The sequence below is a fragment of the Ruegeria sp. AF5 genome (assembly GCF_056541905.1).
This window is the reverse complement of sequence record NZ_JBQFYZ010000007.1, coordinates 108,338-160,121: the sequence shown is the minus strand read 5'-3', so window position 1 is coordinate 160,121 and position 51,784 is coordinate 108,338. Positions and strand designations below refer to the sequence as shown.

Sequence of the window (51,784 nt, the reverse complement as noted above, 5' to 3'; positions counted from 1 at the left end):
CCATGACAAGTCCCAGCACGCGGTCCCCCAGAAACTCCAACCGCTGATTGTCGGGCCGGGTCGACGATGAGACCGAGCCGTGGGTCAGCGCACGCACCAGCAACTCGGGGTTGGCAAATTCATACCCCAAACGCTGCTGGAAGGCCTTTATCTCGGCTGAGAGCTTCAATTGACCGCCTTGAAGAAGCGATCCCCGCGCCAGGTCCAGAAGAACAGCATCGACCGGCCGGCAGACGAGAACATGATCCGGTCGGCGCGACCGATCAGGTTTTCGTAAGGCACATAGCCAACCCCGCCAGCGGATTGCGGCAGGCGGCTGTCAGCCGAGTTGTCGCGGTTGTCGCCCATGAAGAAATAATGGCCCTCGGGCACAGTATAGATGCCGGTATTGTCCGAGCCCTGATTGCCGATATTCAGCACGTCATAGGTGACGCCGTTGGGCAGGGTTTCGATCAGGCGCGACTTTTCACAGGCGCCGCCAACGCCAACGGGGCCGTTTTCGCAGCGCGGGCGCAGGCGTTGCGGGCCCTGCGGTTCGGCGATTTCGGTGAATATGCCGTCAGGCTGTTGCGGAACCGGTGTGCCGTTGAGGATGATCTGCCCCTCACGGACCTGAATGCGGTCGCCCGGCAGGCCGATCAGGCGCTTGATATAATCGCGCCCGCTGACCGGGTGGCGGAAGACGATGACATCGCCGCGCACGGGATCGCCGCCCCAGATGCGGCTTCCGTCGTCGCCCTGCATCCAGCCACAGAGATCTTCGGCGTCGATATTCAGGCCGACACTGGGGATGATCAGGCTGGGACATGAGGCGTAGGAATAGCCGTAGGCCATCTTGTTGACGAAGAGGAAATCGCCGATCAGCAGCGTCTGCTTCATCGAACCGGACGGAATCCAGAACGGTTGAAAGAAGAGGGTCCGGAACACGCCCGCGATCAGCAGGGCATAGACGATGGTCTTGATCGTTTCCCAGACGCCGCTTCCGGTTTTGGCTTCCTCGGCCATACTGCTCTCTCCAGTTCTCTGTGCTTGGCTTCGCTGCTACATGCGGGGGGGATGGGGTCAAGTCAAGGCTGTGTGACGTGATCTTGCAGGGGACGCGCCTCGATCACGACAAAGGCCTGTGCCCAGGGGTGGTCATCGGTCAGCGTGACGTGGATGATCGCCTCGTGCCCTGCGGGGGTCAGTTCGTTCAGGCGTTCGGCGGCCCAGCCTGTGACATGCATCACCGGCTGCCCGGTGCGCAGGTTGGTGACGGCCATGTCCTTCCACGAAATGCCCATGCGCAGGCCGGTGCCGAGCGCCTTGGAACATGCCTCTTTCGCGGCCCAGCGTTTTGCATAAGTGCCTGCGGTATCGGCGCGGCGTTCGGCCTTGCGCTGTTCGGTGTCAGTAAAGACACGGTTGCGGAACCGGTCGCCGAACCGGTCGAGCGTGCCCTGAATGCGGTCGATATTTGCAAGGTCTGTGCCGATGCCGAGGATCATGTGGCTCTCATTTCTCTGGTCGGGCCAATCAACGGCAATTGATGACCACACGCAAGCGGTTGGTTGCCGCATTCCGTGATATACTTTACCGGAATGTTCAATTTTTACGTTGGTGTGGGGGGACGCAATGTCGAAAATTCCGTTCATGGCAATCGCGGTGGCTGGCATTGTCGCAAGCACCGTTTTCCCCGCTTTTGCACAGGATTGCGGAACCGAGGATACCCCCTGTCAGGTAGGAGAGTTGTCCTATCGGGTGGTTCTGCCCGAGGCCGCGCCCGAGCCGCCAGCTGTTATCTATCTGCATGGCTATGGGGCAACGGCGAATTCAGCCGTGAATCTTTCCGGCCTCGCGGCGGCCTTTACCGACCGCGGCATCGCCTTTATCGCGCCGAATGGTCAGGTCGACATTGGCAACCCCAAGGTGTTGGACTGGGGGGTGCATGATGGCTATCGCTGGCCGCGGGATGATCTGGCCGCGCTGGAGCAGATCAAGGAAGACGCCATTGCCCGTTTCGACCTGAACGCAGATCGCATTTTGCTGGCGGGGTATTCACGCGGCGGATCACTGGTTTGGGACAAGGCCTGCACGGATCATTCCTTTGCCTTTGCCTATGCCTCGGCATCAGGGGCTTTTTGGGAGCCAATGTGGCGGCGGTGCAGCGGCCCGGTTCACATGCATCATTCCCACGGATTTGCAGACCGGACCGTCCCGCTGGAGGGGCGTTTTGTGACCTTTGGGGACTATGATTTCGAACAGGGCAGCGTTTTGAAATCCATTGAAATTCTGACCAGAACCAATGGATGCGGGCAGATGGCAAACAGCGTTGCAACAGAAGGCGCATCCTGGCGAAAGAAGTGGAGCAAGTGTCAGGACGGTTCTGTCACCCTGGCGCTTGGGCCACATGGCCACGGCAGGCAGCCCGGTTGGGCCGGTGCCGTGGCGGATTGGTTTCTGGAAATCTCGAACGCGCCCTAGCGCTTCCACCGGAATTTGCCGAGATCTATTTGCGTGCGTTTGCCAGGTCTGTACCGATACCGAGGATCAGTTGTGTCAGCTTCTTTCACCGCCAAAAAGCGTTCGTTTTGCCTGTATCGATTGCGATAGCACGGCTCGGCATATGCCTATAGAAACCGCTGCCCAAAACAGCAGAGCACTGTTTCTAAAAGCGAAAGCCGAAAAATCAAATTGGTGCCAATACCTGAAGTGGTAAAACAATGCTGCGAGTTGCATAGCCCACAACACCGCCACTGAAAGACCAACCATGTAGGCTGCGTTGTACCACAATGTGGCGTTTGCGGTTATTTCAGAAAACCTCTTTGACCATGGATGTGTGAGAACCACTGCTGCCATAATGCTGGGGGTCACAAAGAAATCGACCGGAAAGAAAAACACACCTTCGAGGCCCAGTTTTTCCCGGGCAAAGCCCGACGAAACCGACAGCATCATACTAACAACGAAACAAACCACGTACCAAACCCGGTTAAACAACAAGGTTTTTTGCTCGGATGTCCAAAGGTTGATCACGACAACCGCACCGTCAGGATCTTGTAACTCGCCACGCCAAAGAACCCGGCGAAGGCGAAATCGAACCAGCGGCGGGCACGGCGGTAGGTGCGGACCATGCGGGCGGATGAGAACAAAAACGCATAGCCGATGAAGATCATCAGTGATCCCGCGTACAGCATGGCGAAATAGCTCAGCAGCATCGGCAGGCTGGCATCGCTTGGCGCGACGATGGCATAGATCGACCCCCAGCTGAGGATTGCCTTGGGGTTGGTCAGGTGGATCGCCGCACCTTTGGCAAAGATCGTGGGCAGCGTGCCGGTGACCGGTTTGCCCAGGGCGACCTCATCATCCGAGGTCATCGCGCGTTTCAGGGCCTTCAGCGCCAGCCAGCCCAGATAGGCCACGCCGACATAGCGGATCACCTCGAACAGCCAGACATTGGCCAGCATGACCGCCGACAGGCCCAGCGCTGCGGCAATGCCCCAAGCGGCCGATCCGGCGCAGATGCCAAGGGCAAAGGCCAGCCCGGCGGTGCGGCCTTCGTTCATGGCGGTTCCGGCAATGCCCATCGTGGCCGGGCCCGGAGAGCCCCCGGCCATCAGCCAGGCGAACCAGATGGCGATAAAGCCGGGGGTGATCACGCGCGCGCCTCGTCCATCAGACGGCGCATTTCCCGAATGGCGGGGGTGAGACCCAGAAAGATTGCCTCGCCAATCAGGAAATGCCCGATGTTCAGTTCCATGACCTCGGGGAAGGCGGCAACCGGCTTTACGGAGTCGTAGGTCAGGCCATGGCCTGCATGGACCTCGAGCCCCAGAGAATGGGCGAAGGTGGACATCTGGCGCAGCGATTCAAGCTCGCGCTCGGCGGCGTCCATGCGGCCTTCGGCGTGGGCGTCGCAATAGGCGCCAGTGTGCAACTCGATCACCTCGGCACCGATACGGTGCGCGGCCTCGATCTGGCGCTGATCCGCGGCGATGAAGATCGACACGCGGCACCCGGCCTCGCGAAGCGGGGCGATGAAATGGGCCAGCTTGTTTTCCTCGCGCGCGACTTCGAGCCCGCCTTCGGTGGTGCGTTCCTCGCGCTTTTCGGGAACGATACAGACGGCGTGCGGCTTGTGGCGCAGGGCGATTTTCTGCATCTCGTCGGTGGCGGCCATTTCAAAGTTCAGAGGCACCGACAGAACCTCCATCAGGCCGTCGATATCGGCGTCCGAGATATGGCGGCGGTCTTCGCGCAGGTGCGCGGTGATGCCGTCGGCGCCGGCCTCTTCTGCCAGCTTGGCGGCGCGCAGCGGGTCAGGATAGGCCCCGCCGCGCGCGTTGCGCACGGTGGCGACATGATCGATATTCACACCCAGACGCAGACGGCTTTCGGACATCATTTGGTTCCTTTTGCAGATTTTCGCCCCGACCTTAGCGATCTTGGCGCGGGACCGGCAGATGTTTCTCCGGCCAGACGTTTGATTTCTTCAAACTTTGCCTTGATCTTGGCGCGGCGGCGCAGCTGGTAGGTCAGGATCAGCGGCAGGCTGAGGTAGTAGCAGATAATGCCCGCCACGATACCGGGGATGATGCCGCCAATCATGTAGGGATAGAAAACATCATCATAGAACTGCCCCAGCCCGTGCCAGTCGGCCACGCGGTCCGTGAACAGGGCAAGAAGATTGTTCTTGAGGTCACCGATGGCGTCGGCAAATTTGCCCATCAGCCCCTGCGTGTCGCCTTCTTCATATTCAGTGCCCAGCAGGAAATGCCCGGTTTGCAGGCAGATCACCCCAATCGGGACATATGTCAGGGGGTTGCCGAAGAACGTGCCGCTGAGGGCGGCCAGAATATTTCCCTTGATCAGCCGCGCACCAAGTGCCGCAACCAGAAAGTGCAGCCCGTAAAACGGCGTGAAGGATGCGAAAACGCCCGCCCCTATGCCACGGGCGATCCGGTCAGGGGAATCCGGAAGGCGGCGGACACGGTGTTTGACATAGTGGAAGGCGCGGGTCCATCCGCCACGCGGATAGACGAGTTCCGATGCGACCTGAACAGGAGAGCGTCGGTCTCGGCGCTTGAATACCACCCGTGATCACCCCTTCTCAGCCAGCCGCAGTCGCGGTTTTGGTCCGGTCCCGATAACGCTCGACCGCTGCAACGTCGCTTTCAGCCTCAAGCATCAGCATCAGCGAATGCAACTGTTCAAGGTCGCGCAGTTCGACATTGATCAGCAGGCGGTAAAAATCCGGTTTGCGGTCCACAAATTCCAGGTTTGAGATATTGGCCTTTTTCTCGCCGATCAATGTGCAAATGCGCCCCAGAACCCCGGCATCGTTGCCGATAGTCAGATCCAGTGTCGCCCCATAGACGGCCGGGTGCGTGCCAGAATGCCAATGCAGATCGACCCAGCGTTCCGGTTCGCTTTCATATTGGCTGAGCTTGTCGCAGTCGATGGCGTGCACCACAACACCCTTGCCCCGGTAGGTGATGCCGACGATCCGTTCGCCCGGCAGCGGCTGGCAGCAGGGCGCGCGGTCGAATTTCTGGCCGGGTTCAAGACCGATCACGGCGCGCCGCAGCGGGATGGCGTCGCCGTCATCCTGAGCCAGTTCGGGATAGACGGCCTGAACCACCTCATGAGCGGTCAGTTCGGCACTGCCCAGACGGGCCAGCAATTCATGCCGGTCTTTCAGGCGCAGGTGCTTGGCGGCGGTATCAAGCGCCTTGTCGGTGGCCTTGCGCCCCACATGGTCAAAGCCCGAGCGCGCCAGTTCCTTGCCCAGCTTGATGAACCGTTCGCGATCCACCTCGCGCAGGGCGCGGCGGATGGCGGTACGGGCCTTGCCGGTGACAGCGATCTCAAGCCATGTGACCTGCGGTGTCTGCCCGTCAGCGGTGATGATATCGACCGACTGGCCGTTCTTCATCCGCGTCCAGAGCGGCACGCGAATGCCATCGACCTTGGCCCCCACGCAGGCATGGCCGATCCGGGTGTGGATGGCATAGGCGAAATCGATCGGGGTCGCGCCCCGCGGCAGTTTCACCACGTCGCCCTTGGGGGTGAAGCAGAAGACCTGGTCCGAATACATCTCGAGCTTGACGGCTTCGAGGAAATCTTCGTGATCATCCTCGTTGTCGAATTGCTCGGTCAGGTTGGATATCCATTTCGCCGGATCGACGGCAAAGGGGTTTTCCGTGCGCACCCCGTCCCGGTAGGACCAGTGCGCCGCAACGCCGGTTTCGGCCACGTCGTGCATCTGGCGGGTACGGATCTGAACCTCGACCCGTTTGCCATCGCGGCCCGAAACGGTGGTGTGAATCGAGCGGTAGCCATTCGATTTCGGCTGGCTGATATAGTCCTTGAACCGACCCGGCACCGCGCGCCAGCGCTGATGGATGGCCCCAAGCGTGCGATAGCAGTCTTCTTCCGTCTGGGTGATGATGCGGAACCCGTAGATATCCGAGAGGCGCGAGAAGCCCTGATCCTTTTCCTGCATCTTGCGCCAGATCGAATAGGGTTTCTTGGCGCGGCCAAAGACTTCGGCCTCGATGCCTGCCTTTTCCAGCTCGTGGCGCATGTCGCCGGTGATGCGGTGGATCACATCGCCGGTTTCACGTTGCAGCGTGATAAAGCGACGGATGATCGACTGGCGGCCTTCGGGGTTCAGGACGCGGAACGCGAGGTCTTCCAGTTCCTCGCGCATCCATTGCATCCCCATGCGGCCCGCAAGCGGCGCGTAGATATCCATCGTCTCGCGCGCTTTCTGAACCTGCTTTTCGGGCCGCATCGCCTTGATGGTGCGCATGTTGTGCAGACGGTCGGCCAGCTTGACCAGAATGACCCGCAGGTCCTTGGACATGGCCATGAACAGCTTGCGGAAATTCTCGGCCTGTTTGGTTTCGCGGCTGGACAGTTGCAGGTTGGTCAGCTTGGTGACGCCATCGACCAGTTTGGCGACCTCATCCCCGAACAGGTCGGACACCTTGCCGTAATTGGCCTTGGTGTCTTCGATCGTGTCATGCAGCAAAGCCGTAATGATCGTCGCATCATCCAGACGCTGTTCGGTCAGGATGGCGGCAACGGCAACAGGGTGGGTAAAGTAGGGTTCGCCAGAGTGGCGGAATTGCCCTGCGTGCATCTGCTGGCCAAACTCATAGGCCAGCGCGAGACGTTCAGCATTCGTCTTGGGATTGTAGTTGCGGACCAGCGCAATCAGATCGTCAGCAGAAATCATCCGGCCCGCACCTTCGTCTTTGGAGCTTACCCCTGCCCTTGAGCCTCCATCAGAGCGCGCAGGAGCTTTTCTTCGGACATGTCGTCCATCGCAGGCTTGTCCGACTCGGCACCCATCAGCAGCGCCATCTGATCTTCTTCCGGCTCATCAACCTCGATCTGGGTCTGGTTGGCCTCGATCAGGCGTTCGCGCAGGGCGTCCGCGCCTTGGGTCTCGTCGGCGATTTCGCGCAGGGACACGACAGGGTTCTTGTCGTTGTCGCGGTCAACGGTAATCGCGGCACCGGCAGAAATCTCGCGCGCCCGATGGGCGGCCAGCATCACCAGTTCGAACCGGTTTGGAACCTTGTCTACGCAATCTTCAACCGTCACGCGGGCCATTGGGCGCTCTCCGTTTCTGAGTCCATGTCAGGAAGAGGTTTATCTAAGCGCGATTCCGCGCCTTGACAAGCAGGAAATGCTGCATTTGCAGGGATCACAGCGGCGTAACCGCTGCAACCTCGGATGGGGGCAGGTCGGCGACCATCTGGGAAACCGTGCGATCAAGCACAGGGTGGCGCCAGTCGGGCACAATATCCGCCATCGGCACAAGCACAAAAGCGCGGTCCTGAAGGCGCGGATGCGGCAGGATCAACTGTTCCGGTGCTTCTTGCCGCTGTGCCTCGGGCGGCAGAGTCAGCCAGCGGTCGAACAGGGCGCGGTCGGGCAGAATCTGATCGCCATAGCACACAAGATCCAGATCCAGCGTCCGCATTCCCCAGCGCTGCACCCGTTCACGACCGAACTGGTGTTCAACCTCGTGCAGTACGCGCAAAAGCTGGGCCGGGGATTTGTCGGTTTCGATCAGCACAGCCGCATTCACGTAGTCCGGACCAGCGCCAGCGGGGAAGCAGGGTGTCGCAAAAAACCGGCTGACAGAGCGAATCACTACGCCCTGTTGCGAAAGTGCGTCAATTGCGCGCTGTAGCGTTACAGCGGGCCCATTTCCTCTCAGATCGAGATTTGCGCCCAATGCCACAACCGCATTTGGCAAAGAATTGTACATATGCTACCCTATATTCGACACAATGCATACTTGCGATAACGGCCAAAAGTTCTAACTATAAGCCCACCAGATTGCGTCAATTTATAAAACACCCACTCACTCACGTAACGCGGCGCAGTCTGGATTATACCGGAAGGACCTATTTATGTTTTATAAGGACGAACGGCTAGCGCTGTTCATCGACGGCTCGAACCTTTATGCCGCGGCAAAAGCACTCGGTTTCGACATAGACTACAAACTTCTGCGGCAGGAATTCATGCGCCGTGGCAAGTTGCTTCGGGCTTTCTACTATACAGCGCTGCTTGAAAACGACGAGTATTCACCGATCCGCCCATTGGTTGACTGGCTTCATTACAACGGCTTCACCATGGTCACAAAACCGGCCAAGGAATACACCGACAGCATGGGGCGTCGGAAAGTCAAAGGAAACATGGATATCGAGCTGACGGTCGATGCCATGGAACTGGCACCGCGTGTGGATCATATCGTGCTGTTCTCGGGTGACGGGGATTTCCGCCCGCTGATCGCCAGCCTGCAACGTCAGGGCGTTCGCGTGTCGGTCGTGTCAACGATACGCAGCCAGCCGCCGATGATTTCGGACGAGCTGCGCCGTCAGGCCGACAACTTCATCGAGCTGGAAGATCTGCGCGACGTGATCGGTCGCCCGCCGCGTGAAATGCCGGCAGAGCATCGCAGCGTCGCGGTTGCAGGCGGCAGCTGATCCGGCACCACTGCCTGTTGATGGGAAAAATTCGCGCGGTCAGGACCGGGGTCCTGGCCGCGCTTCTTTAACTAAGGATTGGTGCTGAAACATCCTCTGACTAACAACGATTCGTGTCAGATGAATGACAATGTCCTGTCTGGACCAAGGCCGGGAAAAGACTTACCTGTGCCCTAAGGAGACAGCCGAATGACCAAGCCGCCACTGACACTTTACCTGGCCGCCCCCCGCGGGTTCTGCGCCGGTGTGGACCGCGCCATCAAGATCGTTGAAATGGCCCTGCAGAAATGGGGGCCGCCGGTCTATGTGCGCCACGAGATCGTGCATAACAAATTCGTGGTCGACGGGTTGCGGGCGCAAGGGGCTGTGTTTGTCGAAGAACTGCATGAATGCCCCGATGACCGCCCGGTGATCTTTTCCGCCCATGGTGTTCCTAAATCGGTACCAGCCGAAGCCGCGCAGCGTGAGATGATCTATGTGGATGCCACCTGTCCGCTAGTGTCGAAGGTTCATGTCGAGGCGCAGCGCCATGCGGATGCGGGATTGCAGATGATCATGATCGGCCACAAGGGCCATCCCGAAACCGTTGGCACCATGGGACAGCTGCCCGAGGGTGATGTGCTGCTGGTCGAAACGGTCGAGGATGTGGCCGCCGTGCAGGTGCGCGACCCCGACGCGCTGGCCTTTGTCACCCAGACCACCCTGTCGGTGGATGATACCAAGGACATCATCGCAGCCCTTCAGGCCCGGTTCCCGGCCATTGTCGGCCCGCATAAGGAAGACATTTGCTATGCCACGACCAACCGGCAGGAGGCCGTGAAGGCCGTGGCCCCCAAGGCCGATGCGCTGCTGGTTGTGGGGGCTCCGAACTCGTCCAATTCCCGCCGTCTGGTCGAGGTTGCATCGCGCGAGGGGTGCAAATACGCGCAACTGGTCCAGCGCGCGACCGAAATCGACTGGCGCGCTTTGCAGGGCATCAAAAGCGTTGCGGTGACCGCTGGCGCATCGGCCCCGGAATTGCTGGTGAACGAGGTGATCGACGCCTTCCGCGATCACTATGATGTCACTGTCGAGCCGGTCGAGACCGCAACCGAAAACGTCGAGTTCAAAGTACCGCGCGTGTTGAGGCAACCGGCGTGATCGGCGTGCCGAAGGCGCCGCTCTATCTGGGGCTGGCGGGACTGGTCCCGTTTGTCTGGGGCGCGCTGACCTATCTGAACGGTGATCTGAACGCCTGGGGCGCGCGCAGCTTTGGCCCACGCTTTGTTGGCCCTTATGTGCAGCTGTTCTATGGCTCGGTCATCCTGAGCTTTATGTCAGGTGTGCTGTGGGGCTTTGCCACCAAGACCTCGGGCAGCAAGGCGGCGCTGTGTTATGGGCTGTCGGTCCTGCCTGCGCTGTGGGCCTTTGCCATGACAGGCGGCGGGCCGGTCACTGCAGGCACCAATCTGATCTACGGGTTCACCGGCTTGCTGCTGCTGGACGCCCTGTTTTCATACTGGCGGCTGACGCCGGTCTGGTGGATGCAGCTGCGTATCCTGCTGACCGCAATCGTTCTGGCCAGCCTAGCCGTAGGAGTGTACCTGTGAGCGACAAACGCACGATTGATGCCTATACGAACAGAGTAAACGAATATCTGGCCATTCCTCTGCCAGCCGAACAGCTCAAGACCCGTCAGGATTTTGCCGATGCGGTCGGTGCGGGCGGCTATGTGCTGGATCTGGGATCAGGCCCCGGATCGGACAGCGGTTTCCTGATGCGTCAGGGGCTGAAGGTGCGGGCGCTGGATGCCACCCCCGCCTTTGTCGAACATGCCCGCCAGAACGGGGTGGACGCGCATCTGGGTACGTTCGACGATGTTACCGAAACCGCCGAATATGATGGAGTTTACGCCAGTTTTTCCCTGCTGCACGCGCCGCGTGCGGATTTTCCGCGTCACCTGAAAGCGATCCACACGGCCCTGAAGCCCGGCGGCCAGCTGTTTCTGGGCATGAAGCTGGGCACGGGCGAGCATCGTGACGATCTGGACCGCTATTACACCTATTACTCGGAAGCCGAGATCCGAGAGGCGCTGACCCAGGCCGGGTTCACAGTTGACCGCACGGTCGAAGGGGTGGGCAAGGGTCTGGCCGGGTCATACGACGGGTTTATACTGGTGTTCGCCCATGCCTGAGTTGTTTGCCTATACAGATGGCGCCTGTTCCGGCAATCCCGGCCCCGGTGGCTGGGGTGTGCTGCTGCGCGCGATGAACGGCGACAGCGTTCTGAAAGAGCGGGAACTGAACGGCGGCGAGGCCGAGACGACCAACAACCGGATGGAGTTGCTGGCTGCCATCAGCGCGCTTGAGACGCTGGAGCGCCCGTCGAAGATCACCATTGTCACCGACAGCGCCTATGTGAAGAACGGCGTCACCGGCTGGATATTCGGCTGGAAGCGGAATGGCTGGAAAACCTCGAACAAGAAGCCGGTCAAGAATGTCGATCTGTGGCAGCGACTGGACGAGGCGCAGGATCGCCACGACGTGACATGGGAATGGGTCAAGGGCCATGCGGGCCATCCAGAAAACGAAAAGGCCGATGAACTGGCCCGCGCAGGCATGGCGCCGTTCAAGCCGAAAAAGGCGCAGGCGTGAGCGCGCTGACGCTGCTGGATTATGCCTCGGTTCTGATCTTTGCGCTGACCGGGGCGCTGGTGGCCAGCCGGGCGCAGCTGGATCTGGTGGGCTTTGCCTTCATGGCCTGCCTGACCGCAGTTGGCGGCGGCACGGTACGCGACCTGCTGCTGGACCGTCACCCGATCTTCTGGGTCGGCCAGCCGGATTACATCCTGATCGCCGTCGCGGCGGCGGTGTTTGTGTTCTTTACCGCGCATCTGGTGGAAAGCCGCTATAACTGGCTGGTCTGGCTGGACAGTTTCGCACTGTCGGTCGCCGTTGCCGCCGGAACCGGTGCCGCGCTGTCACTGGATCAGCCCGGTATCATCGTCGTGCTGATGGGTGTGACGACCGGGTGTCTGGGCGGGCTGATGCGCGACGTGGTCTGCAACGAGGTGCCGCTGGTGCTGAAACAGGGCGAACTTTACGTCTCGTGCGCATTTGTGGGGGCGTTGACGGCGGTACTTGCGGTCAGGCTGGGGCTGGAGCCCGCCTTTGTATTGGGCCTGTGCGCCCTTGTGTGCTGGGCCTTGCGGGCCGGGTCGCTGGTGTTTGGCTGGCAATTGCCCGTCTACAAAAGCCGCCCGCCCCGCAACTGAACCTGTCGGTGGACGCGACCGGGGCGGGCTGATAGCTGTTTGGAACGCGCAGCCCGGAGGCCAAATGCCGTTCAGACTTACATCGATTGCGGTCTCACTGGCTTTGCTGGCCTCCTGCGGCGCATATTATGCGCCTGTCCACTTTGTTGCCGAGGGTGACCGGATCATCGCCTCGGGCACGATTGACGAAACGACGCTGTCCGCTTTTGAAGACGTCACCGCCGAAAATCCCGAAGCGCGCACGCTGGTGCTGCAATATATCGAGGGATCGGTGGATGACGACGCCAATGTCATCTTCAGCCGCGAGGTGCGCAAGGCCGGGTTCGATACCATCGTGCCCTCGGACGGTCTGGTTGCCAGCGGCGGCACCGATCTGTTTCTGGCCGGACATCGCCGTGTTTTGCAGCCGGGGGCCTGTGTGGGCGTTCACAGCTGGGCCGGGTCGGGGCTGGTGGCAACGGAGCTGCCCGAGGATGACCCGGAACATGACCGCTATCTGGATTATTTCAGGGACATTGGCGTCGATGAGTCGTTTTACTGGTACACGCTGTATGCGGCCCCGGCCGACAGCATCCACTGGATGACTGCCGCCGAGGCGAACCGGTTCGATATGACGACGAAAGCCGCCCCGGCGCTTGGTTCAGCGCTGGAGTGCGACGAGCGCTGATCTGCTGCGCTATCTGTCGAGTGAAGGTTTGCGGGACGGAATGCGCAGCCAAGGAATATGCTAACGGCGCAGGTAGGTCTGCCAGATCCAGATCACCAGCAATGCGCCCAGAACCGCGCCCACAAAGCCCGACATCCAGCCAGCGTCGGGTATCAGAGACCACAGAAGGGGCCCACCGATCATAGCCCCAACAATGCCGATCAGCATCGTCGCCGGGAGCAACCTGGCGAGCAAAACTTCAAGCGCAGCTTGGATGATGATCAGAGCGACGATGGGCATGTCATTTTCGCCAATGGGTCGGCACGATGATCAGCGCGCCGACAGACGAGATCACCGCATCCAGACCCGGAGGGCCAAAGCTGATACCGAACATGATGCGGATGAAGTAGAACAGGAACGCCCCACCCACGCAGATGATGATCGACTGAAGATAGCCGTTATGGGTGAACCCGGTCTGTTCGGACAGATATCCGACGATCCCGGCAATCACGACGGTCCCCATCATCACCATGAACATCGGGCTTCTCCTAGGTCAGGCGGGTGCCGGTGGGAATGGGCCAGCCCCGCAGGAAGGTTTCCCTATCCTGCGCGCCTTTACCCGCCCGTTGCAAGCGCAGCAGTTCGACCGCGCCCCGACCGCAGGCCACGTGCAGGTCGTCGTTCAGAACCTCACCCGCTGCGCCCTGCCCGTCTGCCAGCCGCGATGCCAGCAGCTTGATGCGCTCGCCATTCATCTCGGTCCATGCGCCGGGAAAGGGTGACAGCCCGCGGATTTGCCTGTCGACCTCAACCGCTGGGCGGGTCCAGTCGATGCGGGCCTCGGACTTGTCGATCTTGGCGGCATAGGTCACGCCATCCTCGGGCTGCGGTTCGGGTATCAGGTCCGGCAGCTTGGCCAGCGCCTCGACGATCAGCGCGGCCCCCATGGCCGAGAGCCGGTCATGTAGATGCGCGGTGGTTTCTTCAACCTCAATCGCGGTTGCCTGTCGCAGCAGGACCGGGCCGGTGTCCAGACCGGCCTCCATCTGCATGATGCAGATCCCGGTTTCGGCATCGCCTGACAAGATCGCCCGGTGGATCGGGGCGGCACCGCGCCAGCGCGGCAGCAGGCTCGCGTGGATGTTCAGGCAGCCGTGTCGCGGCGCGTCCAGAATGGGTTGCGGCAGGATCAGGCCATACGCGACGACGACGGCGATATCGGCGTTCAGCGCGGCAAATGCGGTCTGTTCGTCAGCGGATTTCAGAGAGGTTGGGTGGCGAACGGACAGGCCCAGCGCCTCGGCCCGGGCGTGAACCGGCGTCGGGCGGTCTTTCTTGCCACGCCCGGCGGGGCGCGGGGGCTGACAGTAGACGGCGGCGATGTCGTGCCCGGCCCTGACGAGTGCGTCCAGCACCGGGACCGAAAAATCAGGGGTTCCCATGAAGATGATGCGCATCGTTGGCTCCGGCAGTTGGGACGGGTGCGGGGCTGAAGCCCGGCCTACAGACGTCAGGTTTGTTTGCGTGCCTTGCGCAGCAGCATGTCACGTTTGACCTTGCTGAGCCGGTCGAAATACATCCGCCCGTTCAGGTGGTCGATCTGGTGCTGCACGCTGGTCGCGTCGATCCCGACGAAATCGCGGCGATCCAGCATGCCATGTTCGTTCAGGAACTTCACGGTCACCGCGCGCGGGCGTTTAATTGTGGCCGAGACGCCGGGCAGGTTCGGGCTGGCCTCTTCATGTTCGCGCAGTTCGATCGAGCTGTGCAGGATTTCCGGGTTTGCCAGACGCACGGCCCGGCCCCGTTCGGCAGAACCGTCAACAACGGCCAGCCGCAGCATCACCCCGATCTGTGGCGCGGCAAGACCGACGCCGGGCATCGCCTCCATCGTGTCGATCATGTCGTCCCAGATGGCGCGGACCTCATCAGTGATCTCGGGCACCTCATCCGCCTTGGTGCGCAGGCGCTTGTCAGGCCATGGCAGGCAGGTACGAACGGTCATGCACGGGCCCGTTCGCGTTTGAGCTTTTGCATCTTGCGGGTGATCATCTGCCGTTTCAGCGGCTTGAGATAGTCGATGAACAGCTTGCCGTCCAAATGATCGATCTCGTGCTGAACGCAGGTGGCCCAGAGCCCGTCAAAGGTTTCCTGTTGCAGGTTTCCGTCGCGGTCCATCCAAGTCACATCGACCACTTTGGGGCGCGTCACCTCGGCGTATTGATCAGGGATCGACAGGCAGCCTTCCTCGTAGACATTGGTTTCTTCCGAGGCCGCGATGACCTGCGGGTTGAACATGATCAGGGGGCGCGGTGCCTCGCCTTCTTCCTTGACGCAATCCAGCACGATCAAGCGATCCAGCACGCCGATCTGTGGCGCGGCAAGGCCAACACCGGGGGCGTCATACATCGTTTCCAGCATGTCATCGGCCAGCGCGCGCAGGTCGTCCGTGAGGTCGGCTACGGGGGCGCAGACCTTCTTGAGACGGGGGTCGGGATAGATCAGGATGTTACGTTTCATGAGGCTGATTTAGGCCATCCCGCCCCGCGCCGCAACGCCCCCCTTGCACCTGCCCGATTTGCGGTTAGCTTTCGGTCGAGAAAATGGAGCAGACATGACTTTCAACGACCTGATCGACCGCCGGGGCACCAACAGTTCCAAATGGGACAAGATGGAGATGCTGTACGGTGTCTCGCCCGAGGACGGGCTGGCCATGTGGACGGCCGATTCCGATTACCCGACAGCCCCCTGCGTGATCGACGCGGTGCGCAAGGCCGCGGATCACGGCGTGTTCGGGTATTCCTGGGCGCACCCGGAGTATCTGGCCTCGGTCCAGTGGTGGATGAAAACCCGCCACGATTGGGAAATCGACACGGACTGGGTTCTGACCACTCAGGGCTTGGGCAATGCAATCGCCCTGTCGCTGGATGTCTGGACCGATCACGGTGATGGCATCGTGATCTTTACCCCCGTTTACCATGAGTTTGCCCACAAGGTGAACAAATCGGGCCGCCGGGTCGTGGAATGCCCTTTGGTGCGGGACGGGGAAAGTTATGGCCTTGACCTGGACGACGCCCAGTCGCGGCTGGACGGGTCCGAGAAGATGTTGCTGTGGTGTTCGCCGCAGAACCCGTCGGGCCGGGTCTGGACACCGGAGGAACTGCGCGCCGTGGCCGCATTTGCCGAGCGCAACGGGTTGGTCCTTGTGTCAGACGAGATTCACCACGATCTGGTCTATCCCGGCGCCAAATTTGTGCCGATGGATGTGGCAGCCCCGGATGCGCGCCCGTGGACAGTGACGCTGACTGCGGCATCGAAGACCTTTAACATCGCCGGGCAGCGCACCGGCAACATGATCATTCCCGACCCCAAACTGCGCGAGGCGATGAAGCATCGGCTGGCAACGCTGGATTATGGCCCCAGCGCGTTGGGTGTGGCGATGATCACCGCCGCCTACAGCCCGGCCGGCGCGGAATGGGCAGATGCCCAGATCGCGCATCTGGACGGAAACAGGCGTCTGTTCGACCAGACCATCGCCGAGATTCCAGGCCTGTGGTCGATGCCATTGCAGGCGACCTACCTGGCCTGGGTCGATTTTTCCGGCACCGGCATGGATCACGCTGAATTTGTCCGCCGATTGCGCGAGGACGCGCGGATCGCAACCTCGTCCGGGCCGGGTTTCGGCACTGGAGGAGAAACGTTTGAACGGTTCAACCTTGCGACGCAACGGGCGCGGGTCGAGGAAGCTTGCGTGCGGTTGAAACAGGCCTTTGGTGACCTGCAATAATCCAGGCGGTGGCTGGGGTGGCTGACCTCACAATGGACCGCGCCTGTTGGCCGGGCGCGGACCCCATGGCGAAATCCATAGCGATAGCCAGCCTAACGGCCTGTTGGGCGTTACCCTGACCTAACCCGGTACTACGATAGAACTCCGATCCTAGTCTTCGTAGCCCAGCAACGCGATGGGCGCATCCGGGGCGCGGTAGAAATCCAGCGGTGCCTTGTCATGGGCGGCGGTGCTGCGTTTGAATTCATACCGCATCTCGCCGCCTTCATCCTGATCGGCAATGATCAGGCATTGATACAGAAGATTGGCCCCGTCATAAATATCGACCAACCCGCGCAGGCGCGGTGTTGTTTCCGCCTCAACCGTGAAACCATCTTTCCACAATTTGAGAATTTTGTAGGTATTGTCGCCCATCTGGACACGAAGGCGACTGGCCTTTTTCAATGTGGCGATTCGGGCCGCGTCCAACTCGGCGCGTATTTCCTTTGAAACATAAGTACTCATAAAATCACTCCCCCGCTAATGACCTCTATTGTGCGGGAACTGTTGTAAAAATCCAGTGAACGCGTTCACGCAACAGGCTGTGCCTGCGGTTTGTTGCACAGAAATCCCATCATTGCCTGTGCGCGCATGCAGGTCTTGTGCGCGGGCAAATGCATAGGAACAGGCGGGGCTTGGACCTATCTTTGGCCAAACGCCTATGCGGAGGATGAGATATGGGCCTGCTGGTCGATGGAAAATGGCAAGACACCTGGTATGACACCAAATCCACGGGTGGCGCATTCAAACGCAGCGCGGCGCAGTTTCGCAACTGGCTGACCGCCGATGGCCGCGCGGGACCGTCGGGCAAAAGCGGGTTCCGGGCCGAAGCCGGGCGGTATCACCTGTATGTCAGCCACGCCTGCCCCTGGGCGCATCGCACCTTGATCTTTCGCGCGTTGAAGGGGCTGAGCGATCTGGTTTCGGTTTCGGTCGTGCATCCCGACATGCTGGATCACGGCTGGACTTTTGAGGCGGATGATCACGGTGCCACGGGTGACCGTCTTTACGGGCTGAGCTATGCACATCAGATCTATACCAAGGCGGATCCGTCCTATTCCGGTCGCGTCACAGTGCCGATCCTGTGGGACAAGGCGCAGGAGACCATCGTTTCGAACGAAAGTTCGGAAATCATCCGCATGTTCAATTCGGCCTTCAACGATATCACTGGCAATACGGACGATTACTGGCCAAAGGCGATGCGGGGCGAGATCGAAGAGGTCAACGCGCGCATCTATTCAGACGTCAACAACGGCGTCTACAAGTCGGGCTTTGCCACCTCGCAAGCGGCCTACGACGCCGCCGTGGGCCCGTTGTTCGACACGCTGGACTGGCTGGAAGGGCGTTTGGCGCGGAACCGGTATCTGATGGGGGACCGGATCACCGAGGCCGATTGGCGGTTGTTCACAACCCTGATCCGCTTCGACCCGGTCTATCATCTGCATTTCAAGTGCAACAGGCAGCGCCTGATCGATTATCCAAACCTATGGGCCTATACGCGGGAGCTGTATCAATGGCCCGGTGTCGCCGGGACCGTGAACATGGATCACATCGTGCGCCACTATCACTACAGCCATGACAGCATCAATCCGCACCGCATCATTCCGGTGAACCCGGTGCTGGATCACATGGAGCCGCATGGGCGCGATCAGCGCCCGGCAGCGTAATGTTCGACCATCGCCGCCAGATCCTCTGGCGGCGTTTCGCTTTGAACATAGGCACAGGCATTGGGACTGTGCGCAAAAATCGACCCGTCGGAAAAGAAGGTGGTGTTGGTGACAAAAATCACCCGCGCCTCGGGGCGGCGATAGCTGGCAAAATCGGCCACAGCCAATGCGCTTCCGGTTTCCAGAACCAGATCCAGCACGATGATATCAAAATCCGTGCCATAGAGCGCCAGAATGGCGGCCTCCTGAGCGTCAACCAGCGTGACTTCGGCGTCTTGCCGCTCCAGATGTCTTTTCCAGACCCGACCAAGGTCGGGGTTACTCTCAACAATCAGAACTTTCATTTGCAACAACCTCGGCACTTGGTATGGTGAGTGGTGCCGACCCCCGTGGTCCGTGATCTCGTTATTTCCTTAACAAAGTGTTAACAGCAGCCGCACGCTTGCGTGTTCGGGCGGATTTGCTTGTGTAAATGGCAAAAATCCGCTTGAAGCACCCCGAAACCGGTCAATCCCCGCAGAGAGAGCAGATGAGTACACTTGATCACGGCTTGGACCCCCGCGCAGTTCGCGACCACGGCGGGGGGCTGGACAGGGCGATTGTCAGGTATGGTGGAACGCGCGCAGATTGGATCGATCTGTCGACCGGAATCAATCCGCATCCTTACGCAGTCGCGGGTCTGACCGCCGGAGATTGGGCCGAATTGCCGGATCACGGTGCCTTTGAACGGCTGAGTGATGCGGCCCGCAGGTTCTGGAACGTGCCACAGGGGGCTGCGATCCTGCCGGCACCCGGTGCATCGGCTGTCATCTCTCGCATTCCGGCGCTGGCCGCGCCAGGGCGTGTCCGGATCACACCGCCCACCTATAACGAACACGCCGCCGCCTTTTCGGCGCAGGGGTGGCGAGTTCAGCCTGAGGGCGCGGCTGACGCCCGCGTGATCGTGCATCCAAATAACCCGGACGGACGTATCTGGCAGGAAAGCGACGTCTCGGCCCCGCTGACCGTGATCGACGAGAGCTTTTGCGATGTCACGCCAGAGGTATCGTTGATCGATCAGGCGGAACGTCCCGGCGTGATCGTGCTGAAGAGCTTTGGCAAGTTCTGGGGGCTGGCCGGGATGCGGCTTGGGTTTGCCATCGGGCGGCCTGAACTGATCAACCGCCTGAACGACCTGACCGGACCCTGGTCGGTGTCCGGCCCGGCCCTGCGGGTTGGGACACAGGCCCTGTCGGACGATGACTGGGCTGATGCCACACGCGCGCGACTGGCGGATGAGGCGGCCCGGCTGGATGCGCTGATGCTGACCAGGGGCGCAAATATTGTCGGTGGCACCAGCCTGTTTCGTCTTTATCGGGTCGATGACGCCTCGGGGTGGCAGGACCGGCTGGCCCGCGCCCATATCTGGAGCCGTATCTTTCCCTATTCGGAAAGTTTTCTGCGTCTGGGTCTGCCACCAGAAAGGGGATGGGACAGGCTGGAGGCCGCACTGTGAGCCCTGCCCTGATGCTGGTCTGCGCCCTGTGTCTGGACGCCACTCTGGGAGAGCCCGACTGGCTCTGGTCCCGCGTCAAACACCCGGCGGTGATGATCGGCAACCTGATCGGCTGGCTGGACAAGCGCCTGAACCACGGGCGCGGTCGGCGACTGAAAGGGGTGGCGGTGCTTGCCCTTCTGATCTGCGGGGCATGGGGTCTTGGATGGGGTCTGTCGCAGCTGGGGCCGGTGGTTGAAATCCTCGGCTGTGCGATCCTGCTGGCGCAGAAGTCGCTGGTTGCCCATGTCCGCGCGGTTGGTGACGGGTTGCAAACTTCGCTGGAAGACGGGCGGGCGCAGGTGGCTATGATCGTCTCGCGCGACACGCAGAACATGGCCGGGGCACAGGTGGCGCGTTCAGCCATCGAAAGCGCCGCAGAGAACCTGAGTGACGGGGTCATTGCCCCTGCCTTCTGGTTTCTGGTCGCGGGGCTTCCGGGGTTGCTGGTGTACAAGGCGGTGAACACCGCCGATAGCATGATCGGCTATCGCACCGAAACGTACCGCGATTTTGGCTGGGCTGCGGCCCGGTTCGACGACCTGCTGAACCTGATCCCCGCCCGCCTGACCTGCGTGATGATCGTGGCGCTGTCCGGCCAATGGTTACGCTGGCGCGAGATTGCGGGGGATGCCCGGCGGCATATCTCGCCCAACGCTGGCTGGCCCGAGGCCGCCATGGCCCGCGCCCTGAATGTCGCGCTGGCGGGGCCGCGCAGCTATGATGGGCAGGTGCGCGACCTGGCCTGGGTCAATGGAGACGCCCCGCGCGAGATCGGCGCATCAGAGGTTTTTCGCGCATGTGACGTGCTCTGGCGGGTTTGGGGGCTTGCGCTTGGGCTCGTGTCAGTGTGGGTTGGGGCCGAACTGATATTCTGACGGACCTTTTCATGCGTATACTCTCAGGCCTGATCGCCGCTGCCCTGTTCACCTCACCTGCGCTGGCGCAATGTGGCGGTGGTTTTAATTCCTTTGTCAAAGGGCTGAAGGCCGAAGCCGTGCAGCAGGGTTTGGACAAATCAGCAGTGAACGGGTTTTTTGAAGGGGTGCAGCAAGACAGCGCCGTGCTGAAGGCCGACCGGGCGCAGGGCGTTTTTCAGAAGCCCTTTGTTGAATTTTCCCGTCGTCTGATTTCGCAGAACCGGATCGAGCGCGGGCAAGCGATGTCGCGTAAGTACGATGCGGTCTTTGATCGGATTGAGCGCGAGTATGGCATTTCCCGCGGGGTGCTGCTGGCCTTCTGGGCATTTGAAACCGATTACGGATCGTTTCAGGGCGACTTCAACACCCGCAACGCCTTGGTGACGCTGGCCCATGATTGCCGCCGCCCGGAACTGTTCCGGCCACAGATCTTCGCCGCCATCGAGCTGTATCAGAACGGTGATTTCGACCCGGCCCGCACCACCGGCGCATGGGCCGGAGAGATCGGCATGGTGCAGATGCTGCCGCGTGACATACTGGAAAACGGCGTCGATGGTGACGGTGACGGGCATGTCCGCCTGAAAAGCTCGGCCCCTGATGCGCTGATGTCGGGGGCCAGAATGCTGTCTCATCTGGGATGGCGCGCGGGTGAGCCTTGGTTGCAGGAGGTCACCGTGCCCGCGCAGATGGACTGGTCCCTGTCCGGCCCCGGTAAGCCGCGTTCGGTGGCTGAATGGCAGGCGATGGGCGTTCAGGCGCGCAGCGGGTCCTTGGCCAACCTGCCCGCCTCGCTGATCCTGCCACAGGGGCACAACGGGCCTGCCTTTCTGGCCTACCCGAATTTCGATGTCTATTTCGAATGGAACCAGAGCTTTGTCTATGTTCTGACCGCCGCTTATTTCGGAACACGGCTTGAAGGCGGCCAGATCTATGACGCGGGCAATCCCGCGCAGGGCCTGAATGGCGCACAGATGAAACAGTTGCAGACCAAGCTTCAGGCCAAAGGATATGATGTGGGCAAGATCGACGGGATCCTGGGGTCAGGGACGCGAGCTGCGACGCAGGCGGAGCAGAAACGTCTGGGCCTGCCTGCGGACGCATGGCCAACGATGGAGTTGCTGGGAAAACTCTGATCCAGCGGCTCGCACTGCTGCGGTATGGCGCAAAACCCCAAGATTATTCGACGATATCGGCACCGACGCCGCTGATTATGTGACCGGATATTTCTTGGGGTCAATTCCATGTCTTTGACAGACAATATCAATGTAACTTCCCTTTGGAGGAATACCGCCGAATTTGCTGCGAATACCACTGCGGGTTTCGCCCTGGAAGTGGTGAAACCGGGCCCAATCGGGTTCGTAGTCTTCAATGTTCTCGACCGGGTCCAGAAACCCGCGACGCGGCCAATATAAATGCCAATGCTGGCCTCGGTCGATTTCACCGGTAACCCCCAGCGCCCAGCGGGTCACACTAGGGCCGGTTGTCGTCCACGGAAGATCGTAGAGCGTGATTGTCTCGCCTGCCTCATAGCGTTTGACCAGTTTTTCGATGTGATCACTGCCCAACCAAAACGGGATCGGGACTTCTGACTCAAGGAAATTCAGGATCAGCTTCAAGGCCAGAGATGTCTTGGGAAGGCGCAACACGCAATTGTTCATCGCCTTGTTGCGCCAGACGACACCAAACAGATAGTCCGGTGGAACATCCAGCGGCCGGACGCAGTAGATATCCAGATCAACCCACACATAGTCGGTTTTTTGCAACATGTGGATCCGGAAGATGTCTGAATAGACCGCCATCCGTCTCCGGCCACCGGTCAGGTTTTCGGTGGTTTCATCTGTATAGATTTCGCGGGCATCATGAACAACGACGCCTTCGGGAACATCTATGTTCAGATCCAGCACGTACAGGTGGAAGACATAGCCATGATCCAGAAAGGACTGAATGCACACTCTTTCAACGCAAGATAACGGCGAGCCAAACCAGAAACTTGCAACTTGAAAATCCAAAACAGCACCTCTTGCCCAAAGCCGAAACGGGATCGCTGCTGCACTAACGAAGCGGTGCGTGGCTCGTCAACCGCAGCGGCGGTTTTGGCGCGACTTACCCTGCTTTGCGCCAGTGCGTTGTGTCGGGGTGCCCACAGTTTGGTTCTGGCCCGTCTTCGGGCGCGCATATTTGGGCTGGTGTTCCCGGCATGGCCTTTGACGTTTGCCGCAGGTTCAGTTCGCTGCGCGGGTTGGTCCGTTGCCAACATGGCCGGCCCAAATTGTGACTTCTTTATTTGGGCCGCACCGGGTACCTATCCCCTTTCTGATCGATCAGGATCAGCCGCTCGCCACTGTGGACATACAGGTCGCAGCGGCTGAACCCGTTGCGATACGCGATGCAGACGGAACCGTCATCGGCGATGGAGTAGGTTCCGAATGCAGACCCCCCGCCCGCGTAGGTATAGGAATAAGCGCCCCCCGCCGAAAACTTGGCCTGACCATCATCGTAGAAGGTCAGCGTCTGGCCCGCGAGGGCGTCAAGCTCGGCCACTGTCAGCGGGACATCGCCGGATTTGACGGGCCATTCAGCGGCGACAACTGAAGTGGCGGCGATGAGGGCGGGGATCAGAAAACGCGTCATGAGGCCAAGGTAGCGCGTTATGCCTGCAATCATCATAACGTTGCGGTGAGCGGTCAGGCCACCATCTGCTCGGCCTTTTTCAGGTCGACCGAAACCAGCTGGCTGACGCCCTGTTCCTGCATGGTGACGCCGAACAGACGATCCATGCGCGCCATGGTCACCGCGTGGTGAGTGATGATCAGGAAACGGGTGTCGGTCTGGCGGCACATCTCGTCCAACAGATCACAAAAACGGGTGACGTTGGCATCGTCCAGCGGCGCGTCGACTTCGTCCAGCACACAGATCGGGGCCGGGTTGGCCAAGAAAACGCCGAAGATCAGCGCGGTCGCTGTCAGGGTCTGTTCGCCGCCCGACAGCAGGCTGAGGGTCGACAGTTTCTTGCCCGGCGGCTGGCACATGATTTCCAGCCCCGCATCCAGCGGGTCGTCGCTTTCGACCATGACGAGATTGGCCTCGCCACCGCCGAACAGGTGCTTGAACAGCATGGCAAAGTTCGAGTTCACCTGTTCAAAAGCGGTCAGCAGACGTTCGCGCCCTTCGCGGTTGAGGCTGGAGATGCCGCTGCGCAGGGCTTTGATCGCCTCTTCCAGATCGGCCTTTTCACTGCTGAGCGTGTCGAATTCTTCCTGAACGTCCTTGCTGTCTTCCTCGGCCCGCAGGTTCACCGCGCCCATGGCGTCACGCTGGCGTTTGTGACGGTTCACTTCGGCCTCCAGAGCATCCGCAGCGGGCATCTGGTCGGGGTTTACGTCCAGCTGGTTCAGCAACTGGTTCGGGGTCAGTTGCTGGTCTTCGGCAATTCGTTCTGCTGCCGCAAGCACGCTTTCCTTTGCCGCGTCACAGCGCGCCTCGGCTGCGGCGCGGTTTTCGCGGGCTTCCGAGGCCAGGCGTTCCGCCTCACGCTCGGCCATCACCACGTCGCGCAACTGTGTTTCTGCTTCGGCCAGCTTGTCGGCGGCATCGGCCCGCCGGGCTTCGGCGGCTTCGATCAACTCGTTGAGCTCTTCCCGTGCCTCGGCGATTTCGCCGGGAGCGGCCATGGCCTCGGTCAGTTCCTCTTCCGAGCTTTCCTTGCGCTCGGCCAGTTCCGAAATCCGTTTCTCGGCCGTTTCCAGACGGTGCCGCCAGCCACTCAGGTCCTTGGTGACCTCCTGCGTGCGGCGGGTGCGGGCGTCGCCTTCACGGCGCAGCTCATCATGGGTCGAGCGGTGGGTCAGCATGGTGATCCGCGCCGCCTCGACCGTCTGTTTGATGTCCTCAACCTCGGCGCGGGCGCTGTCGAGGTCACCCAGATCGTTCAGCGCCGCCTCGGCCTCGCGCAGCTGCACGCGGGCGGACATGGCATCTTCTTTGTGGCGATCCACGGCAAGGGCCAGTGTTTCAAGCTTGCCCTGCGCAAGGTTGCGATCCGCCTCGGCGCGGCTGAGCTGGCGTGCGGTTTCGGCCATGCGCTGATCAGCGGCACGGCGGGCTTCGCGCGCGCGGCGGTCGGCCTCGGTCACGTCCGCCAGTTGCCGCGACAGGGTTTCATGCGCGGCGCGGGCGCCGTCGGCCTGCGCCTCGGTGCGGGCCAGTTCCTGTTTCAGCGCCTCAAGCTTGTTGAGCTGCTCCAGTCGCAGCGCCGCCGCACTTGGCGCATCCTCGGCCCAGGCACGGAACCCGTCCCAGCGCCACAGATCGCCGGAGCGGGACACAAGACGCTGGCCCGGCTTCAACGACGCCTGCAGCCGCGCGCCCTGATCCGCATCGACCAGTCCGATCTGCGCAATGCGACGGCTGAGCCTGTCCGGCCCCGACACGTGCAGCGCCAGCGGGTCGACCCCATCTGGCAAGGGCTGATCACTGTCATAACCTGCCACCTGAACCCAGCCGGACGGGCCGTCACCTTCGACCAGCGGTGCACGGAGGTCATCGGCAAGCGCAGCACCCAGAGCCTTCTCAAAACCCGGTTCCACGCGCAGCAGGTCCATCACCTGCCCGCCTTCGGCCGTGTCGCGTTCCACCAGCTTGGCAAGCGCGGTGGTTTCGGCGCGGATTGCACCCAATTCACCTTCGGCCTCGGACCGTTGCGCGCGTGCCTCGGCTTCGCGGGCCTGCGTTTCATTGCGCAGCTCATCTGCGGCGGCCAGCGCCTCTTCGGCGGCCTCGGCGGCTTCGCGGGCTTCTTCCTCACCCTCCTGCGCGGTTTCAAACGCCTCGCTGGCGCGGGTCAGGGCTGTTTTGGCCTCATCCACGGCCAGCCGGGCTTTTTCCTCTTCGCCCTCAGAGCGTGCCAGCGTCTTGCGGCTGTCTTCGACCAGTCGCTGCGCCGACTGGTGACGGGCGACCAGACGCGCCATATCTTCGGTCTGCTGCGACAGGTGGTCTTCGCGGTTCTGAAGGATCGACGCGGCTTCGCGGGCAATTTCTGCGGCTTCCGCCACCTTCGCGTCATGCCCTTCGGCAGCCTTGGCCAGTTCGCGGGCTTCCCATTCCAGCCGTTCGATCATCTGGCCCGCATCGCGGTTCAGGCCGGTTTCCCGGTCGATATCCTTGCCGAGCTGATGAATGCGGCTGGTCAGTGTTTCAATGGTCTGGCGCGCGCGGGTTTCCTGATCGGTCAGTTGATCGCGCTGCACCTGCTGGCGTTGCAGGACAGCGGCGGCGATGGCCTCTTCCTCGCGCAGAGGGGGCAGGGTTTCTTCGATCCCGGCCCTTTTTGCTGCTGCGGCGCGGGCTTCGGCCTCGGCGCGGGAGGCCTCGGAAATCCGGGCCCGCAGCTTGTCTTCAGCCTGCTGGCGGGCCATGTCGGCCTCTTTCCAGCGGCGATAGAGCAGCATTCCCTCGGCCTGACGCAGCTGTTCGCCGATTTCGCGATAGCGTGCGGCCTGACGGGCCTGACGGGCCAGTTGCGCAAGCTGCCCGCCCAACTGCTCGAGCACGTCATCGACGCGGGTCAGGTTGGACTCGGTCGCTTTCAGCTTCAGCTCGGCCTCATGCCGGCGTTGGTACAGCCCCGAAATCCCGGCGGCCTCTTCCAGAATGCGGCGGCGGGCGCGGGGTTTGGCGCTGATCAGCTCGGCGATGCGGTTCTGCCCTACAAGCGCCGGGGAATGGGCACCGGTCGAGGCATCCGCGAACAGCATCTGCACATCGCGCGCGCGCACATCCTTGCCGTTGGTCTTGTAGGCGCTGCCGACATCGCGGGTGATCCGGCGCACGATTTCAAGCTGGTCGGTGTCGTTGAACCCCGCAGGCGCCAGACGTTCGGAATTGTCCATGGTCAGGACAACTTCGGCGAAATTGCGGGCGGGCCGTGTGGCGGCACCGGCAAAGATCACATCCTCCATCGCGCCGCCGCGCATGGATTTGGGGCGGTTTTCCCCCATCACCCAGCGCAAGGCTTCAAGAAGGTTGGACTTGCCACAGCCGTTCGGACCCACCACACCGGTCAACCCGTCCGCGATGATCAGATCGGTCGGATCAACAAAGCTTTTGAAGCCGGTCAGTTTGAGCTTGCTGAAACGCAATGGCCGCGTGTCCCGTGATTCCTATGAATTGAAAGTCTGCGCAAGGGATGGGGTCCGAGTCAACGCAGTTGCGCAGGATATGGGAGATCAGTGCAAGTTATCCACAACATCTTGCCGAAATGCGCAGGAACACGCGTATGTCAGTATGGGCTGCATTCGAAGACCTGATAGCCGCTGTCGCCCCCGACATTTTCATAGATACCATAGTCGATACATTCATATCGGGGCGTCGAGACGGCAGTCAGCAGCAGCCGTTCCCCCGCCTCGCGGTCACACCCCAAAACACCAACCGTGACAGCCGCATCGCCCAGCACGTCGAGGATCGGGCAGCCCGAAACCTGCGCCATGGCCAGCGCGGCGCGATCCCGAACAGGGCCTAGCCGCGGGGCATATTGCGCGTTGATCCGCACCGCCTCGGCCAGATCACCGCGCACGCGCACATCGAACACACTGCCGTTCACCGCCACGCGGGTGGCAGGAACGTCGCGGAAATGCGGGGTCCCGGCGGCGCAGGCGGCCAGCAGGAGCGGAGCGAGAAACCGGATCATGCCGCAGAGTTGCAGCAATTTGGTTAACAGAACCTTTCTGGACGTCAGGCGCGCAGAACTTCGCCTAACCGGCGGATACCTTCGCGGATCGTCGCCTCGTCCGAGTTCGAGAAGCTGAGCCGGATCGTGTTCGCCCCGCTGCCGTCGGGGAAAAACGCCTGCCCCGGCACAAAGGCCACTTTCACCGTATCCAGCGCCTGCGCCAGCAGGTCAGACCCGCTGATTCCCGACGGGAGTGTCACCCAGACGAACATGCCGCCTTCGGGGCGCGTCCAAGCCACCCCGTCGGGCATGTGCTGTTGCAGCGCACCCAGCATCGCATCACGGCGCGCGCGGTAAGTGTCGCGCACTTTCGGGATATGGGTGTCAAAGCACGCTTCCGCCACCTGATGCACGGCCATCTGGTTGATGGTCGCCGAATGCAGATCCGCCGCCTGTTTCAGCAGAACCATCTGCGAGATGATCGGCTTGGCCGCAACAACCCACCCCATGCGCAGACCCGGTGACAGGGTTTTCGAGAAGCTGCCACAGTAGATCGTCCGGCAGTTTTCGATCGATCCCTTGCGCTCCTGTTCCAGAGCCAGGATTGGCGGGATCGGATCGCCGTCATAGCGCAGTGCCTGATAGGCGCCGTCTTCGATCAACGCGCAGTCCAGTTCGTCGGTCAGGTCCAGCAATGCCTCACGACCCGGGCGGGTCAGGGTTTCGCCTGTCGGATTGGCAAAATCGGGCGACAGATAGGCGAATTTCACAGCGCCATCCCCTGCCGCAACCCTGAATTCATCGGCCCCCTTGTTGCCATTGAGCCGGTCAAAGCGCGGCTCATACGCGTTGAACGCGGCAAGCGCGCCCAGATAGGTGGGCCACCCGACCAAAGCCGTGTCGCCGGGGGACAGGAACAGCTTGCCCAGATAATCCAGCGCCTGCTGCGAGCCCGAGGTGATCAGGACGTTGTCCATGTCACATTCCACCCCGATTTCGCGCATGTGCTGCACCAGCCACCGGCGCAGGGGCGCATAGCCTTCGCTGACGGAATATTGCAGCGCCTGCGCCTGCATGTCCGGCCCCAATGCCTGCTGAAACGCCTGAGCGAAAGCCTCAGCCGGGAAAAGCGCGGGGTCCGGAATGCCACCTGCAAAGGAAATGATACCGGGCTGATCGAGCAGTTTCAGCAGCTCGCGGATTTCTGATGCCTTCATCCGGGAGGCCCGGGTGGCAAACAAAGGGTGTTGGGACATGAGGCTCCTCCGATCTCATTTCGGCGCAGCCTATGCTTTCTCAAATTAAAGTCAACACTTCTGACCTAATATTTCAGCGGATGTGACCGGGTATTCTTGAACAGCCCCCCGGTCCATGGTCAAATGAGTTGACCAATTTCGGAACGGACCATGCCATTTCAGAAAGTTCAGACGGAAAAACTGTCACTTGCGGTCGTTCGCCAGATCGAGCTGTTGATCCTGCGCGGCATCCTGCGCCCCGGGGAGCGCCTGCCGCCCGAGCGTGAGTTGGCCGAACGGATGGGTGTGTCGCGCCCGTCCCTGCGCGATGCGGTGTCCGAGCTTCAGGAACAGGGGTTGCTGACAACAAAAGCCGGCTCCGGGATCTATGTGGCCGAGGTTTTGGGCTCGGCCTTTTCGCCGGCGCTGATCCGGTTGTTCAGCAGCCATGACGAGGCCGTATTCGATTACCTGTCCTTTCGCCGCGACATGGAGGGGCTGGCGGCGGAACGGGCCGCGCGGCTGGGATCAGAAAGCGACCTGAAGGTTGTTCAGACGATCTATGACAAGATGCGGGCGGCCCATGACCGGAACGCTGCGGACCAAGAGGCGCAGCTGGATGCCGAGTTTCATATGGCCATCATCGAAGCCAGCCACAATGTGGTGATGCTGCATATGATGCGGTCAATGTATGACCTGCTGGTGCAGGGTGTGTTCTATAACCGGCGGACAATGTTCCGGCAGCGCGCGACCCGCGAGGCCATTCTGGACCAGCACAGCACTATCAACGCAGCCCTTCAGGCCCGCGATCCGGCAGCCGCACGTCAGGCCGTCGAAACGCATCTGAGCTTTGTCGAACGCTGCATGATCGATCAGCAGAAGGCCGAGCGGAACGAGGCTGTTGCGCAGCAAAGGTTGCAGCACGAAACCCGTCAGGCCTAGCGCTTTCCAAGTGCCCTCAGGGATCAGGCGGCCCCGGTCTCGGGCTGGATCAGGTGTGACGGGAAAGGTGCGCCGCTGCCTTCGCCCAGATCGTCATTCGGGGCGATGGTTGTCAGGGCCGGGTCGATGAACAGCCGCGCGCCCCGGTCCCTGAGGTGTTTATGCAGCATCACATGCTCGCACACGAGGTCGCCCTTTTCGTCCCGGCAGGAATAGCGCAGGCCACGCAAGGCGCGGGTCTTGTACATTCCTGCACCGCCGAAGGCGCTGTCGACCGGTATCAGGGGCATATCGGACGGGATGTGGTACTGCCGGTCGAAAACCGCTGATTTCAGAAGAACTTTCCGCCACTTTCGGCGCCCGAACAGCGGTTTGCGCGTTGTCTGAATTCTTTGCCAGACGTCTTCGTCACACCAGCCCGCGCAACGCAGGGCGTAGATATCGTAATAGGCCGGTTTGGAATTGGCAAAGACACCTTCCCAGCGTGGTACGGACCGTTGTGCAGCCGTCAGAACCGTCTGAGCGTCCAGACAGACATTCGGCCCGTTCAGATCAAGCACCAATGTCAAGTCGTGACCGCTGTCGCGTTCTTCCAGCCTGCTGAGGACAGCGTTTCTGGCCGCCGTGATCCGCTCGACCCGGTCTGGCAGTCTGGAGGCCAGACCGTCCATGCGGACAAGGTCCACTTTCGGGTCGCGGCGCGCGAATTCAGACAGAACCCGATCTGTGCGATCGGCGTTGTCGTTTGTTGCGATGGTCACGGAATAGCGGTGCAAGCGGGTGGTCAGGTCTTCGATCCTGTTGATGCTTTCGATCAGCGCGGCCCCGCCGTTCCTGACCACCCCAACAATATTCATCGAAACGTCTTCGCCTGCCACGGCCCGTCTTTCCCTGCTCTTTTCGCACCCGTCGACCCCAAGCGGAACATTCAGACCCTCTGAAGGGTACAGAATCCGGGTGATGTTCCGGTCAATACAATCAGCCCCGCCACCAAAACAAAAGACCCGACAGCGCAATGCTCTCGGGTCATCTGCGTTTTTTACCTGTCGGTGTCCCCGTCAGTGCAGCTTGGCGCCCACATCTGCGATCGAGGCATCGATCAGCTTGTTCGCCTGCGCGGCTGTCATTTGCTTGGCCAGAACCGAGCTGGCGGCGGCAATCGCAACCGAAACGGCCTGATCGCGCACGTCTTTAACGGCAGAGGCTTCGGCCGAGGCAATCTGGTCCTGCGCAGCAGCCAGACGGCGTTCAATCGACTTTTCGAGATCGACCTTCGCCTGGTCCGCAGCCAGAGCCGCGTCCTGTTTGGCCGCCTCGACAATCGCGTCGGCCTGTGCCTGCACTTCACGCTGCTTGCGCTCGTACGAAGCCAGCAGGCTGCGTGCTTCTTCATGCAGGGCGCGGGCTTCGTCCAGCTCGGCCTTGATGCCTTCGGCACGGTTGTCCAGCGCACCGCCGATCATGCCCGGCACCTTGAAGTAGAACAGGACCGCGATGAAAACGATGAAGCCCAGAAGGACGACAAAGTCAGTATTGCCAAGCGAGAAGAACGGACCGCTTGCAGCCAGCGCGGGGCTGGCGGCACCAACGGTCAGGATAAGGGCAAGAGTGTTCCGCATGTCACTTATCCTTTCATCTGCGCGTCAATGGCACTGCCGATGGCTTTGGCATCCGCCTCGCCGCCCAGCGCGGTGACCAGTTCAGCCGCCGTATCCTTGGCGACCACTTGAATGCTTTCCAGCGCACCGGCACGGATTTCGGCAATTGCCTTTTCCGATTCAGCCGCCTTTGCAGCGATTTCCGCATCCGCCCTGGCAATCGCATCATCCAGACCAGCCTGGATTTCTGCGCGTGCTTCTGCCGCGATACGCTGCGCTTCGGCACGGGCATCGGCCAGCGCCTTGTTATAGGCCTCCTCGGCCTCGACCGCTTTGGCCTTCAGATCTTCGGCCGCAGCCAGGTCATTTGTAATGGTCCCCCGGCGCTCGGCCAGGATTGCCGCGATGCGGGGCAGAGCCACGCGAGACAGGACCAGAAAGATGACGACCAGCGTAATGACCAGCCAGAAAATCTGGTTGGGGAACCAATCGAAGCAGAGCTGCGGCATCCCGATGGCAGAGCCATGCGAGTCGACGCACGCGCCAACTACTTCTTCGCTAATGGGTTCAGTCGCCATGATGTCCTCCGTCGGAACGTTGTCTTTACAACAGGTGGGCCGCTATGGCTTGGACCCACCTGCGCGTAAGGATCAGGTTCCGCAGATTAGACGGCGAACATCAGCAGCAGCGAGACCAGGAATGCGAAGATCCCCAGGGCTTCTGCGAATGCGATACCGATGAACAGGGTTGCGGTCTGCGAAGCAGCCGCCGAAGGGTTGCGCAGGGCGCCGGCCAGGAAGTTGCCTGCAACGTTGCCCACCCCGATTGCGGCTGCGCCGGAACCGATTGCTGCCAGGCCTGCGCCGATGTGTGCGAGATCGCCTTCCATGATGTATCTCCTTACGAATTGGAAGTTTCGATGTTGGGTTATCGGACCTTAGTGCGAAGGATGCAGCGCATCTTTCAGATAAACACAGGTCAGAATGGTGAATACGTAGGCCTGAATGAAGGCCACAAGGACCTCGAGACCATACATTGCGGTGATCGCCAGAACCGACACGGGCGAAATCAGGGAAATTGCGGCAAAGCCTGCAAACACCTTGATCACCGCGTGGCCAGCCATGACGTTACCGGCAAGACGAATGGAGTGGCTGACCGGGCGTACGAAGTACGAGATCAGTTCGATGATCGCCAGGATCGGGCGCAGCGCCAGCGGCGCGCTGGAGACCCAAAACAGGCCCAGGAACGCGGCACCGTTCTTGACGAAACCCAGAATGGTCACGGTCAGGAACACGGCCAGCGCCAGCGGGATGGTCACGGCGAAATGTGATGTGGTGGTGAACGAGGTCGGGATCAGGCCCAGGAAGTTCGCGGTCACAATGAACATGAACAGGGTCATGACATAGGGGAAGAACTTGACGCCGTCCTTGCCGCAGATGTCTTCCAGCATCTTGTAGATGAAGCCATAGGCCAGTTCCGCAATCGACTGCATCCGGGTCGGGACGATCGCGCGCTTTGTTGTGCTGAGAACCAGCAGGCCAAAGATCGCCACGATGGCCAGGAACAGCCACAGGGTCACGTTGGTGGGGGTGTACCAGGCAATCTCGCCACCGAACAGCGGCTTGACGATGAACTGGTCCATCGGGTGAAACACCAGGCTGCTGGCTTCTGCTGCGTGGTCTGCGCCTTCGGCGCCGTGTGCTGCGGTGGTCTCGCTTGCCACGTTCAGTCCCTCTCGTCCTTTTCGGCCTGCATATGGGCCGCTTGTTTATCTTGAACCTCTTTCGCGCTGCGGAGCATAACCTTCACGCCCGCGACAAGGCCCAGCAATGTGAACAACACCAGAAAGATCGGGATCGTCCCGAGCAGGCTGTCCAGCCCGTATCCGATGCCAAATCCGATCCCAAGACCGGAAACCATTTCGATGACCATCCTCCAGGCAAGCTCGCCCCCGGATATGTCACTGTCAGCGCGGGCAGCCGGCTTTCTGGCCTTTTTCGCCGCGTCGATCTTGGCCTCAAGCTGCGCCATACGCTGCTTTTGGTCGTCATCGGTCACGGACGGAATCCTCGCGCTGTCTTGCGCATGGTGCTAAGGCGCGAAAGGCGCAGAGTCAACGGCGTTGATGGTGTGAAATGACGCAGGTTAGTGTGTTGTTTTTAAACTGTTATTACTGGTTAACTCGTCCAGCCAGATTGCTTGCCCATTCCCTGAACGGCAACAATCACCCAAAAACCCATATTCAACCTTTTGGTTGATCTTTGTGCGTGCGCTGAGGCCACAGGTGTCGAACAAGACGTCCGTCGATCAGCAAGAGCCCGGCAAAAATCGCCGCCATGCCCATCAAATGTTCGGGTTGCAGAGTTTCCCCCAAAACCCAGGTTCCAAGTATCAGGGCGGAAACCGGTGCGATCAGCGTGACGGTCGAAATGTTGGTTGGCCCGACTCTGGGCAGCAACCAGTAGAAGGCAATGAAAGCGGCCGAGGTCAGCACAAAACCGATCATCAGCAACGAAAGCCATGTTTCAGTGTGCTCGATCACCGGCAGGCCTTCACGCCAAAGCGCCAGGGGTAAAATCGCCAATGTCGCTCCTGTCAGGGCAAGGGCGACCAGCACCACCGGCTGCATGTCACGGAAGGCCCGCGCAATGTTGACGGAAAACGCGTAACAGATCGGCGCGCACAGGGTCAGCAAAACCGCCCAGAACTGAGAGGTTTGGCCATTGTGCAAAATCGGGACGGACAACACGACAATCCCGATGAAGCCGCACAACACACCAAGGGATTTCAACAGCGTCGCACGCTCGCTTCCCGGCCAGAAATGCGAAACGATGACGGCAAAGGCCGGTGTTGTCGCATTCACGATCCCTGCCACGCCGGACGCGATATGCTGCTGCCCAAGCGCATAGAACGCAAATGGTGCTGCATAGCTTAGCGCCCCGAACCCCAGCAGACCAATGGCGCGCCGGAGTGTCAGGTGAACCGGCATGCGGGCTGCAATCACATAGATCCAACAGCCCAGCGCCCCAAATGCAACGCGTCCCAACGATACGGATAGCGGCCCAAGTTCGCGCAGCAATATGGCGTTGAACATGAAAGACATGCCCCACCCGATGCCAAGGACGCAGATCACCAGCCAGTATTTCAGCGCCATAGCCGCCCCCTTTGCGCATCGCCGCTGAACAGTGACGTGATGGGGGAAATTGTCAAACGGGTTCTCGCCCATTAGGAAAGACCCATGTCCAACGATCTCGACACCGTGTTTGCAGCCCTTGCCGACCCCACCCGCCGCGCCATTCTGGCGATGCTGCTGGAGGACGATATGGCCGTGACGGATGTGGCCGAGCCGTTCGAGATGTCGCTGGCGGCGATCTCGAAACATCTGGTCATCCTGACCAAGGCCGGGCTGATATCACAGGAAAAGCGCGGCCGGGTGAAATGGTGCAAGCTGGAACCCGACGCGCTGCGCACCGCTTCGGTCTGGATGCAGGGGTTCGGTCAGTTCGAACCCATCAACCTGGATGCGTTCGAACGGTTTCTGGAAGTCGAGCTTCCGATCTCGGACGAGACCTAGCGCACCACAAAGACCGACATGCTGGCATGTTTGGCCAGATATCCGGCGTGGCTGGAAAAGATGTAGTCGGTGATCCGGGGCGCATGGGTGCCCACGATGATCAGGTCTGCACCGATCTCTTCCGCTGCACGGGTCAGGTCGCTGTCCACTTCGGCAGCAACATCGACCGAATGTATCTTGCGCACCGCAACTTCGGCCGCGCCTTCTGATGCAAGCTGTTCGGTGAAGTCGGCCAGTTGCTTGTCTATCTCGGCCTCGGTTTCCGAGGATGCACCCATATGGGCCCCGCTGACACTGACCAGAGTGATCTTGGCGCCCTGCCATTTTGCCACCTGCGCGGCGACATCTGCGGCCTTGCGAACCTCGGGCGGCAGGTGGCGGTCAATCGGCAGCATGATATGTTTGAACATAATCTCCTCCTTTTGTCCGCCTTCCAAGGTAGTCCTGAGACCAAGGGCCTGCCTTGATCTGGCTCAACAGATTTTGCCTTTGGAATTCGTGGGCAATCCGTACCGGTTTCAGATCGGGAGCGGCCTTATTCAGTTGCCCGGCGTTGAGGGCTGGGGCGCGGGGCCTCTTCTTTCAGCAGCATCAGCAGGGCAATGACCGTCAGCGCCACACCGCCCAGGATCAATCCCGTCGGGACAGGTTTGCCCAGCGCGATTTCCCACAGGATCACCCAGCTTGGCACCAGATAGGTATAGGCCATGACCTTGGCCGACGGCAGCCGAAGCGAGGAGAATTGCACCAGAACGAAACTAGCCGCTGTTGCGAAGAATGAGATATAGAACAACCCGATCCAGACGATGGCGGGAAGAGCTGCCCAATCGGTCGCCTTCAGGTCGGACCAGCCGAACAGGACCAATAACAGGCACCCGGCAACCAGCGTTCCGAACGTGAACACGACGGCAGGTTCTCCGCGGTTCAGCCTGCGGATCATGGGGGTGTAAATCGCGTGCGCGACACATCCCCAGAAATAGATGATCTCGCCCCCGCCGATCTGGAAGGCGCGGAACATCTGCCAGTCGGCCCGAAAGATCACCCATAGCGCCCCAATCGCACCGATGGTCAGGGCCATTGCCATGCGCGGCGTGGTGATCTGGCGCAGCAGGACCCAGCCCGCAATGGCCGAGACAACGGGGGTCAGGGTGAAAACCGCGGCAGCGCTGACCGGCGGGGCGGTTTGCAGCCCGTAAAACATCAGGACAAAATAGGTGGCGAACAACCCGCCCAGCACCAGATACCGCCAGGGCGCCTGTGCGGCACTGCGGGGCAGACCGGTTGTCGCCAGTGCCGCCACACCAATCACCACAGCCGCAATGGCAAAGCGCACCGCATTCAAGGCCGCCGGAGCAATTTCGTTGGCAATCATCGACCCCAGCGAGAAGCTGCCTGCGACAAGGGCCGAAAAGGCCAGCATGGCCAGATGGCCACGCATCTGCGGGTTCATGGACACCAGCCTTTGGAGGCTTCTTTCAGAAAACTCAGGAACGCTTGCACCTTGGTCGTTCGGTGCAGGTCCACATGGGTCACCAGCCACAGGTTGCCGAACCATTCCGGAAGCGGGTCGATCACTTCGACCAGAGTGTCATGACGGGCGGCCTCCCAACGGGCCATGAAGCCGATACCGGCCCCAGCCAGAACGGCCTCGCGCATACAGAAATTGTTGGTGCAGCGAAAGGTAATGCGGTCGGCGGATACCGTGTTGCGCAGCCACCGGGTGAACGGCGCGCGGCTGCCTTCATCGTCAGAGCTGACGAAGTGATGGTTCCCGAAATCCTCGATACCCGAGGGTTTGCCGTGCCGTTCGATATAAGAAGTGCTGGCATAGAGGCCGACTTCTTCCTGCCGGAAGGGTTGCACAACGTTGTCGGGCTGATCCGGGGCCGATCCCGCACGGATCGCAACATGCGCTTCGCCATATTCCAACCGGAACAGGCGGTCTCCGGTCAGGTAGCGCACGATCAGCTCGGGGTGCATCTTTTGAAATTCGGTCAGCGTCGGCACCACCAATGGCGCGATGGAGCCCAGCGACGTCACCACCAGTTCACCCGATACATCGTCACCGCGCCCCTTCATCCGGCCGACAAGCTGGTTGAACTGGTCTTCGGTGGCCTGCGCCACGCGCAGCAAATCGTCGCCCGCTTCGGTCGGGGTATATCCCCGCGCGTGGCGCTGGAACAGTTTGACACCCAACCGGGCCTCGATCGCGTCGATGTGGCGGATCACTGTGGCGTGGTGCACGCCCAGAACCTCGGCCGCGCCGCTGACGGTTCCCATGCGCGCCACCTGATAGGCGGTCCGCACCTCATCCCAATTGTCCATCGTCACACCGTTCTGTGCAATTTCTAACAATAGCTGTTGATGTATCCGAGTTTTGTTCGCAAACGCAACAGCCATATTGGGATCAGAACAAGATTTCCCTGACCTAAAGGACCCGAAAAATGGCTAAAACCATCCTGCATATCGACGCCTCTGCCCGCCGCGCGGGTTCGACCACCCGCGACCTGTCTGACCGCATTGTCCGGCAGTTGGGTGCCGCCCGCATCGTCCGCCGAGATCTGGCCACCCCCCTGCCCCTGCTGACCGAAGACTGGATCGCCGCCAACTTTACTCCGGCCGAGCAGCGCGACGACCTGCAACGCGACCGGCTGGCCCTTTCGGACGCGCTGGTGACCGAATTGCAAGAGGCTGATACCATCGTTATCGGCCTGCCGATCTACAACTTCTCGGTCCCCGCTGCATTCAAGGCCTGGATCGACCTGGTCGCCCGCGCGGGCCTGACCTTTTCCTATTCGGAGAACGGCCCAAAAGGGTTGCTGGAGGGTAAACGCGCCATTCTGGCAATCGCGTCGGGCGGTACCGCTGTCGGATCCGAGATCGACTTTGCCACCAACTATGTGCGTCACGTTCTGGGCTTTATCGGCATCCATGATGTAGCGATCATCGCCGCGGATCAGATGGCGGTGAACCCCGAAGCCGCGCTGGAAAGCGCCAAAAAGGCGGTAACAGAACTGGCGGCCTGATCGCCACTGGTCATTAAGCCCTGAAACGTCCAGTCTGCTGGTCAGATGGAACTGGCGGACTGGATGGCGCGCATGAAGAAGATCGGAATTCTGGGCGGTGTGGGCTGGGCCTCGACCGTGGACTATTACAGGGCCATTGCCGAAGGTGCCGGGCGTCACTTTGCGGCGCGCGGCCACGGCGCGCCCCTGCCGATCCCTGCCATAACCATCGAATCTGTCACACAGGCCAAGACCCGCGCCCTGCGGGGTGTCGCGGGGGACGAAGCCAGCTGGGCGGCGTTTGATGCGGTGTTTCGCGACGCGCTGCTGACGCTGGAGCGCGCAGGCTGCGATTTTGGCATCATAGCGTCCAACACCCCACACGCGCGGCTGCACGCGATCAGACAGGGTGTTTCCATGCCCATTCTCAGCATTTTCGACGCGACGGCAGAGGCCACGGCCAACACAGGCGTGTCAAACGCATTGGTGCTGGGAACAACCGTGACGATGCAGGCCACCAACTATGCGGATCGTCTGGCGGCCGAGGGCATCACTGCGAATGCGCGGCTGCCCGACCCCGAGATTTCCGAGATGCAGGCCATGATCGACAGTGATTTCTACGGTGGTGCCTCTGATGCGGCCCGTGCAAGGTTGCTGGCCTTTTGCGACAAACACGCCCGTCCCGGAACCGCCATTCTGCTGGCCTGTACCGAGTTGCCGCTTGCCTTTCCAAACCATCTGGATGACCCGGTATTCGAGGCCGACGGGCACCTGTTCATCAACCCGTCCGCCGCTCATGTCGCCGCCGCGCTGAAACTGGCGCTTGAGTGATCAGGGCAGCCACATAACGGTGCAACCGATGCGATCGAAGAACGCCATCACGTCGGATTGTTTCATCACAACGGTACGGTCATTGACCAACGGGTGCATATAAATCACCTCGGCCCCTTGGGCAGCGGCGTCCATGAAAAATTGCACATCGTTCTGCACGCCGTTGATCATCGCCAGCGGGCTGACCGCACCGGGGCGAATACCAAGGTTCTGCAACAGCCGGTCTGCCGAACCGAAAGACAGGGCGCCGACACCCAGTTCTGCGCCCAGCGCCTTGAGGTCAATCTCGCGGCTTTGTTCCAGCGTCACCAGGTAGTTGCGCTTTTTCTTGTCGCGCAAGTACAGGTTCTTGACCCGCAACGCGTTCTCGCCCGGCACCATGAACTGGCCTTCTACGGCCTTGGAGTCCTCGACCGTGCGCAAGGGAACATGGGTATGCAGGCGGTAGGGCAGCCCCCAGTCATCCAGCTGCGCCAACAGCGCGTCAGAACTGAGCGGCAATGTATCCTGAAATGTGGATGATGCGTCCATGAGGCCCTCCTGTTTGTAGCGCTCATCGCGCAACATGGCAGCGAATTCAAGCTGGGGCAGAGCAGAAAACGGTGCTAGCGTGCCGCCATGAAAGTCACACGAAACACTCCGACCCAACTGATCCTTGCCGACACGCCCTGGTTCATTGGAATCATGCTGGTCTTTTTCATATTGACCTTTGTCGGCGCAGGGCTGGTCATGGTCAGTGACGGCGGCGAGAATATCTGGTTCGGGCTGTTCTTTGCACTAATCGGCGGCGGGCTAGGTGTCGGGGCGTTCTGCGTTTTCGTGCGGCGGGTTCAGGTCATTCTGGACCGCACAAAGAACCGCATTCTGATCCGCAGGCAGTCTGTCTTTGGCTATGAAGCGGTCGAGCATCAGCTGTCCAGCCTGTCCCATGCCGAAGTTGAAAGCTCGACTTTCCGCAGCGACAGCAGCAGTTCGACGCTGTATCGCCCGGTTCTTGTGCTGGACAAGGGAATGAGCGAAGGGCGTCATCCGATTGTCGATGCGTACTCGAACGGGCGCGGCGCGCATAAACTGGTGGACGCGGTCAATGCATGGCTGCCCGCGCAGCAGGAAGACGCGAAGGAACAGGCCTGACGATTACAGGACTTGTCCATGCTCCAGCCAGGCTCGGTCAGCCGGTGTCACCATTTCGGACAGGCGCGCGTCGTACCGGGCCATGTCATCGGCGGTCAGCTTGCCCTCCCATTTATTGCTGGTCCCGGACGCGAAGAACTGCGCGTAATCCTGAAACGCGCTTTTGAAACCGGGCTGCTGCGAAGCGCGCCGGGCGTTTTCCTTCATTGAACCAAAGCTTGCGGCTTCAGCGATATCGTCGATCATTTCTGGTGCGATCTCGGTCCCCAAGATGTTTGCGATCCGCGCCGCCTGCCCCGGCAAATCACGGCTGAGTTCCGCGTAATGCAGGAAATGAATGTTTGGCAGATGCCGGAACGCGCAGAATGAACGGTAATGGTGGACGTATGAGGCCAGCGTCAGATCGTCGGTGCCCTTTGACGAGGCGGGCCGGTCCAGAAACATCGCGAAGGCTTCGGAAAGATCATCGGGAAACAGGTAGTCCAGCCAGTCGTCTTTCATGTTTTCCACATGACGGCGCAGCGAGAAATGCACGTCAACCGGATGACGATGCACCACCAGATAGGTCGCATCCGGTGAATAGGTGATCCCGTCCAATGGCGTGTGGGTCTTGATGCACCGTCTGTGCGTTTGTGCGGCAAGTATTCTGTCCTGCTCCTCACGATTTCTGAAACCGCAATCCAGCCAGGGTGAGACCGCGTTGTTGTACACGGCTGGATCCGCGGTTTTGGTGATCAGCATTCGTACCAGCGTCTGCGTCCACGTTGTGCCGCATTTGGGAGGCGTGCAGACAAAGATGTCGTCGGGACGGATTATGAAGTCGGACCAGATATCGGTATTCGTGACTTCACCGACATAATCCCTGGTGCGCTGCGGCAATGGTTGACTCATGACCAAACTCCAAAACTGACCCCGACCTTTGGACGCTACACCAAGTGGCCAGATGCTCAAAGCGTTTGCCTTGACTCGCAGAGCCCAGAGGCGTAGATGACCGCCAAACATCCGGAAGCGTCTTGATCTTCCGGTCCCTTGAGTCGTTCAGGGATCGCCCCCCACCAGCGAGTTTCGCCCGTGGGGGCGTTTGTGCATTTAACCGACGCATCCTATCTAGGACGCGCCACCAGATAACCGGCTAAGGAGGCCGAAGGCATGTTTGAAAATCTATCCGAACGCCTTTCCGGCGTCTTTGATCGGCTGACCAAACAGGGTGCCCTGTCTGAAGAAGACGTCAAGACCGCCCTGCGCGAGGTCCGTGTTGCCCTGCTCGAGGCCGACGTCTCGCTGCCGGTGGCGCGTGAATTCGTCAAGAAGGTGCAGGACCAGGCGACCGGTCAGGCGGTGACCAAGTCGATCACCCCCGGTCAGCAGGTCGTCAAGATCGTGCATGACGCGCTGGTCGATACCCTGCGCGGCGAGGAAGACCCCGGCAAGCTGAAGATCGACAACCCGCCCGCCCCGATCCTGATGGTCGGTTTGCAGGGTTCGGGTAAGACCACCACCACCGGTAAACTGGCCAAGCGCCTGAAAGAGAAAGAGGGCAAGAAAGTCCTGATGGCCTCGCTCGACGTTTATCGCCCGGCGGCGATGGACCAGCTGGCGGTTCTGGGCGCGCAGGTCGGCGTTGATACGCTGCCGATTGTACCGGGCCAGAAACCCGTCGACATTGCCAAGCGCGCCAAGCAGCAGGCCACATTGGGCGGCTATGACGTCTACATGCTGGATACCGCCGGTCGCCTGCATATCGACGAAGTGCTGATGGACGAGGTCGAGCAGGTCCGCAACGCGGTTGACCCGCGCGAAACCCTGCTGGTGGTTGACGGCCTGACCGGTCAGGTCGCCGTTGAGGTGGCCGAAGAATTCGACGCCAAGGTCGGTATCTCGGGCGTGGTCCTGACCCGGATGGACGGGGACGGGCGCGGTGGTGCGGCGCTGTCTATGCGCGCGGTGACTGGCAAGCCCATTCGCTTTGTCGGTCTGGGCGAGAAGATGGACGCGCTGGAGACCTTCGAGCCGGACCGGATCGCCGGACGTATTCTGGGCATGGGCGACATCGTTGCCCTGGTCGAAAAGGCCCAGGAAACGATGGAGATGGAACAGACCGAGCGCATGATGAAGCGCATGGTCAAAGGTCAGTTCAATATGAACGACCTGAAGATGCAGCTGGAACAGATGATCCAGATGGGTGGCATGCAGGGCATGATGGGCATGATGCCGGGCATGGGTAAAATGGCTAAGCAGATGGATCAGGCGGGTCTGGACGACAAGATCCTGCGCCAGCAGATCGCCTTGATCCAGTCCATGACCAAACGCGAGCGCGCCAACCCGCAGCTGCTACAAGCCAGCCGCAAGAAACGGATTGCAGCCGGTTCGGGGATGGAGGTCAGCGACCTCAACAAGCTGCTCAAGATGCACCGGCAGATGTCGGACATGATGAAGAAGATGGGCAAGATGGGCAAAGGCAAGATGCTGAAACAGGCCATGAAGGGCATGTTCGGCAAAGGCGGCCCCAGCCCCGAAGACATGGCAGCCGGCATGGACCCCAAGGCACTGGAACAGGCGGCCAAGGCAATGGGCGGCAAAATGCCCGGCGGACTGCCCGGCCTGGGCGGCGGCATGGGGCTGCCTCAGGGCCTGAGCGGGTTTGGCAAGAAGAAGTAATGAACGCCGTCGCCCAACATATCCCCCGGCTTGAAACCGAGCGCCTGATCCTGCGCGCGCCGTCCGAGGCTGATCTGGACGCCGATACCGCGTTCTTTGCCAGCGATGCGGCAAAATTCGTCGGCGGGCCACTGCGCCGGGATGAGGTCTGGCGACTGATCGCTTCGCTGCTGGGCCACTGGTCCCTGCGCGGTTACGGGTTCTGGAGCGCTGAGGAAAAAGCCTCGGGCACTTATGTCGGGCGGATCGGGCTTTGGTGCCCCGAAGGCTGGCCCGAACCCGAGATCGGCTGGACACTGATGAACCATGCCACCGGCAAGGGTTACGCGACCGAGGCGGCACTGGCCGCACGGTCTTATGCGTATGATGTTCTGGGGTGGGAAACGGCGATCTCGCTGATTGATCTGGACAATCATGCCAGCAAGGCGGTGGCGAAACGGCTGGGCGCGCAGTTCGAGTATCACTATGACCACCCCAAATTCGGCAAGTCCGAGATTTGGCGGCACCCCGCGCCTGCCGATCTGGTGAATGGCGGGATGGAGGCCTACGCATGACCGCGTTCACCATCCCCACCGTTGAAACCGAACGTCTGATCCTGCGCGCGCCGCATCTGGATGATCTGCCTGCGCTGACCGCATTCTTTGCAACCGAGCGCAGCCATTTGGTGGGCGGACCCCGGGACGCGCTGGAAAGCTGGGGCATGTTGGCCAGACGCCTTGGGCACTGGGCGTTGAAAGGATTTGGCCTTTGGCACCTGACCGAGAAATCCAGCGGTCGGTTCGCAGGCAACGTCGGCCTGATTGACGCCCCCGGCTGGGACGAGCCTGAACTGGGCTGGACCGTGATGGAAGATTTCGAAGGCAAAGGCTTTGCCTACGAGGCGGCGCTTGCCGCCCGGTCCTATGCGGCGCGGCATCAGGGCCTGAACGGGGTGATTTCGTATATCGCCCACGAAAATGACCGCTCGCGCGCTTTGGCCGAACGGTTGGGTGCTACGCTGGAGCGCGACAATGCCGAACTGCTGGGCCAGCCCTGCCAGGTGTGGCGACACCCCAAGATTGACGTTTCGACAGCCGAAAGGACCGGCCAATGAACAACCCCGTGACACGCGCGGCTGCATTGCTGAAAGAGCATCGCGAAAGCATCGACCGGCTGGACGCGATCCTTGTCTATACGCTGGGCGAGCGGTTCAAACACACACAGGCCGTTGGCAAGCTCAAGGCCGAACACAACCTTCCCCCGTCCGATCCCTCGCGTGAGGCCACGCAGATCGCACGGCTTGAAGACCTGGCGAAAGAGGCCGATCTGGACCCCGATTTCGCCAAGGCTTTTCTGAATTTCATCATTCAGGAAGTCATCCGACACCACAGGAAACACCAAGGGTGAACCAGAGGTTCAACAAGTTGAAAGTGAACCAGAGGTTCAACAAACACCAGAATTAACCGGAAATGACACCGGCCAATCAAATACACGCCTTCGGCGTGATGCCATTCAAAGGAGATACCACCATGGCAATGAAAATTCGTCTCGCCCGCGCAGGCTCGAAAAAACGTCCGTTTTACCGCATCGTCGCGGCTGACAGCCGGATGCCGCGCGACGGCCGTTTCATCGAGAAACTGGGCACCTACAACCCGCTGCTGCCGAAAGACAGCGAAGAGCGTGTGAAAATGGACATGGAACGCGTTCAGCACTGGCTGGATCAGGGCGCCCAACCCACCGACCGTATCGCACGTATGCTGGAAGCTGCCGGCACCCGTGACAAGGCCGAGCGCAACAACCCCAACAAGGGTACCCCGGGCAAGAAAGCTCAGGAACGCGCGGAAGAGAAAGCTGCAAAGGCTGCGGAAGCTGCCGAAGCGGCTGCTGCACCGGCTGAAGAAGCGGCTGCAGAAGAATAAGCAGGCCGAAGCGTGCGGGATCAGACCTTTACTGACGCATTTCGCACGCAGTTCGATCTGTTGTTGCGGCTCCGGCGCGATGTGCGACGGTTCCGAGGCGACGCGGTAGACGAGGCAGTGCTTGCGCGCTGCCTCGACGCGTTTCGGCTGGCCCCCTCCGTGGGGCTAAGCGAGCCGTGGCGCGTGATCCGCGTCGAAAGCGCGGCGGCCCGGGCTGCGGCGCTAAGGAATTTCCAAACCGCCAATGATGACGCCCTGGCGGGATATTCCGGCGACAGGGCGCAGCTTTACAGCCGCCTGAAACTGTCGGGAATGCAGGAAGCGCCGGTGCAACTGGCCGTCTTCTGCGACGACAGCACCGACAAGGGGATGGGTCTTGGCGCGGGCTCGATGCCCGAGATGCGGCGTTATTCCGTGGTCTCTGCGATCACCCTGTTCTGGCTGGCCCTACGGGCCGAGGGGCTGGGGCTGGGCTGGGTATCCATTCTGGACCCCGAGCAGATGGCGCGCGATCTGGATGTGCCGGACAACTGGCGTCTGATCGGGTATTTTTGCGTCGGGTGGCCAGAACAGGTGTCCGACACCCCCGAACTTGAGCAGGTTGGCTGGGAAAACCGGGCCGACAGCCTGAAGATCGAAACAAGGTAGGGCCGCATGTTCGGATTGATACGCCTTCCCATTCTGCTGCTGATCGCCTTTATTGTGGGCGTGTTCTTTGAGCGCAACAATCAGCGCGAAGCCTGCGAAGGGCTAGGCGAATGGAGAAACGGGATCTGTTTGACGACGGGGGCTGCCAATGAATGATCTGATCTGCGTCGGCAGCGTCGCGGGGTCTTATGGTGTACGTGGTGAAGTGCGCCTGAAAAGCTTCTGCGCCGTTCCCGAAGATATCGAGACGTATTCGCCACTGACGGATGAAACCGGCAAGGAACGTTATCCGGTGGTTCTGACGCGTACGATCAAGAACGGTTTTGCCGCCCGTCTTGGCGGCGTCGAAACCAAGGAACAGGCGGATGCCCTGAACGGTTTGCGCCTGTTTGCGCGGCGCGATCAGTTGCCCTCGTTACCCGATGACGAGTTCTACCACACAGACCTGATTGGGCTTGAGGTCTATGACACCGGCGGCACCCTTCTCGGCAAGGTCAAATCCGTGCAGAACCACGGGGCCACGGACCTGCTGGAACTACACGGGCCGGGCCTGAAGGCGACGGTTCTGCTGCCGTTCACGATGCAGGTGGTGCCAACCGTCGATCTGGAACAGGGCCGCATCGTGGCCGACCCGCCCGAAGGCCTGATCTGATGCGACGTGTTCTGCTGCATCTGGGTTTTCACAAGACCGGCATGACGGCAGCACAGTCCTTTCTGCACGAAAACCGCGAGCTGATCTGGCCGCATTTCGCTCTGGTTCTTCCGTATAAGACCCGCAAGGCCGGGTTGAACGAAGCGGCCACGCGCCATTCGATCTATCGACTGGATGACACGCTGGCGGGTTTTGGCGGTCAGTTGCACAGTTTTTTCGACGGTCTGGATTTCGGAGCACGCCGGGGATTGATCCTGAGCGAAGAGAATTTTCTGGGCCTGCGCCCCAGCAGGAACAAAAGCGAAGGATACGGGGCGGCACCCGAACTGGCGGAAACGGTGGTCAGCGTGCTGCGCCGCCGTCTGATGGGCGACGAAACCGACATCACCGTCTACCTGTCGTTGCGCAATCGCGATACGTGGTTGCGCAGCCTTTGGGCGCATGATCTGCAACTGTCGCGCATGGTTCAGGACCTGGACGGATTTTGCGCCGATCTTGCGCATCTGCCATCGCCACAGGACACGGCAGACCGGATCAGGGACCGGTTGCTATCTGTCACGGTACGGACCGCGTGGATGGAAGCGCTGAAAGGCCACCACCTTGGATTGGGCGCACCATTTGCCGAATTTCTCGCCCTGCCACCCGGGAAATCTGCGCAGCTTGTGAAGCCCGTGCATGAAAGCCCTCAGCTGTCCGACGACGTTCTGAGGGAAATGCTGGCCCTGAACCGATCATCGCTGGACGAAGCGGCATTGATCACTCAGAAAAAGGCCCTGATTCGAACCGCCCAACATGAACTGGCCCGCCAGAAATGACTGACAAACCCGGCAAATCCCATGGTCGCAAGGCGATCCGGGCCACGCTGAAACCGCGTGAGCTGATGACACCCACCCCGGACCTGCACGGCGTCTGGAAAGCCAAGGTTATCACCCTATTTCCAACTGCCTTTCCGGGCGTTCTGGGGGAAAGCCTGACCGGCAAGGCCCTGCAAGAGGGGTTGTGGCAGCTGGAAACCGTGGACTTGCGGCAGTTCGGTGTCGGCAGGCATCGCAACGTGGATGACACGCCTGCCGGGGGCGGCGCGGGTATGGTTTTGCGGCCCGATGTGTTGGGCGAAGCCATCGAGCACACCATGGCGGGCATTCAGGGCAACTGGCCACTGATTTACCTCAGCCCGCGCGGGCGGCGCATGGACCAGCGCATGATGCAGACCCTTGCGCGCTGCGATGGCATGACCCTGTTGTGTGGCCGGTTCGAAGGCGTGGATGAGCGCGTGCTGGAGCATTACGGTGTGCAGGAGGTCTCGTTGGGGGATTTCGTGATGACCGGCGGTGAGATTGCGGCGCAGGCCCTGATCGATGCCACGGTGCGCCTGATCCCCGGCGTTCTGGGCAATCAGGCCTCGACCGAAGAGGAAAGCTTTTCCTCGGGCCTGCTGGAACATCCGCAATACACCCGCCCGGCAGATTGGAAAGGCCGCCCGATACCCGAGGTTCTGATGTCGGGCCACCACGGCCGCATCGCCGAATGGCGTCACAAGATGGCTGAGGATATAACCCGCGAGCGGCGCCCGGATATCTGGGCCGACTATGCAAAATCCCGGTCGGATTCGTCTGAGTGACAGACCGAATTGTTGCAGACATGCCGCAGGTTCTGTGTTTGCCAGAATTCTATTTGCAGTTGATCATCTTCCAAAATATGCACGTTTGAAAGCCCTGCGTTTTCAGGGCCTTAAAACGAAAGACTAATTGCATTATGAAGAAGTTATTGCTTGGCGCTTTTCTGGTTGCCTCTGCCTGTACGACCAAACCACTGGGGATGTCCGTTCCAACGCAAGCCGGTCACAATCTGCATTCGGCGCGGGTAGCGGTCGATTCCTGTTCTCTGGAAGCTGACGAAGGCGGAAACAGCGCCGTCATCGGGGGATATGCAACGAATATCCTTTTATGGGGTATCCTCATCGGCCCAGCGATTACCGCCCCGATCCAGGACGAACTGCGCACGCAGGGCGAAATCGATCAGGTGGACCGCTGCCTGCAAGAGCGCGGTTTCGAACGCCGGGAACTGAGCGCAGGTGAATCGTTCTGGGTGCGCAACGCCTTTGGGGAAGAGCGTGAGCGCCGGTTGGACCATCTGGTTAGCGGCGGCACCATTGAAACCTACGGCGCACCAAAGACCTAACCCCCGGCCTTCCATCTGGCCCAGACGTCTGGCGTGCCATTGAAAGTGTTGATGTCCACTCGGCCCTGAACGCCCGGCACCAGACCAGTGCCGGTATATTGCCAGAATCGCCAGACCGCGCGGGGATAGACAGTGCGTGGGTGGCCTGCGACCGATCTCAGCCAGAACTCGGTCTTGGGCAGGCGCCCGATATCGGTGTCTTCATAGAAATCCACCGTGGTATAGACGATCGGGCGGCGGCCATAATGTCGTTCGAGAATGTCCAGAAAATGCTGCGCCTCGGCCCGGACGGTTCTGCCATCGGGGCGCAGCGTGCAGGTCTTGGAATGCGGCGTCCATTCCATATCCAGCACATGCGGCAGGTCTGCCCCTTTGGGCACGTTCTGGATGAACCAGCGGGCCTGTTCCCGGGCCGAGCGGCAGAAATAATAATAGTGATAGGCGCCCCAAGGCACACCGGCCGACTGCGCGCCGCGGCGGTGATCGTCGAACAGGGGATCTGCCACGTCACCGCCTTCAGTGGCTTTCAGAAACACAAAGCTGACACCTGATGCCCGGGCCGTGCGCCAGTCAATCGGCCCCTGCCAGCGTGACACGTCAAGGCCATGGATCGGGTATTGTCCGGGGTGGCTCCCTTCCCAGTCATGGGGATCCGCGTCGCCAAAATCGGGGTAGATCACAAGTGGTGCTGTCCTGTCCACGCCCGGAACGGGTTCGACGGCCTGAGGTTTCGGGCCGCCTCGACCGCAAGACATCAGCGCAACGGCCGTTATGGCCAGCATGAATGCCAATCGCATCATAGGGTCCTGTCTGAAATATCTGCTCATATTATTTGCCTCAGAATGCCTGATCTGGGCCGCTTGGCAACGCCTTAGTTTCAGGCTGGCGGATTCCTACCGGCCCGTTCGGCAAGACAGGGCGTTTTTCCCTTGATCCCTGCCTGCAATACCCTTAAACGACCGCAATCCGGTGCCGCGTTCTGCGACTCCGGTGTTTTGGTTTGCACCATGGCGTGACGTCCCGTTTTCTTCGGCAGGGATGCGCCGGGTCAGGCCAGACCAAAGGAACATTCGATCTGACCTCTGGCGGGCTGTACGCAGGACCCGGTGAAGACCAAGAGCTCTCAGGCCGTGCCCAACTTCGTGGACCAACCACGAGCAGATAGGAGAAACTGCGATGGACCTGATCGCACAGCTTGAGGCGGAACAGATTGCCGCCCTGGGGAAAGACATCCCTGATTTCAAAGCCGGTGACACTATCCGTGTCGGCTATAAGGTGACCGAAGGGTCGCGCACCCGTGTGCAGAACTACGAAGGCGTCTGCATCGCGCGCAACAACGGCAGCGGCATTGCCGGTTCGTTCACCGTTCGCAAGATTTCGTTTGGCGAAGGCGTGGAGCGTGTGTTCCCGCTGTATTCGACCAATATCGACAGCATCACCGTTGTCCGCCGCGGCCGCGTTCGTCGCGCCAAACTGTACTATCTGCGCACCCGTCGCGGTAAATCCGCGCGTATCGCAGAGGTTTCCAACTACAAGCCCAAAGCTGGCGCCGAAGCGTAAGGAGCGGAAAGATGAAAAAAGACATCCATCCCGATTATCACGTCATCGACGTCAAGATGACCGATGGCACCATCGTTCAGATGAAATCCACCTGGGGCAGCGAAGGCGACCAGCTGGCACTGGAAATCGACCCTTCGGTACATCCTGCATGGACCGGTGGTTCGTCGCGCCTGTTGGACGCTGGCGGCCGCGTGTCGAAGTTCAAGAAGAAATACGAAGGCCTGGGTTTCTAAACCTTTGCCACAGTCTTTCAAAGGAAGGTCGCCAGCGGGCGGCCTTCTTTCGTTTCAGGCCCCTGCTTTCCCCGGTTTCTGATCCTTTGGTTTTGTAAGTTCAGCCGCGTCGTGCAATGGCGGAACCGGACCGCGCAGCAACAGCAGCGCGATCACCAGCCCGATACAGGCCGCGATAGCAGCCATGAGCATCGCCGCATCAAAGGCATTATCCCGCAGATCACGCAGCGCCCCGGCCAGCGCTGAACCAGTTGACGGGTCAAGCCCGGCAATCAGCTGTTCCACCTGTGTTGCCGTGCCATGCGTCAGGGCGCGCGCAAGGTCGCCGCGCTGTGCCGACCCGTCGGGCAGCGCCGCGATGACTTCGGACAGGCCGGAGCGGATGGTCAGGGACGCGGCCAGACCGCCGACAACCGATCCCATCGTGGCCCCGAAATACAGGAATGTGTTGATCACCCCGGCCCCCTGTCCGACATGTTCGTCGGGCAGCAACCGAAGCCCGAGACGGGGCAGCAACGAAAAACAAATGCCGATGCCAACCCCCACAATGATCAGCTTCCACCAGATTTCAGCATAGCTGTCGATGTTCGAGGTTGTTGTCAAAAGCAGGAAGCCGCAGGCCATCAGCCCCATTGCAGCGCTCACCGGCCATTGAAAACTGTATGGCGCAAGCAGGCGCGGAGCGGTGACGGAAATGACAAACATGCTCAAGCTCAGCGGCAGTATCGCGACGCCCGCCTCAACCGGTGAATAGCCGAACGCGTCCGGGGATTGGACGAACACGTTGAAATAGATAAAGAAACAAAACAACGCAAATCCCACAAAGAACATCCCCGTTGCCGCCATAAGGTAGCGCGGGTGCCGGAAATATCGGAACTCGACCAGCGGATCGTCGCTGCGCCGCGAGGTATAAACCAGACCGACAGCCGCCAAAGCGGCGACCCCCAAAGGAACAATGGTCAGGGCATTGTCCCATCCGCGTGCTTCACCGTTGCTGAGTGCGAATGACAATGGACCCAGAAGCAAGACAATGGCTATCGCCCCTGCGGTATCGAATTTCGCACCCTGAAGGCGCGTATCCGGGACATAGTTTTTCCTGCTGACCTGCAGGCCGATCACAAACGCAATGGCAAGCAATACAAGGTCCGTGGCGAATACCCCGCGCCAGCTCAGGAAGTTGGCAAAACTTCCTCCGACTATGGGCCCGACGCCTATCGCAAGGCCCACGATTGCGCCCCAAACACCGGTCACGCTGGCCCGTTCTTCCTCGGGCGTTGCGGCGGTCAGCAGGGACAATGAGGTGCCGAACAGGGCCGCAGCCCCCGCCCCCTGCGCGCCACGCCCAATCAGCAGCATCGCCGCGTTCTGTGAAAACAACACAGAAGCAGAGCCGCAGGCAAACACGATCATGCCAAAGAAAAAGACACCCATCTTGCCCGTGATGTCCCCAAGCCGACTTTCAATCGTCACAAGGGTCGCGCTGGCCACTGTGTAGATCGCCATCACCCATTGCAGGCCCGAAGGTGTCAGGTCGAACTCGGCCTTCAGATATGGAAGGATGGTCGCAACAGCGGTTGTGTTGAAGCCAACGACCATCATGCAAATGGCCGTCATTGCAAGAACAACGCGTGAACCGCCTGAACTTTCCGCAGCAGTGTCCGGCATGCCTATGCCCCTTTCACCTGCTTTGAAGATGAACCGAAGAGGACCCGTGCAAAGCCTGCAAGGTTATTCGGTGTAAATCTGTTTGGTATTTAACCAAATTTTCCGCCCCCCGCATAGTTTTCACGATCCGGACCAAGCGGCGTCACCGCGAAAGGACCCTTTGGGAGGGCGATCTGTACATGTGTGAATCAGGCAAACGGCGCGATTGATTCCAGTGCGGATCGTTGCAGGCAGCGGTTGTTCAAGATGTTTGGGACTAGGCGCCGACACGGCGATATCGCTGCCAAGACCGTGATCGGATAGCCGATCAAGGCAGATCACCAGACTGGTGCCTTCCCGTAACCCGCGCACTGCGCTGTGTTTTCCAAAATAGAGTCCGATAATGCCCAAAAGCGCCGCTTGAGGTTCTTTTCATCGTAGGCGACACAACATATAGTGGGTGCCAACAACGTGTAGTCAAACACGGCAAG

General features: G+C 60.6%; 67 protein-coding genes (1 of these 67 only partly in view). 31 read left to right on the top strand and 36 right to left on the bottom strand.

The features are described from left to right. From rnc to acpS, 3 genes are all read right to left on the bottom strand, one after another. On the bottom strand, positions 1-169 hold the beginning of the coding sequence (rnc, locus tag ACR0DS_RS12430; protein ID WP_480483758.1) for a ribonuclease III. 509 nt of this gene lie to the left of the window's left edge; 169 of the gene's 678 nt are visible here — the first part of the coding sequence; its start codon is at positions 167-169; its stop codon lies off the left edge, out of view. Continuing rightward, complete coding sequence (lepB, locus tag ACR0DS_RS12425) at positions 166-1,005, bottom strand: signal peptidase I (protein WP_480473873.1); 840 nt, start codon at positions 1,003-1,005, stop codon at positions 166-168. The genes rnc and lepB overlap by 4 nt, the downstream gene beginning before the upstream one ends. Positions 1,006-1,067: 62 nt before the next feature. Then, positions 1,068-1,487 (bottom strand): holo-ACP synthase, encoded by a 420-nt coding sequence (gene acpS / locus ACR0DS_RS12420; RefSeq protein ID WP_209506227.1) that lies wholly within the window; start codon positions 1,485-1,487, stop codon positions 1,068-1,070. Between the two features lie 127 nt (positions 1,488-1,614). Here acpS and ACR0DS_RS12415 point away from each other — a divergent pair, with 127 nt between their 5' ends. Beyond that, the gene (locus tag ACR0DS_RS12415) at positions 1,615-2,463 is read left to right on the top strand and encodes a CE1 family esterase (protein WP_480483759.1); all 849 of its coding nucleotides are present in this window, start codon (positions 1,615-1,617) and stop codon (positions 2,461-2,463) included. A gap of 75 nt (positions 2,464-2,538) precedes the next feature. Here the strand turns inward: ACR0DS_RS12415 and ACR0DS_RS12410 are convergent, their stop codons facing one another. The 7 genes from ACR0DS_RS12410 to folK all read right to left on the bottom strand — a co-directional run bounded on the left by ACR0DS_RS12410 (position 2,539) and on the right by folK (position 8,263). Further along, on the bottom strand, positions 2,539-3,012 hold the full coding sequence (locus ACR0DS_RS12410) for a hypothetical protein (RefSeq protein WP_480559682.1): 474 nt from the start codon (positions 3,010-3,012) through the stop codon (positions 2,539-2,541). Further along, positions 3,009-3,635, bottom strand: coding sequence for a LysE family translocator (locus tag ACR0DS_RS12405; RefSeq protein ID WP_480559680.1), 627 nt, complete (start codon positions 3,633-3,635; stop codon positions 3,009-3,011). The genes ACR0DS_RS12410 and ACR0DS_RS12405 overlap by 4 nt, the downstream gene beginning before the upstream one ends. Beyond that, positions 3,632-4,378: a pyridoxine 5'-phosphate synthase gene (locus ACR0DS_RS12400; protein WP_209598891.1), complete on the bottom strand. Its 747-nt coding sequence runs from the start codon at positions 4,376-4,378 to the stop codon at positions 3,632-3,634. The genes ACR0DS_RS12405 and ACR0DS_RS12400 overlap by 4 nt, the downstream gene beginning before the upstream one ends. Further along, positions 4,378-5,070, bottom strand: a complete 693-nt coding sequence (locus ACR0DS_RS12395; protein ID WP_480559678.1) for a DUF2062 domain-containing protein — start codon at positions 5,068-5,070, stop codon at positions 4,378-4,380. The genes ACR0DS_RS12400 and ACR0DS_RS12395 overlap by 1 nt, the downstream gene beginning before the upstream one ends. A 16-nt stretch (positions 5,071-5,086) precedes the next feature. Then, positions 5,087-7,219, bottom strand: coding sequence for a RelA/SpoT family protein (locus tag ACR0DS_RS12390; RefSeq protein ID WP_480473878.1), 2,133 nt, complete (start codon positions 7,217-7,219; stop codon positions 5,087-5,089). 26 nt (positions 7,220-7,245) lie between these two features. After that, the gene (rpoZ, locus tag ACR0DS_RS12385; RefSeq protein WP_209506215.1) at positions 7,246-7,599 is read right to left on the bottom strand and encodes a DNA-directed RNA polymerase subunit omega; all 354 of its coding nucleotides are present in this window, start codon (positions 7,597-7,599) and stop codon (positions 7,246-7,248) included. A 94-nt stretch (positions 7,600-7,693) separates the two neighbouring features. Next, complete coding sequence (folK, locus tag ACR0DS_RS12380) at positions 7,694-8,263, bottom strand: 2-amino-4-hydroxy-6-hydroxymethyldihydropteridine diphosphokinase (protein ID WP_480519471.1); 570 nt, start codon at positions 8,261-8,263, stop codon at positions 7,694-7,696. A 145-nt stretch (positions 8,264-8,408) separates the two neighbouring features. Here folK and ACR0DS_RS12375 point away from each other — a divergent pair, with 145 nt between their 5' ends. The 7 genes from ACR0DS_RS12375 to ACR0DS_RS12345 all read left to right on the top strand — a co-directional run bounded on the left by ACR0DS_RS12375 (position 8,409) and on the right by ACR0DS_RS12345 (position 12,904). Then, positions 8,409-8,984 (top strand): LabA-like NYN domain-containing protein, encoded by a 576-nt coding sequence (locus ACR0DS_RS12375; RefSeq protein ID WP_209506211.1) that lies wholly within the window; start codon positions 8,409-8,411, stop codon positions 8,982-8,984. A 189-nt stretch (positions 8,985-9,173) separates the two neighbouring features. Then, entirely contained in the window at positions 9,174-10,124 is a 951-nt protein-coding gene (ispH, locus tag ACR0DS_RS12370; protein ID WP_480559676.1) for a 4-hydroxy-3-methylbut-2-enyl diphosphate reductase, read from the top strand. Then, entirely contained in the window at positions 10,121-10,573 is a 453-nt protein-coding gene (locus ACR0DS_RS12365; protein ID WP_480538700.1) for a DUF3429 domain-containing protein, read from the top strand. The genes ispH and ACR0DS_RS12365 overlap by 4 nt, the downstream gene beginning before the upstream one ends. Next, positions 10,570-11,157 (top strand): class I SAM-dependent methyltransferase, encoded by a 588-nt coding sequence (locus ACR0DS_RS12360; protein ID WP_480559674.1) that lies wholly within the window; start codon positions 10,570-10,572, stop codon positions 11,155-11,157. The genes ACR0DS_RS12365 and ACR0DS_RS12360 overlap by 4 nt, the downstream gene beginning before the upstream one ends. Continuing rightward, positions 11,150-11,617, top strand: coding sequence for a ribonuclease HI (gene rnhA / locus ACR0DS_RS12355; protein WP_480559673.1), 468 nt, complete (start codon positions 11,150-11,152; stop codon positions 11,615-11,617). The genes ACR0DS_RS12360 and rnhA overlap by 8 nt, the downstream gene beginning before the upstream one ends. Next, positions 11,614-12,237 (top strand): trimeric intracellular cation channel family protein, encoded by a 624-nt coding sequence (locus tag ACR0DS_RS12350; protein ID WP_267364069.1) that lies wholly within the window; start codon positions 11,614-11,616, stop codon positions 12,235-12,237. Before rnhA ends, ACR0DS_RS12350 begins: the two co-directional genes overlap by 4 nt. 64 nt (positions 12,238-12,301) lie before the next feature. Then, positions 12,302-12,904, top strand: coding sequence for a COG3904 family protein (locus tag ACR0DS_RS12345; protein WP_209598782.1), 603 nt, complete (start codon positions 12,302-12,304; stop codon positions 12,902-12,904). 60 nt (positions 12,905-12,964) lie between these two features. Here ACR0DS_RS12345 and ACR0DS_RS12340 read toward each other — a convergent pair whose 3' ends face one another. Genes ACR0DS_RS12340 through def (ACR0DS_RS12320) form a run of 5 tightly spaced genes read right to left on the bottom strand, consistent with a single transcriptional unit; the run spans position 12,965 to position 15,403 of the window. Then, entirely contained in the window at positions 12,965-13,183 is a 219-nt protein-coding gene (locus ACR0DS_RS12340) for a GlsB/YeaQ/YmgE family stress response membrane protein (RefSeq protein ID WP_480559671.1), read from the bottom strand. Position 13,184: 1 nt separating this feature from the next. Further along, complete coding sequence (locus tag ACR0DS_RS12335; protein ID WP_209506192.1) at positions 13,185-13,421, bottom strand: hypothetical protein; 237 nt, start codon at positions 13,419-13,421, stop codon at positions 13,185-13,187. A gap of 10 nt (positions 13,422-13,431) precedes the next feature. Beyond that, on the bottom strand, positions 13,432-14,340 hold the full coding sequence (gene fmt, locus ACR0DS_RS12330) for a methionyl-tRNA formyltransferase (protein ID WP_480559669.1): 909 nt from the start codon (positions 14,338-14,340) through the stop codon (positions 13,432-13,434). A gap of 53 nt (positions 14,341-14,393) precedes the next feature. Further along, positions 14,394-14,888 (bottom strand): peptide deformylase, encoded by a 495-nt coding sequence (def, locus tag ACR0DS_RS12325; protein ID WP_209506187.1) that lies wholly within the window; start codon positions 14,886-14,888, stop codon positions 14,394-14,396. After that, positions 14,885-15,403 carry a peptide deformylase gene (gene def, locus ACR0DS_RS12320; protein WP_209506185.1) on the bottom strand — a complete coding sequence of 173 codons (519 nt, stop codon included), beginning with the start codon at positions 15,401-15,403 and terminating at the stop codon, positions 14,885-14,887. Before def (ACR0DS_RS12320) ends, def (ACR0DS_RS12325) begins: the two co-directional genes overlap by 4 nt. 94 nt (positions 15,404-15,497) lie before the next feature. Between def (ACR0DS_RS12320) and ACR0DS_RS12315 the strand changes: the two genes are divergently transcribed. Then, positions 15,498-16,670 (top strand): MalY/PatB family protein, encoded by a 1,173-nt coding sequence (locus tag ACR0DS_RS12315; protein WP_480559667.1) that lies wholly within the window; start codon positions 15,498-15,500, stop codon positions 16,668-16,670. A 150-nt stretch (positions 16,671-16,820) separates the two neighbouring features. On the opposite strand, the gene ACR0DS_RS12310 is transcribed toward ACR0DS_RS12315, so the two are convergent. Further along, positions 16,821-17,174, bottom strand: a complete 354-nt coding sequence (locus ACR0DS_RS12310; RefSeq protein WP_209506181.1) for a hypothetical protein — start codon at positions 17,172-17,174, stop codon at positions 16,821-16,823. Between the two features lie 212 nt (positions 17,175-17,386). Here ACR0DS_RS12310 and ACR0DS_RS12305 point away from each other — a divergent pair, with 212 nt between their 5' ends. Beyond that, the gene (locus tag ACR0DS_RS12305) at positions 17,387-18,376 is read left to right on the top strand and encodes a glutathione S-transferase family protein (RefSeq protein ID WP_480559665.1); all 990 of its coding nucleotides are present in this window, start codon (positions 17,387-17,389) and stop codon (positions 18,374-18,376) included. Here the strand turns inward: ACR0DS_RS12305 and ACR0DS_RS12300 are convergent. Continuing rightward, the gene (locus tag ACR0DS_RS12300) at positions 18,358-18,720 is read right to left on the bottom strand and encodes a response regulator transcription factor (protein ID WP_209506176.1); all 363 of its coding nucleotides are present in this window, start codon (positions 18,718-18,720) and stop codon (positions 18,358-18,360) included. The two genes, ACR0DS_RS12305 and ACR0DS_RS12300, sit on opposite strands and share 19 nt — an antisense overlap. A gap of 185 nt (positions 18,721-18,905) precedes the next feature. Here ACR0DS_RS12300 and cobD point away from each other — a divergent pair, with 185 nt between their 5' ends. From cobD to ACR0DS_RS12285, 3 genes are read left to right on the top strand one after another with little or no spacing between them, the layout of a single operon-like run. Continuing rightward, entirely contained in the window at positions 18,906-19,871 is a 966-nt protein-coding gene (cobD, locus tag ACR0DS_RS12295) for a threonine-phosphate decarboxylase CobD (protein WP_480559663.1), read from the top strand. Then, positions 19,868-20,788, top strand: a complete 921-nt coding sequence (gene cbiB / locus ACR0DS_RS12290) for an adenosylcobinamide-phosphate synthase CbiB (RefSeq protein WP_480559661.1) — start codon at positions 19,868-19,870, stop codon at positions 20,786-20,788. Before cobD ends, cbiB begins: the two co-directional genes overlap by 4 nt. Positions 20,789-20,799: 11 nt before the next feature. Then, on the top strand, positions 20,800-21,963 hold the full coding sequence (locus ACR0DS_RS12285) for a lytic murein transglycosylase (RefSeq protein WP_480559659.1): 1,164 nt from the start codon (positions 20,800-20,802) through the stop codon (positions 21,961-21,963). A gap of 75 nt (positions 21,964-22,038) precedes the next feature. Here ACR0DS_RS12285 and ACR0DS_RS12280 read toward each other — a convergent pair whose 3' ends face one another. The 5 genes from ACR0DS_RS12280 to ACR0DS_RS12260 form a co-directional block, all read right to left on the bottom strand. After that, positions 22,039-22,782: a hypothetical protein gene (locus tag ACR0DS_RS12280; RefSeq protein WP_480559657.1), complete on the bottom strand. Its 744-nt coding sequence runs from the start codon at positions 22,780-22,782 to the stop codon at positions 22,039-22,041. Positions 22,783-23,110: 328 nt separating this feature from the next. Continuing rightward, on the bottom strand, positions 23,111-23,461 hold the full coding sequence (locus tag ACR0DS_RS12275) for a hypothetical protein (RefSeq protein WP_480538723.1): 351 nt from the start codon (positions 23,459-23,461) through the stop codon (positions 23,111-23,113). 53 nt (positions 23,462-23,514) lie between these two features. Then, complete coding sequence (locus ACR0DS_RS12270) at positions 23,515-26,970, bottom strand: chromosome segregation SMC family protein (protein WP_480559655.1); 3,456 nt, start codon at positions 26,968-26,970, stop codon at positions 23,515-23,517. Positions 26,971-27,110: 140 nt separating this feature from the next. After that, complete coding sequence (locus ACR0DS_RS12265) at positions 27,111-27,518, bottom strand: hypothetical protein (RefSeq protein WP_480483776.1); 408 nt, start codon at positions 27,516-27,518, stop codon at positions 27,111-27,113. Positions 27,519-27,562: 44 nt separating this feature from the next. Continuing rightward, positions 27,563-28,756 carry an aminotransferase-like domain-containing protein gene (locus ACR0DS_RS12260; protein WP_480559653.1) on the bottom strand — a complete coding sequence of 398 codons (1,194 nt, stop codon included), beginning with the start codon at positions 28,754-28,756 and terminating at the stop codon, positions 27,563-27,565. Positions 28,757-28,906: 150 nt separating this feature from the next. On the opposite strand from ACR0DS_RS12260, the gene ACR0DS_RS12255 reads away from it, so the two are divergent. Beyond that, complete coding sequence (locus ACR0DS_RS12255; RefSeq protein WP_480487174.1) at positions 28,907-29,677, top strand: FCD domain-containing protein; 771 nt, start codon at positions 28,907-28,909, stop codon at positions 29,675-29,677. A 23-nt stretch (positions 29,678-29,700) separates the two neighbouring features. Here ACR0DS_RS12255 and ACR0DS_RS12250 read toward each other — a convergent pair whose 3' ends face one another. The 7 genes from ACR0DS_RS12250 to ACR0DS_RS12220 form a co-directional block, all read right to left on the bottom strand. Further along, positions 29,701-30,534, bottom strand: a complete 834-nt coding sequence (locus ACR0DS_RS12250) for a hypothetical protein (protein WP_480559651.1) — start codon at positions 30,532-30,534, stop codon at positions 29,701-29,703. A gap of 201 nt (positions 30,535-30,735) precedes the next feature. Then, positions 30,736-31,296 (bottom strand): F0F1 ATP synthase subunit B, encoded by a 561-nt coding sequence (locus tag ACR0DS_RS12245; protein ID WP_480487178.1) that lies wholly within the window; start codon positions 31,294-31,296, stop codon positions 30,736-30,738. Between the two features lie 5 nt (positions 31,297-31,301). Next, positions 31,302-31,853, bottom strand: coding sequence for a F0F1 ATP synthase subunit B' (locus ACR0DS_RS12240; protein WP_480559649.1), 552 nt, complete (start codon positions 31,851-31,853; stop codon positions 31,302-31,304). A gap of 86 nt (positions 31,854-31,939) precedes the next feature. Then, a complete protein-coding gene (locus ACR0DS_RS12235) occupies positions 31,940-32,164 on the bottom strand; it encodes a F0F1 ATP synthase subunit C (RefSeq protein WP_005981269.1) in 225 nt (74 codons plus the stop codon). 48 nt (positions 32,165-32,212) lie between these two features. Further along, positions 32,213-32,998 carry a F0F1 ATP synthase subunit A gene (locus tag ACR0DS_RS12230; RefSeq protein ID WP_480559647.1) on the bottom strand — a complete coding sequence of 262 codons (786 nt, stop codon included), beginning with the start codon at positions 32,996-32,998 and terminating at the stop codon, positions 32,213-32,215. Positions 32,999-33,000: 2 nt separating this feature from the next. Beyond that, a complete protein-coding gene (locus ACR0DS_RS12225) occupies positions 33,001-33,333 on the bottom strand; it encodes an AtpZ/AtpI family protein (protein WP_480559645.1) in 333 nt (110 codons plus the stop codon). A 184-nt stretch (positions 33,334-33,517) separates the two neighbouring features. Next, complete coding sequence (locus tag ACR0DS_RS12220) at positions 33,518-34,429, bottom strand: DMT family transporter (protein WP_480559643.1); 912 nt, start codon at positions 34,427-34,429, stop codon at positions 33,518-33,520. An 84-nt stretch (positions 34,430-34,513) separates the two neighbouring features. Between ACR0DS_RS12220 and ACR0DS_RS12215 the strand changes: the two genes are divergently transcribed. Beyond that, positions 34,514-34,849 carry an ArsR/SmtB family transcription factor gene (locus tag ACR0DS_RS12215; protein ID WP_480507349.1) on the top strand — a complete coding sequence of 112 codons (336 nt, stop codon included), beginning with the start codon at positions 34,514-34,516 and terminating at the stop codon, positions 34,847-34,849. Here the strand turns inward: ACR0DS_RS12215 and ACR0DS_RS12210 are convergent. The 3 genes from ACR0DS_RS12210 to ACR0DS_RS12200 form a co-directional block, all read right to left on the bottom strand. Beyond that, positions 34,846-35,259 (bottom strand): universal stress protein, encoded by a 414-nt coding sequence (locus ACR0DS_RS12210; RefSeq protein ID WP_267367733.1) that lies wholly within the window; start codon positions 35,257-35,259, stop codon positions 34,846-34,848. The genes ACR0DS_RS12215 and ACR0DS_RS12210 overlap by 4 nt on opposite strands. Positions 35,260-35,384: 125 nt before the next feature. Then, positions 35,385-36,299, bottom strand: a complete 915-nt coding sequence (locus ACR0DS_RS12205; protein WP_480559641.1) for a DMT family transporter — start codon at positions 36,297-36,299, stop codon at positions 35,385-35,387. After that, the gene (locus ACR0DS_RS12200; RefSeq protein ID WP_480559639.1) at positions 36,296-37,174 is read right to left on the bottom strand and encodes a LysR family transcriptional regulator; all 879 of its coding nucleotides are present in this window, start codon (positions 37,172-37,174) and stop codon (positions 36,296-36,298) included. The genes ACR0DS_RS12205 and ACR0DS_RS12200 overlap by 4 nt, the downstream gene beginning before the upstream one ends. Positions 37,175-37,293: 119 nt before the next feature. Between ACR0DS_RS12200 and ACR0DS_RS12195 the strand changes: the two genes are divergently transcribed. Together ACR0DS_RS12195 and ACR0DS_RS12190 are read left to right on the top strand one after the other, a co-directional pair. Further along, positions 37,294-37,875: an FMN-dependent NADH-azoreductase gene (locus tag ACR0DS_RS12195; protein ID WP_480554743.1), complete on the top strand. Its 582-nt coding sequence runs from the start codon at positions 37,294-37,296 to the stop codon at positions 37,873-37,875. A 72-nt stretch (positions 37,876-37,947) separates the two neighbouring features. After that, positions 37,948-38,685, top strand: a complete 738-nt coding sequence (locus ACR0DS_RS12190; protein WP_480559637.1) for an aspartate/glutamate racemase family protein — start codon at positions 37,948-37,950, stop codon at positions 38,683-38,685. Here ACR0DS_RS12190 and ACR0DS_RS12185 read toward each other — a convergent pair whose 3' ends face one another. Next, the gene (locus tag ACR0DS_RS12185; RefSeq protein WP_480473923.1) at positions 38,686-39,216 is read right to left on the bottom strand and encodes a prolyl-tRNA synthetase associated domain-containing protein; all 531 of its coding nucleotides are present in this window, start codon (positions 39,214-39,216) and stop codon (positions 38,686-38,688) included. An 87-nt stretch (positions 39,217-39,303) separates the two neighbouring features. Between ACR0DS_RS12185 and ACR0DS_RS12180 the strand changes: the two genes are divergently transcribed. Next, the gene (locus ACR0DS_RS12180; protein ID WP_480559635.1) at positions 39,304-39,819 is read left to right on the top strand and encodes a hypothetical protein; all 516 of its coding nucleotides are present in this window, start codon (positions 39,304-39,306) and stop codon (positions 39,817-39,819) included. A 3-nt stretch (positions 39,820-39,822) separates the two neighbouring features. On the opposite strand, the gene ACR0DS_RS12175 is transcribed toward ACR0DS_RS12180, so the two are convergent. Beyond that, positions 39,823-40,710: a sulfotransferase domain-containing protein gene (locus ACR0DS_RS12175; RefSeq protein ID WP_480559633.1), complete on the bottom strand. Its 888-nt coding sequence runs from the start codon at positions 40,708-40,710 to the stop codon at positions 39,823-39,825. Positions 40,711-40,968: 258 nt separating this feature from the next. On the opposite strand from ACR0DS_RS12175, the gene ffh reads away from it, so the two are divergent. The 11 genes from ffh to ACR0DS_RS12120 all read left to right on the top strand — a co-directional run bounded on the left by ffh (position 40,969) and on the right by ACR0DS_RS12120 (position 47,856). Next, on the top strand, positions 40,969-42,477 hold the full coding sequence (ffh, locus tag ACR0DS_RS12170; RefSeq protein ID WP_209506127.1) for a signal recognition particle protein: 1,509 nt from the start codon (positions 40,969-40,971) through the stop codon (positions 42,475-42,477). Further along, a complete protein-coding gene (locus ACR0DS_RS12165) occupies positions 42,477-43,031 on the top strand; it encodes a GNAT family N-acetyltransferase (protein ID WP_480559631.1) in 555 nt (184 codons plus the stop codon). Before ffh ends, ACR0DS_RS12165 begins: the two co-directional genes overlap by 1 nt. After that, positions 43,028-43,570, top strand: coding sequence for a GNAT family N-acetyltransferase (locus ACR0DS_RS12160; RefSeq protein ID WP_480559629.1), 543 nt, complete (start codon positions 43,028-43,030; stop codon positions 43,568-43,570). The genes ACR0DS_RS12165 and ACR0DS_RS12160 overlap by 4 nt, the downstream gene beginning before the upstream one ends. Beyond that, on the top strand, positions 43,567-43,863 hold the full coding sequence (locus ACR0DS_RS12155; protein ID WP_209506121.1) for a chorismate mutase: 297 nt from the start codon (positions 43,567-43,569) through the stop codon (positions 43,861-43,863). The genes ACR0DS_RS12160 and ACR0DS_RS12155 overlap by 4 nt, the downstream gene beginning before the upstream one ends. Before the next feature lie 122 nt (positions 43,864-43,985). Beyond that, positions 43,986-44,375 (top strand): 30S ribosomal protein S16, encoded by a 390-nt coding sequence (gene rpsP, locus ACR0DS_RS12150; protein WP_209506119.1) that lies wholly within the window; start codon positions 43,986-43,988, stop codon positions 44,373-44,375. Positions 44,376-44,387: 12 nt separating this feature from the next. Further along, positions 44,388-45,023, top strand: a complete 636-nt coding sequence (gene bluB / locus ACR0DS_RS12145; protein WP_480494701.1) for a 5,6-dimethylbenzimidazole synthase — start codon at positions 44,388-44,390, stop codon at positions 45,021-45,023. Positions 45,024-45,029: 6 nt separating this feature from the next. Further along, positions 45,030-45,179 carry a hypothetical protein gene (locus tag ACR0DS_RS12140; RefSeq protein WP_209506115.1) on the top strand — a complete coding sequence of 50 codons (150 nt, stop codon included), beginning with the start codon at positions 45,030-45,032 and terminating at the stop codon, positions 45,177-45,179. After that, positions 45,172-45,675 carry a ribosome maturation factor RimM gene (rimM, locus tag ACR0DS_RS12135; RefSeq protein ID WP_267365325.1) on the top strand — a complete coding sequence of 168 codons (504 nt, stop codon included), beginning with the start codon at positions 45,172-45,174 and terminating at the stop codon, positions 45,673-45,675. The genes ACR0DS_RS12140 and rimM overlap by 8 nt, the downstream gene beginning before the upstream one ends. Continuing rightward, the gene (locus ACR0DS_RS12130) at positions 45,675-46,490 is read left to right on the top strand and encodes a hypothetical protein (RefSeq protein WP_480559627.1); all 816 of its coding nucleotides are present in this window, start codon (positions 45,675-45,677) and stop codon (positions 46,488-46,490) included. Before rimM ends, ACR0DS_RS12130 begins: the two co-directional genes overlap by 1 nt. Next, positions 46,487-47,296, top strand: coding sequence for a tRNA (guanosine(37)-N1)-methyltransferase TrmD (trmD, locus tag ACR0DS_RS12125; protein WP_480559625.1), 810 nt, complete (start codon positions 46,487-46,489; stop codon positions 47,294-47,296). The genes ACR0DS_RS12130 and trmD overlap by 4 nt, the downstream gene beginning before the upstream one ends. Before the next feature lie 134 nt (positions 47,297-47,430). Next, complete coding sequence (locus ACR0DS_RS12120) at positions 47,431-47,856, top strand: hypothetical protein (RefSeq protein ID WP_480473933.1); 426 nt, start codon at positions 47,431-47,433, stop codon at positions 47,854-47,856. On the opposite strand, the gene ACR0DS_RS12115 is transcribed toward ACR0DS_RS12120, so the two are convergent. Then, positions 47,853-48,653 (bottom strand): glycoside hydrolase family 25 protein, encoded by an 801-nt coding sequence (locus tag ACR0DS_RS12115; protein WP_480473934.1) that lies wholly within the window; start codon positions 48,651-48,653, stop codon positions 47,853-47,855. The two genes, ACR0DS_RS12120 and ACR0DS_RS12115, sit on opposite strands and share 4 nt — an antisense overlap. Positions 48,654-49,032: 379 nt before the next feature. Between ACR0DS_RS12115 and rplS the strand changes: the two genes are divergently transcribed. Together rplS and rpmE are read left to right on the top strand one after the other, a co-directional pair. Continuing rightward, positions 49,033-49,416, top strand: coding sequence for a 50S ribosomal protein L19 (gene rplS, locus ACR0DS_RS12110; RefSeq protein ID WP_480473935.1), 384 nt, complete (start codon positions 49,033-49,035; stop codon positions 49,414-49,416). A gap of 11 nt (positions 49,417-49,427) precedes the next feature. Next, positions 49,428-49,649 (top strand): 50S ribosomal protein L31, encoded by a 222-nt coding sequence (gene rpmE, locus ACR0DS_RS12105; RefSeq protein WP_480473936.1) that lies wholly within the window; start codon positions 49,428-49,430, stop codon positions 49,647-49,649. 54 nt (positions 49,650-49,703) lie between these two features. Here rpmE and ACR0DS_RS12100 read toward each other — a convergent pair whose 3' ends face one another. Continuing rightward, positions 49,704-51,314 (bottom strand): MFS transporter, encoded by a 1,611-nt coding sequence (locus ACR0DS_RS12100; RefSeq protein WP_480559623.1) that lies wholly within the window; start codon positions 51,312-51,314, stop codon positions 49,704-49,706. Between the last annotated feature and the right edge of the window lie 470 nt (positions 51,315-51,784).

Excerpts from the sequence above, each read along its gene's own strand:
- ACR0DS_RS12140 (WP_209506115.1), top strand. The coding sequence starts at position 45,030 with ATGTTCGGATTGATACGCCTTCCCATTCTGCTGCTGATCGCCTTTATT.
- ACR0DS_RS12335 (WP_209506192.1), bottom strand. The coding sequence starts at position 13,421 with ATGTTCATGGTGATGATGGGGACCGTCGTGATTGCCGGGATCGTCGGA.
- ACR0DS_RS12220 (WP_480559643.1), bottom strand. The coding sequence starts at position 34,429 with ATGGCGCTGAAATACTGGCTGGTGATCTGCGTCCTTGGCATCGGGTGG.
- ACR0DS_RS12305 (WP_480559665.1), top strand. The coding sequence starts at position 17,387 with ATGGGCCTGCTGGTCGATGGAAAATGGCAAGACACCTGGTATGACACC.
- fmt (WP_480559669.1), bottom strand. The coding sequence starts at position 14,340 with ATGCGCATCATCTTCATGGGAACCCCTGATTTTTCGGTCCCGGTGCTG.
- ACR0DS_RS12180 (WP_480559635.1), top strand. The coding sequence starts at position 39,304 with ATGAAAGTCACACGAAACACTCCGACCCAACTGATCCTTGCCGACACG.
- ACR0DS_RS12340 (WP_480559671.1), bottom strand. The coding sequence starts at position 13,183 with ATGCCCATCGTCGCTCTGATCATCATCCAAGCTGCGCTTGAAGTTTTG.
- ACR0DS_RS12165 (WP_480559631.1), top strand. The coding sequence starts at position 42,477 with ATGAACGCCGTCGCCCAACATATCCCCCGGCTTGAAACCGAGCGCCTG.
- ACR0DS_RS12120 (WP_480473933.1), top strand. The coding sequence starts at position 47,431 with ATGAAGAAGTTATTGCTTGGCGCTTTTCTGGTTGCCTCTGCCTGTACG.
- acpS (WP_209506227.1), bottom strand. The coding sequence starts at position 1,487 with ATGATCCTCGGCATCGGCACAGACCTTGCAAATATCGACCGCATTCAG.
- ACR0DS_RS12390 (WP_480473878.1), bottom strand. The coding sequence starts at position 7,219 with ATGATTTCTGCTGACGATCTGATTGCGCTGGTCCGCAACTACAATCCC.
- rimM (WP_267365325.1), top strand. The coding sequence starts at position 45,172 with ATGAATGATCTGATCTGCGTCGGCAGCGTCGCGGGGTCTTATGGTGTA.
- ACR0DS_RS12375 (WP_209506211.1), top strand. The coding sequence starts at position 8,409 with ATGTTTTATAAGGACGAACGGCTAGCGCTGTTCATCGACGGCTCGAAC.
- ACR0DS_RS12250 (WP_480559651.1), bottom strand. The coding sequence starts at position 30,534 with ATGAATATTGTTGGGGTGGTCAGGAACGGCGGGGCCGCGCTGATCGAA.
- trmD (WP_480559625.1), top strand. The coding sequence starts at position 46,487 with ATGACTGACAAACCCGGCAAATCCCATGGTCGCAAGGCGATCCGGGCC.
- ACR0DS_RS12130 (WP_480559627.1), top strand. The coding sequence starts at position 45,675 with ATGCGACGTGTTCTGCTGCATCTGGGTTTTCACAAGACCGGCATGACG.
- ACR0DS_RS12255 (WP_480487174.1), top strand. The coding sequence starts at position 28,907 with ATGCCATTTCAGAAAGTTCAGACGGAAAAACTGTCACTTGCGGTCGTT.
- ACR0DS_RS12210 (WP_267367733.1), bottom strand. The coding sequence starts at position 35,259 with ATGTTCAAACATATCATGCTGCCGATTGACCGCCACCTGCCGCCCGAG.
- ACR0DS_RS12285 (WP_480559659.1), top strand. The coding sequence starts at position 20,800 with ATGCGTATACTCTCAGGCCTGATCGCCGCTGCCCTGTTCACCTCACCT.
- ACR0DS_RS12100 (WP_480559623.1), bottom strand. The coding sequence starts at position 51,314 with ATGCCGGACACTGCTGCGGAAAGTTCAGGCGGTTCACGCGTTGTTCTT.
- ispH (WP_480559676.1), top strand. The coding sequence starts at position 9,174 with ATGACCAAGCCGCCACTGACACTTTACCTGGCCGCCCCCCGCGGGTTC.
- ACR0DS_RS12190 (WP_480559637.1), top strand. The coding sequence starts at position 37,948 with ATGAAGAAGATCGGAATTCTGGGCGGTGTGGGCTGGGCCTCGACCGTG.
- ACR0DS_RS12245 (WP_480487178.1), bottom strand. The coding sequence starts at position 31,296 with ATGCGGAACACTCTTGCCCTTATCCTGACCGTTGGTGCCGCCAGCCCC.
- def (WP_209506187.1), bottom strand. The coding sequence starts at position 14,888 with ATGACCGTTCGTACCTGCCTGCCATGGCCTGACAAGCGCCTGCGCACC.
- ACR0DS_RS12300 (WP_209506176.1), bottom strand. The coding sequence starts at position 18,720 with ATGAAAGTTCTGATTGTTGAGAGTAACCCCGACCTTGGTCGGGTCTGG.
- ACR0DS_RS12175 (WP_480559633.1), bottom strand. The coding sequence starts at position 40,710 with ATGAGTCAACCATTGCCGCAGCGCACCAGGGATTATGTCGGTGAAGTC.
- ACR0DS_RS12205 (WP_480559641.1), bottom strand. The coding sequence starts at position 36,299 with ATGAACCCGCAGATGCGTGGCCATCTGGCCATGCTGGCCTTTTCGGCC.
- ACR0DS_RS12260 (WP_480559653.1), bottom strand. The coding sequence starts at position 28,756 with ATGTCCCAACACCCTTTGTTTGCCACCCGGGCCTCCCGGATGAAGGCA.
- ACR0DS_RS12160 (WP_480559629.1), top strand. The coding sequence starts at position 43,028 with ATGACCGCGTTCACCATCCCCACCGTTGAAACCGAACGTCTGATCCTG.
- ACR0DS_RS12345 (WP_209598782.1), top strand. The coding sequence starts at position 12,302 with ATGCCGTTCAGACTTACATCGATTGCGGTCTCACTGGCTTTGCTGGCC.
- cobD (WP_480559663.1), top strand. The coding sequence starts at position 18,906 with ATGAGTACACTTGATCACGGCTTGGACCCCCGCGCAGTTCGCGACCAC.
- rpmE (WP_480473936.1), top strand. The coding sequence starts at position 49,428 with ATGAAAAAAGACATCCATCCCGATTATCACGTCATCGACGTCAAGATG.
- ACR0DS_RS12400 (WP_209598891.1), bottom strand. The coding sequence starts at position 4,378 with ATGTCCGAAAGCCGTCTGCGTCTGGGTGTGAATATCGATCATGTCGCC.
- ACR0DS_RS12195 (WP_480554743.1), top strand. The coding sequence starts at position 37,294 with ATGGCTAAAACCATCCTGCATATCGACGCCTCTGCCCGCCGCGCGGGT.
- folK (WP_480519471.1), bottom strand. The coding sequence starts at position 8,263 with ATGTACAATTCTTTGCCAAATGCGGTTGTGGCATTGGGCGCAAATCTC.
- ACR0DS_RS12265 (WP_480483776.1), bottom strand. The coding sequence starts at position 27,518 with ATGATCCGGTTTCTCGCTCCGCTCCTGCTGGCCGCCTGCGCCGCCGGG.
- lepB (WP_480473873.1), bottom strand. The coding sequence starts at position 1,005 with ATGGCCGAGGAAGCCAAAACCGGAAGCGGCGTCTGGGAAACGATCAAG.
- ACR0DS_RS12235 (WP_005981269.1), bottom strand. The coding sequence starts at position 32,164 with ATGGAAGGCGATCTCGCACACATCGGCGCAGGCCTGGCAGCAATCGGT.
- rplS (WP_480473935.1), top strand. The coding sequence starts at position 49,033 with ATGGACCTGATCGCACAGCTTGAGGCGGAACAGATTGCCGCCCTGGGG.
- ACR0DS_RS12215 (WP_480507349.1), top strand. The coding sequence starts at position 34,514 with ATGTCCAACGATCTCGACACCGTGTTTGCAGCCCTTGCCGACCCCACC.
- def (WP_209506185.1), bottom strand. The coding sequence starts at position 15,403 with ATGAAACGTAACATCCTGATCTATCCCGACCCCCGTCTCAAGAAGGTC.
- rpsP (WP_209506119.1), top strand. The coding sequence starts at position 43,986 with ATGGCAATGAAAATTCGTCTCGCCCGCGCAGGCTCGAAAAAACGTCCG.
- ACR0DS_RS12155 (WP_209506121.1), top strand. The coding sequence starts at position 43,567 with ATGAACAACCCCGTGACACGCGCGGCTGCATTGCTGAAAGAGCATCGC.
- ACR0DS_RS12310 (WP_209506181.1), bottom strand. The coding sequence starts at position 17,174 with ATGAGTACTTATGTTTCAAAGGAAATACGCGCCGAGTTGGACGCGGCC.
- ACR0DS_RS12185 (WP_480473923.1), bottom strand. The coding sequence starts at position 39,216 with ATGGACGCATCATCCACATTTCAGGATACATTGCCGCTCAGTTCTGAC.
- ACR0DS_RS12275 (WP_480538723.1), bottom strand. The coding sequence starts at position 23,461 with ATGACGCGTTTTCTGATCCCCGCCCTCATCGCCGCCACTTCAGTTGTC.
- ffh (WP_209506127.1), top strand. The coding sequence starts at position 40,969 with ATGTTTGAAAATCTATCCGAACGCCTTTCCGGCGTCTTTGATCGGCTG.
- ACR0DS_RS12200 (WP_480559639.1), bottom strand. The coding sequence starts at position 37,174 with ATGGACAATTGGGATGAGGTGCGGACCGCCTATCAGGTGGCGCGCATG.
- ACR0DS_RS12415 (WP_480483759.1), top strand. The coding sequence starts at position 1,615 with ATGTCGAAAATTCCGTTCATGGCAATCGCGGTGGCTGGCATTGTCGCA.
- rpoZ (WP_209506215.1), bottom strand. The coding sequence starts at position 7,599 with ATGGCCCGCGTGACGGTTGAAGATTGCGTAGACAAGGTTCCAAACCGG.
- ACR0DS_RS12240 (WP_480559649.1), bottom strand. The coding sequence starts at position 31,853 with ATGGCGACTGAACCCATTAGCGAAGAAGTAGTTGGCGCGTGCGTCGAC.
- ACR0DS_RS12315 (WP_480559667.1), top strand. The coding sequence starts at position 15,498 with ATGACTTTCAACGACCTGATCGACCGCCGGGGCACCAACAGTTCCAAA.
- rnhA (WP_480559673.1), top strand. The coding sequence starts at position 11,150 with ATGCCTGAGTTGTTTGCCTATACAGATGGCGCCTGTTCCGGCAATCCC.
- ACR0DS_RS12115 (WP_480473934.1), bottom strand. The coding sequence starts at position 48,653 with ATGCGATTGGCATTCATGCTGGCCATAACGGCCGTTGCGCTGATGTCT.